Source organism: Streptomyces sp. NPDC048277 (genome assembly GCF_040652235.1).
GTDB lineage: Bacteria > Actinomycetota > Actinomycetes > Streptomycetales > Streptomycetaceae > Streptomyces.
In genome coordinates, this window is sequence record NZ_JBEZLQ010000036.1 from 55751 (window position 1) to 106564 (window position 50814).

At 71.5% G+C, this 50814-nt stretch carries 52 protein-coding genes and 1 pseudogene (1 of these 53 running past the window's edge); 20 read left to right on the plus strand and 33 right to left on the minus strand.

Going from position 1 to position 50814, the window contains the following annotated elements; all coding sequences use genetic code 11:
- Together AB0D85_RS46595 and AB0D85_RS46600 are read right to left on the minus strand one after the other, a co-directional pair.
- On the minus strand, positions 1–62 hold the beginning of the coding sequence (locus AB0D85_RS46595) for an alcohol dehydrogenase catalytic domain-containing protein (protein WP_362335706.1). It extends 997 nt beyond the left edge of the window; 62 of the gene's 1059 nt are visible here — the first part of the coding sequence; it begins with the start codon at positions 60–62; its stop codon lies off the left edge, out of view.
- Complete coding sequence (locus tag AB0D85_RS46600) at positions 59–871, minus strand: enoyl-CoA hydratase-related protein (protein WP_362335709.1); 813 nt, start codon at positions 869–871, stop codon at positions 59–61. Before AB0D85_RS46600 ends, AB0D85_RS46595 begins: the two co-directional genes overlap by 4 nt.
- Positions 872–1038: 167 nt before the next feature.
- On the opposite strand from AB0D85_RS46600, the gene AB0D85_RS46605 reads away from it, so the two are divergent.
- The 4 genes from AB0D85_RS46605 (at position 1039) to AB0D85_RS46620 (ending at position 6386) form a co-directional block, all read left to right on the plus strand.
- On the plus strand, positions 1039–2577 hold the full coding sequence (locus tag AB0D85_RS46605; protein ID WP_362335712.1) for a long-chain fatty acid--CoA ligase: 1539 nt from the start codon (positions 1039–1041) through the stop codon (positions 2575–2577).
- On the plus strand, positions 2574–3344 hold the full coding sequence (locus tag AB0D85_RS46610; protein ID WP_362335715.1) for an SDR family oxidoreductase: 771 nt from the start codon (positions 2574–2576) through the stop codon (positions 3342–3344). The genes AB0D85_RS46605 and AB0D85_RS46610 overlap by 4 nt, the downstream gene beginning before the upstream one ends.
- Positions 3345–3824: 480 nt before the next feature.
- A complete protein-coding gene (locus AB0D85_RS46615) occupies positions 3825–5282 on the plus strand; it encodes an MFS transporter (RefSeq protein WP_362335718.1) in 1458 nt (485 codons plus the stop codon).
- A gap of 279 nt (positions 5283–5561) precedes the next feature.
- Positions 5562–6386: a mycofactocin-coupled SDR family oxidoreductase gene (locus AB0D85_RS46620; RefSeq protein ID WP_362335721.1), complete on the plus strand. Its 825-nt coding sequence runs from the start codon at positions 5562–5564 to the stop codon at positions 6384–6386.
- A 31-nt stretch (positions 6387–6417) separates the two neighbouring features.
- On the opposite strand, the gene AB0D85_RS46625 is transcribed toward AB0D85_RS46620, so the two are convergent.
- The 3 genes from AB0D85_RS46625 to AB0D85_RS46635 all read right to left on the minus strand — a co-directional run bounded on the left by AB0D85_RS46625 (position 6418) and on the right by AB0D85_RS46635 (position 9334).
- The gene (locus AB0D85_RS46625; protein ID WP_362335724.1) at positions 6418–7425 is read right to left on the minus strand and encodes an alcohol dehydrogenase catalytic domain-containing protein; all 1008 of its coding nucleotides are present in this window, start codon (positions 7423–7425) and stop codon (positions 6418–6420) included.
- A 209-nt stretch (positions 7426–7634) separates the two neighbouring features.
- Positions 7635–8471 (minus strand): sugar phosphate isomerase/epimerase, encoded by an 837-nt coding sequence (locus tag AB0D85_RS46630; protein WP_362335727.1) that lies wholly within the window; start codon positions 8469–8471, stop codon positions 7635–7637.
- Between the two features lie 83 nt (positions 8472–8554).
- Complete coding sequence (locus AB0D85_RS46635) at positions 8555–9334, minus strand: SDR family oxidoreductase (protein ID WP_362335730.1); 780 nt, start codon at positions 9332–9334, stop codon at positions 8555–8557.
- A 253-nt stretch (positions 9335–9587) separates the two neighbouring features.
- On the opposite strand from AB0D85_RS46635, the gene AB0D85_RS46640 reads away from it, so the two are divergent.
- From AB0D85_RS46640 to AB0D85_RS46650, 3 genes are all read left to right on the plus strand, one after another.
- Positions 9588–10421 carry a mycofactocin-coupled SDR family oxidoreductase gene (locus AB0D85_RS46640; RefSeq protein WP_362335733.1) on the plus strand — a complete coding sequence of 278 codons (834 nt, stop codon included), beginning with the start codon at positions 9588–9590 and terminating at the stop codon, positions 10419–10421.
- 28 nt (positions 10422–10449) lie between these two features.
- Positions 10450–11214 carry an enoyl-CoA hydratase/isomerase family protein gene (locus AB0D85_RS46645; protein WP_362335736.1) on the plus strand — a complete coding sequence of 255 codons (765 nt, stop codon included), beginning with the start codon at positions 10450–10452 and terminating at the stop codon, positions 11212–11214.
- A gap of 206 nt (positions 11215–11420) precedes the next feature.
- On the plus strand, positions 11421–12035 hold the full coding sequence (locus AB0D85_RS46650; protein WP_362335739.1) for a hypothetical protein: 615 nt from the start codon (positions 11421–11423) through the stop codon (positions 12033–12035).
- Between the two features lie 92 nt (positions 12036–12127).
- On the opposite strand, the gene AB0D85_RS46655 is transcribed toward AB0D85_RS46650, so the two are convergent.
- The 7 genes from AB0D85_RS46655 to AB0D85_RS46685 form a co-directional block, all read right to left on the minus strand.
- Positions 12128–12952 carry an SDR family oxidoreductase gene (locus AB0D85_RS46655; RefSeq protein WP_362335742.1) on the minus strand — a complete coding sequence of 275 codons (825 nt, stop codon included), beginning with the start codon at positions 12950–12952 and terminating at the stop codon, positions 12128–12130.
- A 133-nt stretch (positions 12953–13085) separates the two neighbouring features.
- On the minus strand, positions 13086–13481 hold the full coding sequence (locus AB0D85_RS46660) for a hypothetical protein (RefSeq protein ID WP_362335745.1): 396 nt from the start codon (positions 13479–13481) through the stop codon (positions 13086–13088).
- A gap of 200 nt (positions 13482–13681) precedes the next feature.
- On the minus strand, positions 13682–14920 hold the full coding sequence (locus tag AB0D85_RS46665) for a cytochrome P450 (RefSeq protein WP_362335748.1): 1239 nt from the start codon (positions 14918–14920) through the stop codon (positions 13682–13684).
- Positions 14921–14965: 45 nt separating this feature from the next.
- Positions 14966–15160 carry a ferredoxin gene (locus AB0D85_RS46670; protein ID WP_362335751.1) on the minus strand — a complete coding sequence of 65 codons (195 nt, stop codon included), beginning with the start codon at positions 15158–15160 and terminating at the stop codon, positions 14966–14968.
- 63 nt (positions 15161–15223) lie between these two features.
- Positions 15224–15964 carry an SDR family NAD(P)-dependent oxidoreductase gene (locus AB0D85_RS46675; RefSeq protein WP_362335754.1) on the minus strand — a complete coding sequence of 247 codons (741 nt, stop codon included), beginning with the start codon at positions 15962–15964 and terminating at the stop codon, positions 15224–15226.
- Between the two features lie 52 nt (positions 15965–16016).
- Entirely contained in the window at positions 16017–16436 is a 420-nt protein-coding gene (locus AB0D85_RS46680) for a carboxymuconolactone decarboxylase family protein (RefSeq protein ID WP_362335758.1), read from the minus strand.
- A gap of 126 nt (positions 16437–16562) precedes the next feature.
- Positions 16563–16955 (minus strand): nuclear transport factor 2 family protein, encoded by a 393-nt coding sequence (locus AB0D85_RS46685; protein ID WP_362335761.1) that lies wholly within the window; start codon positions 16953–16955, stop codon positions 16563–16565.
- Positions 16956–17326: 371 nt separating this feature from the next.
- Between AB0D85_RS46685 and AB0D85_RS46690 the strand changes: the two genes are divergently transcribed.
- Complete coding sequence (locus tag AB0D85_RS46690; RefSeq protein ID WP_362335764.1) at positions 17327–18034, plus strand: TetR/AcrR family transcriptional regulator; 708 nt, start codon at positions 17327–17329, stop codon at positions 18032–18034.
- 19 nt (positions 18035–18053) lie between these two features.
- On the opposite strand, the gene AB0D85_RS46695 is transcribed toward AB0D85_RS46690, so the two are convergent.
- From AB0D85_RS46695 to AB0D85_RS46720, 6 genes are all read right to left on the minus strand, one after another.
- On the minus strand, positions 18054–18809 hold the full coding sequence (locus AB0D85_RS46695) for an IclR family transcriptional regulator (RefSeq protein ID WP_362335863.1): 756 nt from the start codon (positions 18807–18809) through the stop codon (positions 18054–18056).
- Between the two features lie 259 nt (positions 18810–19068).
- Positions 19069–20076, minus strand: coding sequence for a 4-hydroxy-2-oxovalerate aldolase (gene dmpG / locus AB0D85_RS46700; RefSeq protein WP_362335767.1), 1008 nt, complete (start codon positions 20074–20076; stop codon positions 19069–19071).
- Entirely contained in the window at positions 20073–21023 is a 951-nt protein-coding gene (locus tag AB0D85_RS46705; protein ID WP_362335770.1) for an acetaldehyde dehydrogenase (acetylating), read from the minus strand. The genes dmpG and AB0D85_RS46705 overlap by 4 nt, the downstream gene beginning before the upstream one ends.
- On the minus strand, positions 21020–21856 hold the full coding sequence (locus AB0D85_RS46710; RefSeq protein WP_362335773.1) for a fumarylacetoacetate hydrolase family protein: 837 nt from the start codon (positions 21854–21856) through the stop codon (positions 21020–21022). The genes AB0D85_RS46705 and AB0D85_RS46710 overlap by 4 nt, the downstream gene beginning before the upstream one ends.
- A gap of 101 nt (positions 21857–21957) precedes the next feature.
- Positions 21958–22566, minus strand: coding sequence for a TetR/AcrR family transcriptional regulator (locus tag AB0D85_RS46715; RefSeq protein WP_362335776.1), 609 nt, complete (start codon positions 22564–22566; stop codon positions 21958–21960).
- Between the two features lie 43 nt (positions 22567–22609).
- The gene (locus AB0D85_RS46720) at positions 22610–23470 is read right to left on the minus strand and encodes an alpha/beta fold hydrolase (RefSeq protein WP_362335779.1); all 861 of its coding nucleotides are present in this window, start codon (positions 23468–23470) and stop codon (positions 22610–22612) included.
- 162 nt (positions 23471–23632) lie between these two features.
- Between AB0D85_RS46720 and AB0D85_RS46725 the strand changes: the two genes are divergently transcribed.
- Positions 23633–24502: a VOC family protein gene (locus AB0D85_RS46725; RefSeq protein WP_362335782.1), complete on the plus strand. Its 870-nt coding sequence runs from the start codon at positions 23633–23635 to the stop codon at positions 24500–24502.
- 61 nt (positions 24503–24563) lie between these two features.
- Here the strand turns inward: AB0D85_RS46725 and AB0D85_RS46730 are convergent, their stop codons facing one another.
- Positions 24564–24752 carry a ferredoxin gene (locus AB0D85_RS46730; RefSeq protein WP_362335785.1) on the minus strand — a complete coding sequence of 63 codons (189 nt, stop codon included), beginning with the start codon at positions 24750–24752 and terminating at the stop codon, positions 24564–24566.
- Positions 24753–24904: 152 nt separating this feature from the next.
- Between AB0D85_RS46730 and AB0D85_RS46735 the strand changes: the two genes are divergently transcribed.
- Entirely contained in the window at positions 24905–25768 is an 864-nt protein-coding gene (locus AB0D85_RS46735) for a mycofactocin-coupled SDR family oxidoreductase (protein ID WP_362335787.1), read from the plus strand.
- Between the two features lie 116 nt (positions 25769–25884).
- Here the strand turns inward: AB0D85_RS46735 and AB0D85_RS46740 are convergent, their stop codons facing one another.
- The 11 genes from AB0D85_RS46740 to mftA all read right to left on the minus strand — a co-directional run bounded on the left by AB0D85_RS46740 (position 25885) and on the right by mftA (position 36562).
- Entirely contained in the window at positions 25885–26199 is a 315-nt protein-coding gene (locus tag AB0D85_RS46740) for a hypothetical protein (RefSeq protein ID WP_362335790.1), read from the minus strand.
- A gap of 73 nt (positions 26200–26272) precedes the next feature.
- Entirely contained in the window at positions 26273–27475 is a 1203-nt protein-coding gene (locus AB0D85_RS46745; RefSeq protein ID WP_362335793.1) for a cytochrome P450, read from the minus strand.
- A 204-nt stretch (positions 27476–27679) separates the two neighbouring features.
- Entirely contained in the window at positions 27680–28939 is a 1260-nt protein-coding gene (locus AB0D85_RS46750; RefSeq protein ID WP_362335796.1) for an amidohydrolase family protein, read from the minus strand.
- Positions 28940–29196: 257 nt separating this feature from the next.
- The gene (locus tag AB0D85_RS46755; protein WP_362335798.1) at positions 29197–29934 is read right to left on the minus strand and encodes a hypothetical protein; all 738 of its coding nucleotides are present in this window, start codon (positions 29932–29934) and stop codon (positions 29197–29199) included.
- Between the two features lie 76 nt (positions 29935–30010).
- Positions 30011–31192 (minus strand): hydroxylase, encoded by a 1182-nt coding sequence (locus AB0D85_RS46760; RefSeq protein ID WP_362335801.1) that lies wholly within the window; start codon positions 31190–31192, stop codon positions 30011–30013.
- 64 nt (positions 31193–31256) lie between these two features.
- Complete coding sequence (gene mftF / locus AB0D85_RS46765; protein WP_362335804.1) at positions 31257–32705, minus strand: mycofactocin biosynthesis glycosyltransferase MftF; 1449 nt, start codon at positions 32703–32705, stop codon at positions 31257–31259.
- A 184-nt stretch (positions 32706–32889) separates the two neighbouring features.
- Positions 32890–33660, minus strand: a complete 771-nt coding sequence (gene mftE, locus AB0D85_RS46770) for a mycofactocin biosynthesis peptidyl-dipeptidase MftE (protein WP_362335807.1) — start codon at positions 33658–33660, stop codon at positions 32890–32892.
- A 17-nt stretch (positions 33661–33677) separates the two neighbouring features.
- The gene (mftD, locus tag AB0D85_RS46775; protein ID WP_362335809.1) at positions 33678–34913 is read right to left on the minus strand and encodes a pre-mycofactocin synthase MftD; all 1236 of its coding nucleotides are present in this window, start codon (positions 34911–34913) and stop codon (positions 33678–33680) included.
- Complete coding sequence (mftC, locus tag AB0D85_RS46780) at positions 34906–36141, minus strand: mycofactocin radical SAM maturase (protein ID WP_362335813.1); 1236 nt, start codon at positions 36139–36141, stop codon at positions 34906–34908. The genes mftD and mftC overlap by 8 nt, the downstream gene beginning before the upstream one ends.
- Positions 36138–36413 carry a mycofactocin biosynthesis chaperone MftB gene (gene mftB / locus AB0D85_RS46785; protein WP_362335816.1) on the minus strand — a complete coding sequence of 92 codons (276 nt, stop codon included), beginning with the start codon at positions 36411–36413 and terminating at the stop codon, positions 36138–36140. The genes mftC and mftB overlap by 4 nt, the downstream gene beginning before the upstream one ends.
- Positions 36414–36424: 11 nt before the next feature.
- Entirely contained in the window at positions 36425–36562 is a 138-nt protein-coding gene (gene mftA / locus AB0D85_RS46790; RefSeq protein ID WP_362335819.1) for a mycofactocin precursor MftA, read from the minus strand.
- Between the two features lie 191 nt (positions 36563–36753).
- On the opposite strand from mftA, the gene mftG reads away from it, so the two are divergent.
- Positions 36754–38319, plus strand: a complete 1566-nt coding sequence (gene mftG / locus AB0D85_RS46795) for a mycofactocin system GMC family oxidoreductase MftG (RefSeq protein WP_362335824.1) — start codon at positions 36754–36756, stop codon at positions 38317–38319.
- A 28-nt stretch (positions 38320–38347) separates the two neighbouring features.
- On the opposite strand, the gene AB0D85_RS46800 is transcribed toward mftG, so the two are convergent.
- Positions 38348–39175 carry an SDR family oxidoreductase gene (locus AB0D85_RS46800; protein WP_362335827.1) on the minus strand — a complete coding sequence of 276 codons (828 nt, stop codon included), beginning with the start codon at positions 39173–39175 and terminating at the stop codon, positions 38348–38350.
- A 332-nt stretch (positions 39176–39507) separates the two neighbouring features.
- Complete coding sequence (locus AB0D85_RS46805; RefSeq protein WP_362335830.1) at positions 39508–40227, minus strand: response regulator transcription factor; 720 nt, start codon at positions 40225–40227, stop codon at positions 39508–39510.
- 82 nt (positions 40228–40309) lie between these two features.
- Between AB0D85_RS46805 and AB0D85_RS46810 the strand changes: the two genes are divergently transcribed.
- Complete coding sequence (locus tag AB0D85_RS46810; RefSeq protein ID WP_362335833.1) at positions 40310–41461, plus strand: histidine kinase; 1152 nt, start codon at positions 40310–40312, stop codon at positions 41459–41461.
- Positions 41449–42102, plus strand: a complete 654-nt coding sequence (locus AB0D85_RS46815; protein WP_362335836.1) for a response regulator transcription factor — start codon at positions 41449–41451, stop codon at positions 42100–42102. The genes AB0D85_RS46810 and AB0D85_RS46815 overlap by 13 nt, the downstream gene beginning before the upstream one ends.
- A 100-nt stretch (positions 42103–42202) precedes the next feature.
- On the opposite strand, the gene AB0D85_RS46820 is transcribed toward AB0D85_RS46815, so the two are convergent.
- Complete coding sequence (locus AB0D85_RS46820; protein WP_362335839.1) at positions 42203–43894, minus strand: CocE/NonD family hydrolase; 1692 nt, start codon at positions 43892–43894, stop codon at positions 42203–42205.
- 190 nt (positions 43895–44084) lie between these two features.
- Here AB0D85_RS46820 and AB0D85_RS46825 point away from each other — a divergent pair, with 190 nt between their 5' ends.
- From AB0D85_RS46825 to AB0D85_RS46855, 7 genes and pseudogenes are all read left to right on the plus strand, one after another.
- A complete protein-coding gene (locus AB0D85_RS46825) occupies positions 44085–44702 on the plus strand; it encodes a helix-turn-helix domain-containing protein (protein ID WP_362335842.1) in 618 nt (205 codons plus the stop codon).
- Positions 44703–44966: 264 nt separating this feature from the next.
- Positions 44967–46628 (plus strand): ABC transporter substrate-binding protein, encoded by a 1662-nt coding sequence (locus AB0D85_RS46830; RefSeq protein ID WP_362335845.1) that lies wholly within the window; start codon positions 44967–44969, stop codon positions 46626–46628.
- Positions 46629–46637: 9 nt separating this feature from the next.
- Complete coding sequence (locus AB0D85_RS46835; RefSeq protein WP_362335848.1) at positions 46638–47573, plus strand: ABC transporter permease; 936 nt, start codon at positions 46638–46640, stop codon at positions 47571–47573.
- Positions 47570–48433 (plus strand): ABC transporter permease, encoded by an 864-nt coding sequence (locus AB0D85_RS46840; protein ID WP_362335851.1) that lies wholly within the window; start codon positions 47570–47572, stop codon positions 48431–48433. The genes AB0D85_RS46835 and AB0D85_RS46840 overlap by 4 nt, the downstream gene beginning before the upstream one ends.
- Complete coding sequence (locus AB0D85_RS46845; protein ID WP_362335854.1) at positions 48430–49431, plus strand: ABC transporter ATP-binding protein; 1002 nt, start codon at positions 48430–48432, stop codon at positions 49429–49431. The genes AB0D85_RS46840 and AB0D85_RS46845 overlap by 4 nt, the downstream gene beginning before the upstream one ends.
- Entirely contained in the window at positions 49428–50222 is a 795-nt protein-coding gene (locus AB0D85_RS46850) for an ATP-binding cassette domain-containing protein (RefSeq protein WP_362335857.1), read from the plus strand. Before AB0D85_RS46845 ends, AB0D85_RS46850 begins: the two co-directional genes overlap by 4 nt.
- A gap of 231 nt (positions 50223–50453) precedes the next feature.
- Positions 50454–50814: pseudogene (locus AB0D85_RS46855) on the plus strand (triacylglycerol lipase); the annotation flags it as partial.

Here is a 50814-nt window from a genome sequence, read left to right on the forward strand (position 1 = left end):
GGCGGGTCGGAGACCTCCTCCAGCCGCAGGTCCCCCGCACCGTGCCAGCGCAGTGCCTTCATGCCTCCCCCTCCTCCTTCGTGTCGTCGTGGTGCGCGTCGCCACCGAACTTCGCCTTGCCCGGCCCGTGTTCGATGAAGGACCGGAGTCCGGTGGCCGCGTCCGCCGTGCCGAAGACGCCCGTGAACAGGGACCGCTCCAGCGCGAGGCCGGTGGACACCGCGGTGTCGGCGCCGTGGTCCACGGCCTCCTTGATCGCCTCCAGGGCGGCGGCCGGGCCCTCGGCGAGGGTGCGCGCATAGGCGAGCGCGGCCGCGAGCACCTGGTCGGCCGGGACGACCTCGTCCACGAGGCCGATCCGCAGCGCCTCCTCCGCCCTGACGTTGCGGCCGGTCATCAGCAGGTTCTTGCTCCGGGCGGGCCCGACCAGCCGGGTCAGCCGCTGGGTGCCGCCGGAGCCCGGGATGATGCCGAGCCGTACCTCGGGCTGTCCGAGGACCGCGTCCTCGGCCGCCACCCGGTAGTCGGCGCAGAGTGCCAGCTCCAGGCCGCCGCCGAGCGCGTATCCGGTGATCCCCGCCACCACCGGCATCGGCAGCCGGGCGACCTCGTCGAACGTCCGCTGCAGGGCGCGGTTCCAGCCGCGTATCTCCTCGGGCCCCATCGCGGCCAGGGCCTTGATGTCGGCGCCGGCCGCGAACAGCCGCTCCCCGCCGTGGAGCACCACGGCCCGTACGTCACGGGAGTCCGCCAGGTCACGCGCGGCGGACGCGAGCTCCTGGCGCTGCACGGAGTCGAAGGCGTTCAGCGGCGGATTGGCCAGCCGCAGCACCACGACCGGCCCATGGGTCTCCAGACGGATACGTGACACGGAAAACCCCCTTCTCGGCGGAAACCGCCCCGCACGACGGTTGTAGGTGGCAGCGGAGCGTCGTAAAGTGCCGCTACCTGTTTTATAGACCAATGGGTACACGAAAACTTTGCAGCGGGCAACCGACCGGTCGGAATATTGCTGGTCACCGAACAAGAGAGTCGCCGGTGGACAATTTCGCGAGCATCCTCGACTACCACTCGGCCCAACGGCCCGAGTCCCTGGCCGTCGTACAGGACGAGCGGCACCTGACGGTGCGCGAACTGCACAGAAGGGTCAATGAGCTGGCGGCAGGCCTGACCGCGCTCGGCGTGGGCCGGGGCGACATCGTCGGCCTGCTGCTCTACAACCGGCCGGAGTTCCTGGAGCTGGTGTACGCCGTCAACCGGATCGGCGCGGTCTTCCTGCCGCTGAACTACCGGCTGTCGGAGGACGAGTGGCAGTACATCCTGGACCACTCCCGGGCCAAGGTGATCGTCACCGAGCCGGAGTTCGTCCCGGCGGTGGACCGGATCGCCACCGTGCTGACCGGCCTGGACCACCGCGTCCAGGTCGAGGAGAGTCCCGCCGCCGCAGGCTGGACCGGCTACGAGGACCTGCTGGGCGCGCACCGGGGCGCCGTGGTGGCACCCGTGGACGTGGAGCCGGGCGACCTGCAGCGGCTGATGTACACCTCGGGCACCACCTCGCGCCCCAAGGGCGTGTGCATCACCTACGGGAACCTGCAGGCGAAGAACCTCGCGCACATCGTCCACTTCGGGCTGACCGCCGCGGACACCACGCTGGTGTGCGGCCCGCTCTACCACGTGGGCGGCCTGGACATGCCGGCGCTCGGTGTCCTGTACGCGGGCGGAAAGGTCGTCCTCCAGCGGAAGTTCGACGCCGAGGGTGTCCTCAGGGCGATCCAGGAGCAGCGCGTCACCAACCTGTGGCTCGCCCCCGCCATGGTCAACTCCGTACTGGAGGTGCCCGGCCGGGAGTCGTACGACACCGCCTCGGTCCGCTTCGTGCTGGGCGGCGGGGAGAAGACCCCGGAGCCCGTGCTCCGGCGGGTCATGACCGCGTTCCCCAACGCCTGGTTCGCCGACGCCTACGGGCTCACCGAGACCGTCTCCGGCGACACCTTCCTCGACCGCGAGCACTGTCTGTCGAAACTGGGCTCGGTCGGCCGTCCGGTGCCGCACACCAGGGTCCGGATCGTCGACGACAACGGCCACGAGGCGCCCGCCGGCGAGCTCGGCGAGATCACCCTGCGCGGTCCGAAGGTCTTCGCGGGATACTGGCGTGACGAGAAGGCCACCGCGGCGGCACTGAGGGACGGCTGGTTCCACACGGGCGACATCGGCCATGTCGACGAGGACGGCTTCCTCTACATCGACGACCGCAAGAAGGACATGATCGTCTCCGGCGGCGAGAACATCGCCACGCCCGAGGTGGAACGCGTGCTGTACGAGCATCCGGCCGTGCTGGAGGCCGCCGTGGTCGGCCTCGCCCACCCCCGCTGGGGGGAGGTGCCGCGCGCCTTCGTCGTCTTCCGTCCCGGTACGAAGGCGGAGGCGGAGGAGCTGAGGGAGTTCTGCCAGGCACGGCTGGCCAAGTTCAAGGTGCCCGCCCGCTTCGACGTCGTCGGCGAGCTCCCGCGCACCCCCTCCGGGAAGGTGCTCAAGCGCAACCTGCGCGACCTGCCGACGGAGGGCCAGGCATGAGCGACGTGACGAACGACCTGCGTCTCGACGGAAAGACGGTCTGGGTGACCGGCGCCGGAAAGGGGCTCGGCCGGGCCATGGCCGTGGCCCTCTCCCAGGCCGGAGCCACCCTGGCCGTGACGGCACGCACGGCCGACGACCTGGAACGGCTGGCCGCCGAACTCGCCGGCCACGGGGGCAAGGTACTGGTGCTGCCCGGCTCCGTGGCCGACTCGGACGCCGTACGGGCCGCGGTCGGCCGGATCACCGAGTGGACGGGCCGCCTGGACGCGGTGGTCAACTGCGCCGGTGTCAGCCCGCACTTCACCCGGAGCGAGCGGGTCACGGACGAGGCCTGGCAGCAGGTCCTCGACATCAATCTGGCGGGCACCTTCTACTGCTGCCGCGAGGCCGGCAAGGTCATGCTGGAGCAGGGCTCGGGCTCGATCGTCAACGTCTCGTCCGTGCACGCCGGAGCGGGCTTCGAGCGGATCGCCGCGTACGCCGCCAGCAAGGGCGGGGTCGAGGCGCTCACCAAGTCCCTTGCGGTCGAGTGGGCGGACCGCGGGGTCCGGGTCAACGCCCTCGCGCCCGGCTACTTCCGCACCGACCTCAGCTCGGGCCTGCTGGACAGCCGCTGGGGTGAGCGCATCGTGGGCGGCACCCCGATGGGCCGGGTCGGCGAGGCCGAGGAACTGGGCGGCGCGGCGGTGTTCCTCGCCTCCGACGCCTCCCGGTACATGACCGGGACCACGGTCACCGTGGACGGCGGCTGGACGGCCTGGTAGCGGACGAGGAGCCCGCGGAACAACCGCATACGCATGGCTGAGGGGCGGTCGGTGAACCGTCCCTCAGCCATGCCCGCGCAAAGAAGTCACTGGTCACCGGGACGGGCAGGGCTCCTACCCGGGTTTCCCGCCGGTTGGGACGCTTTTTCCCGGCCAGCCGATTTTTCTTGACCAACCGATTGATTGTACCGACCGTTGGGTCTACTTTACCGGCAGCCCCCTCGCACCGGGCCACCCGCGCAACCGTTCCCGCGTCCCAGCGCTCCGACGACATCCCGCCCGGCCGGCTCATCGGCCGGCCCGGGCGTCGAAGCCCCGCCGACACGAGCCGCAGTACGACGTCGGCCCCTCCCCCGGCAGGACTCCGTGCAAGCCCGCCGGTCCGCCTGATCCACGAAACGCCAGGCCGTGCCCCCGCCGTGCCCTTTCCGGGCCCGCGGCCACGCGCAACGACCTCCGCTCACCCTCGGAAGGCCTCCCATGTCCCAGACACAGACCACGCCACCCCAGACCCCGGAGAGATCCCGCTCCGCCACCCGGAACGGGCTCATCGTGGCCGCCCTGCTGTGGGCCGTTCAGCTGGTGTCGCTCGTCGCCGCCCTGTCCGGCACCACCCAGGCGGCGATCGCGATCCACTTCCAGACCACCCAGATCGCCTGGTTCACGCTGATGTCCCTGCTGACGGGCACGTTCTTCCTGCCCTTCGTGGTCAAGGGGGCGGCCCTGTTCGGCAAGCGGCGCGCACTGCTCGTCGCCACCGGACTGGGCTTCGTCGGGGACCTGGTGGCCGCCATGGCCACCGACTACCGCACCCTGCTCATCGGGCGCGGCATCGCCGGCATCTACATCGCGGCGACCCCGCTCGGCTACGCCATCACGCGTGACGTCTTCCCGCGCCGGTGGGTCGGGCTCGCCAACGGCATCATGGCGGGCGGTGTGGGTCTGGTCGCCTTCGGCGGGCCGTTCCTGTCCGGCTGGCTGCTCGACAACCACGGCTTCCGCGGTGTCCTGTGGTTCATGGCCATCAGCACGGCCGTGAGCTTCGTCCTGGTGGCCCTCCTCGTCCCGGAGAGCCCGGTCCGCGAACGCGGCGGCCGGATGGACTGGGCCGGCGGCATCCTCCTCGGCGGCGGGGTCACCCTCCTCATCTACGGCGTGGGCGAGGGCTCGGACTGGGGCTGGGGCAGCGGCAGGTTCATCGGCTTCATGGTCGGTGCCGTGGTCGTGCTCGCCGCGTTCCTGCTCGTCGAACGCCGGGTCGCCGAGCCGCTGTTCCCGCTGGCCATGACGCGGCGCCGGCCGGTGTGGACCGCCCTGCTGGCCACCGCGATCGCGGCCGGTGCGCTCAACGCGGTCGGCGTGGTGATCCAGTTGCTGGTGCTGATGCCGAAGATCCCCCATGTCTCCGACGGGCTGGGCTGGTCCGGTACCCACAACGCCATCGTCACCAGCCCGATCAGCGCCATGATCATCGTGGGTGCGGTCGGTACCGGCTCCCTGGCGCGCCGCATGGACAGCCGGATCCTGCTGGCCCTCGGTGTCGCCCTGGCCGTCATCGGCTACGGCATCGGCACGCAGTACCACTCGACCGCCGGCCAGATCATCTCCTGGGGTGTGGTCGCGGGGCTCGGGACCGGTGTGGTCGTCGCGGTCGTGCCCATCATGGTCATCGAGGTGGTCAGCCCCGAGGAGCAGGCGCTGGCCAACGGCGCCCAGAACCTGGTGCTGGGCGTGGCCCAGATCATCGTCTCCCAGCTGGCCTACGTGGTGATGGCCCAGCACGGCATGGTCCTCAAGGGAACCCAGTTCTACCTCGACAAGGGCTTCACCAACGGCATCTGGCTGGTCATCGGATGCTGCACGCTGGGCGGTCTGCTCGTCGCCCTCGTCCCGAAGGCCGAACGCCTCGACGACGCGGAGATCGGTCAGACGGCCTGACCCCCGAACCGCGCTCCCGTACCGTGCGCGGCGGTACGGGAGCGCGGTCGTGCATGCCGACCGAGCGACGGCGATACGGACAGCGGCCGCGGACCGGAACCCGCTGACGGCGATGCGGGAGCCCGTCGCAGATCCCGTCCCGCTCAGTGGGCGGTCGGTGTCCGGTGGGTCGTGGTGGCGATCACACTTCTTGCCCGTAGGCAGGGGTGCCGGAATCGGTTCGGCTCCCCTGTGCGGGAGGACGCCGCCGTGGCGTCGGAATCGGGAGGCGGGACAGCGATGGCCGGGTCACTTGCCGACAGGGTCGCGTTCATCACCGGTGCCGCCCGCGGTCAGGGCCGGGCGCACGCCGTGCGGCTGGCACGCGAGGGTGTCGACGTCATCGGGATCGACATCTGCCGGGACATCTCCACCATGGACTATCCCAACGCCTCCCCCGGTGACCTCGCCGAGACCGTCCGGCTGGTCGAGCGGCAGGGCCGCAGAATGGTCGGCCTGCCCGCGGACGTACGCGACTACAAGAGCGTGAAGTCGGCCTTCGACGAGGGCTTCGCCGAGTTCGGGCGGCTGGACTTCATCCTCGCCAACGCGGGCATCGTGCGTTTCACCGCCGAGGAGGACGACGAGTTCGTGCAGATCTGGCAGGACATCGTGGCCACGAACCTGACGGGGGTCTTCCACACGGTCCGGGCCGGCCTCCAGGCCATGATCGACGGTAGCCGCGGGGGCTCGATCGTGATCACGAGTTCCAGCGCCGGGATCAAGGGCACCGGCTCCCCCAACGCGGGCGCCCAGGCCTACACCGCGGCCAAACGCGGCCTCGTCGGCTACATGCAGACCCTCGCGAACGACCTGGCACCGCACATGATCAGGGTGAACACGATCCACCCGACGGGCGTCGTCAGCGGGATGACCCAGAACGAGGCGATCGCGCGCAAGGCCGCGCAGGCCGGCAGCGAGATCGCCCAGATGCAGAACGCCCTGCCCATCGAGATCCTGCAGCCCGAGGACATCGCCAACGCGGTCGCCTGGCTGCTGAGCGACCAGGCGTCCTACGTCACCGGCATCCAGCTTCCTCTGGACGCGGGGTTCTGTGTGCGTTAGGCCTCGGGCGAGGAGGGCAGGGGCTGCCGGCTCAGTAGGCGATCGCGACGTGCAGGGCGCGTTCGCGGTCCCCGGCCGTTTCGATCGCCTCCACGATCCGGTCGAGCGCGAAGGTGTGCGTGATGATCGACGCGAGATCGAAGGTACCGTCGGCCATGATCTTCATGACGTCGAGGACGTCCTCGGGGCGGTAACCACCCGGGCCGATGAGCTCCTGCTCCCCGTAGGCGAGCCGGACCAGGTTCACCGCGACCGGCTTCGGGTGCACCGCCACGGCACCGATCCGGGAACCCGGTTTCGCCATGTTCTGGATGGTGGCCAGCAGTTCGTCGGCGCCGGCCGCTTCGATGTAGATGTCGGCGTCGGGGAAGGTGCCCAGCAGCGTCGTGACCTCACCGAAGACCTCGGCCGCCCGCTTCTGGACGTCGTGGTGCAGGGAGTTGCAGGTCTCGAATCCGAGCCCGGCCGCCTTCCGCAGGCGCAGGTCGGCGAGATCCACCACCAGGACCTGCTCGACGCCGAAGCTCTTCAGGGCCACCGCGGCGCCGATCCCGATCGTGCCGGCACCGAACACGACGGCCTTCTCCCCTCGTCGGGGCCGGCAGCGCCGTACGGCGCGATGAGCCACCGTGAAGGGTTCGATGAGCCCTGCGACGGGTGTCGGGATGCGCCGGTCGACGGTGAAGACCTGTTCTCCCAGCCGACAGTCGGGCACGAGGATGTACTCCGAGAAACCGCCGATGCACCCCGCCTTGCCCGGGTCCCCCTTCGCCAGCAGGGGATACGGGTACACCCGGTCGCCGACGGCCAGTTCGGTCACCTCCGGCCCCACCTCGGCGACCTCGGAGACGACCTCGTGTCCGAACTCCTCCCCCACCAGGATCTGATGCGCTCCCGGACCGTGCCGGTAGACCGCCACGTCGGACCCGCAGATACCGGCGTGCAGATTGCGCAGGAGAACGTCCTTGGGGCCGCAGCTGGGTGTGTCGCGCTCGGTGACGACGACGTCGAAAGCCCCGTTGTAAATGGCGGACTTCATCTCTCGGGTCCCTTTCTCCGGTTCTCTGAGCGCTGGGCCGCCGAGGGGCGGTCCCTAGGACGCCCAGCGCTGCCGGCGGTGGCGCCGCGCCCGTGAAAGCTACTGCCGGTCCCCGGCCGGCCAGCCGTCGTATCCCGCTGTGCGGACGGCTTTCTCGATCGTCCGACATCGGCCTGCTCGCCGCCGAACCCGCCCGGTGCCGACCTGTTCTAGGGGCGGACACCGGCCAGGAGCCGGCGGCTGCCCTCCAGGATCCGGCGGGCGCGGTCCTCCGGTGAGACTCCCAGCCGCTCCAGGCGGCGCAGCGGGACTTCCGCGCTGACGGTCACCTCCGGTGGGAGGAGCGAGAGGATCTCGGTCAGGGGGAACTCTCCGTCCCCGGGAACGGCCCGGTCGTGATTGGCCTCGTCCACGTAGGCCAGGACACCGGCGGACGCGAGAGCGCCGTCGCTCAACTGGCAGTATCCGACCAGACGTCGGTCCATGGCGCCCAGGTCGGCGGGGCCTTCTCCGGCCCGTACGAGATGGAGGGTGTCGACGAGGATCCTGAGGTTCGGCTGGTCGAGTTGCCGGAGCAGGTCCACGGCCGCCGCCAGCGACGGCACATGCGAGAGCGGTGTGAACTCCAGCAGCACGTCGACCTGCGCGGTCCGGGCGATCCCGCAGAACTCCCCCAGCAGGTCGGCCGTCGCACCCGGATCGCGCGGGGCGTTCGGATCGGGCTCGTATGCGCAGGTGTTGGCCAAGGGGGCACGCATGTCCAGGAGGATGTCGAGCCGCCGTCTGAGGATGTCCAGCCCGCCCTCGGTGCCGAGCAGGAACCCGTCTCCCATGGCGACCGGGATGCCGAGGTCGTCCAGCCGTGACACGGTCTCCCGCAGGACACGCCGGTCGTGGGTCTCGGGGTGCCTGACACTCAGGCAGACGCTCGTGGCGTCGCCCGCGGCAGCGGCGGCGACGAACACGGACAGCGGTTCCCGGCGAAGGCTCAGGTGTTCGAGGCCGACCCTCGGGCGGCTCCCGTCGCGCCGGTCGGTGTGGTTCATGATCACATCCCATGACGACGGTCTGCCGGACGGTGGATCATTCGGACGGCTCCGGGAAGGGCGCGGTTCGCCGGTGCTCGCCCTCAGGCGCCGAGCATCTGCAGGCCGCCGTTGACCGCGATCAGCTGGCCCGTCATGAACCGGGCCCCGGTACCGGCCAGGAAGACCATCACCGGCCCCAGATCCGCCTCGGGATCGCCGAGTTCGCCTCGCAGCGGCATGGCCGTCCGCAGGTTCTGCCGCAACGCGGCGGCGCCCTCCTCGCCCAGGTGCTCCCACAGCCGGTCGGCACCCGCGGTCTGCACGGCCGGTGCCAGGGCGTTCACCGTGATCCCGTACCTCCCCCACGCCGAGGCCACGGAACGGGTCCACGCGTGGACGCCGGCCTTCGCCATCGCGTAGTGCGGGGCGAGAGGGTTCCCCCGCACTCCCTCGCCGGACCCGAGATTGATGATCTGCCCACCGCTGTGCCGCATCCTCTCGAACGCGGCCTGGTTGGTGAGGACCGTGCTCCGCAGGTTGGCGTCGAGGACCGTGTCGAGTTCGCCGTCGGTCAGCGACTCCGGCGTGCCCGGCCGCCATGTCCCCGCGGCGTTGAGCAGCACGTCCAGACCGCCCAGGATCGCGGCGGCCCGGTCGAAGGCCGCGTCGACCGAACCACGGGAACGTGCGTCGCAGACGACCCAGTCGCAGCGCGCCTTGAGCTCGTCCGGCGGCGGCGTCGAGTGGAACAGCCCGACGACACGCGCCCCCGCGTCGAGGAACACGGACACCGCCGCCGCCCCGATCCCGCCGGCCGCGCCGGTCACCAGCACACGGCGTCCGGCGAGGGGCCGGTCCATGGAATCCGTCGCTTCGGTCACGCGCTCTCCTTCGCCGTGGCGTCGACGGTGCGCAGGCCGAACCGGCGGCCGCCTCCGCACCCGTGTGCACGAATACGTCAATTGAATGCACTCATTCAACCGAGTCATCGGCACTGCGACAGATTCCGTTCCGCTCAGCGGACACACCGGCCGGGGACGAGAGGGCGGCGATCACACTGCTGCACAGATCGGCGCGGCACCGCGCCGGGCGGCGCACGGGCCATCCGTACGTCGATCACCCCAAGGAGGGACCATGTCCGAGGACCTCGCGGGAAAGGTGGCCTTCATCACCGGGGTCGCCCGTGGTCAGGGGCGGGCCCACGCCGTGCGGCTGGCGCGCGAGGGGTGCGACGTCATCGGGGTGGACATCTGCGCGGACATCCCCACGATGACGTACCCGAACGCGTCCGAGGACGATCTCGCCGAAACCGTCCGTCTGGTCGAGCGGGAGAACCGCCGCATCGTCGCGCGCACCTGCGACGTGCGTGACTTCGCCGCCCTCCAGGGGGCGTTCGACGAGGGGTACGCGGAGTTCGGCCGGCTGGACATCATCATCGCGAACGCCGGGATCATCCGGATCGGTGACGAGTCCGACGACATCCTCGCGGACTGGAACGACGTCATCGACGTCAATCTCACCGGAGTCTTCCACACGGTGCGCGTCGCGCTCCCCGCGCTGCGGGCCGGCGGCCGCGGCGGATCGATCGTGATCACGAGTTCGTCGGCCGGTCTCAAGGGCACCCCGTCGCTGAACACCAGCGGCATGGCGTACACCGCCGCGAAGCGGGGGCTCGTCGGTCTGATGCAGAACCTCGCGGGCGCCCTCGCCCCGGAGTGGATCCGGGTCAACACGATCCATCCCACCGGGGTGCTCAGCGGCATGACCCAGAACGCGGCCATGGACAAGCTCATGGCCCAGGCCGCCGCCGGAGAGCACAACCTCGTCTCCGGCATGCAGAACGCCCTGCCCATCGAAATCCTGCAGCCCGAGGACGTGGCCGACGCGGTGGCCTACCTCGTCTCCGAGCAGGCGCGTTTCATCACCGGCGTCCAGTGGCCGCTGGACGCCGGTTTCAGCATCCGCTGAGACGACCTACGACCTTGAGGATTCCCGCATGGAGACCCCGGCCTACTTCTACGGCTTCCCGGACTTCGCCATCGAACGTACAGCGAGCGGTGTCCTGACGCTTCGGCTGCACAGCGGCGGCGAGCCGGCCGCGCTGAGCGTACGGCTGCACCGCGACTTCCCCCGTGTCCTCCGGGAGATCGCCGACGACCGGGACAACCGGGTCCTGGTGCTCACGGGCACCGGCGACCGCTTCATGACCGAGATGGACATGCGGGGCGATCGCCAGGCGTTCAAGCCGCTCCACTGGGACGAGATCTACTGGGAGGGCCGCCAGGTGCTGCGCGCCCTGGTCGATCTCCCGATGCCGGTCGTCGCGGCGATCAACGGTCCGGCCACCATCCATTCGGAGTGGGTCCTGCTCGGCGACATCACGATCGCCTCGGACACCGCGTACTTCCAGGACTTCCCCCACCTCGCGGGCGAGGTCGTACCGGGCGACGGCGTCCACGTCGTGTGGGAGGAACTCCTCGGCATCAACCGGGCGCGGTACGCGGCCCTCACCCAGCAGGTGTTCCAGGCCGACGAGGCGCTCCGGCTCGGCATGGTCAACGAGGTCGTCCCGTCCGCCGACGTGCTCCCCCGGGCCCTGGCGCTCGCCGAGCAGCTCGCGTCGAAGCCTCCGCTCCTGCTGCGTCTCACGCCTCTGGCGCTGCGCCAGCGACTCGCGCGGCGGCTGGACGAGGGCACGACGCTGGGCCTGGCCCTGGAGGGCCTGACCATGGCCGACAAGCCCTACCAGCCGCCCGTCTGAGCACCGGCGGACGGCCCACGGCCCGCACCGATGTGCCGGGTCCGGGTTCCGTCCCGCCGTCATGGCCGGCTTCGCCCCACGCCCATGGTGGAGCCGGCTACACCCCCGATCGGGGAGTGCGCGTCCTCGTTCCGGTGAGCCCGGCCCGGGATCGTTGAGATCAGCGGATCACAGCGGTCCACGTGCTCGTCCGGAAGGGAACCACCATGACATCGACGCTCGCGTCAGAGCCGGAGACGTCGCGTCGGAGCCGGCGGACGGGGACCGAGGCGGCGACGGCACACCGGTCTCCGGCCGCGCCCGGGCCGCTCGCCTCCTTCGTCCGGTTCGTGGTGTGCGGCGGAGGCGTCGGTCTCGCCTGCGGCCCGGCGGTCACGCTGCTCGCCCGGTCGATGCCCTGGACCCTGGCGAACCTGCTGATAACAGTCGCCTCCACCGTCCTGTGCACGGAACTGCACGCACGCTTCACCTTCGGGACCGGGCGTCGTGCCGGTCTGCGCCAGCACTGGCAGTCCGCCGGGTCGGCCACCGCCGCCTACGCGGTGACCTCCGCGGCCGTGCTCGTACTCCACACGGTGCAGCCGTCCGCCGGGGTGATGCGGGAGCAGGCCGTGTACCTCTCGGCCTCCGCGCTCGCCGGGATCGGACGGTTCCTCGTGCTGCGCCTGTTCGTCTTCGCCGGCCGGAAGCGCGCCGCCGGGGCCCTGCGGAAGCCTGCTCGGGCCGGCAAGTCCGGTACCGGGTTCCCGGTGTTCGCCCTTGGCGGCGCGGCCGGTTCGGGCGATCTTCCCTCGGGTTCGGCGGCACTCGGCGCGGCGTGAACCACGTGCGGTCATGCGAAGGGCCCGACGCACACCGGTGTGCGTCGGGCCCTTCGCACGCCGCCGTGCGCGGCGGCCGGGACGGCGGGCCGTCACTCGTCCCGCACGGCGGCCCACAGGCCGCCGTCGACGACGATGTCGGCGCCGCTGACGAAGCTCGCCCCGTCCGACAGCAGGAACGCGGCGACGGCGGCGGCCTCCTCGCACCGGCCGGTGCGGCCCAGCGGCGTGCGCTCGATGAGCTCTCGCACCGATGCGTGCCGCGCCGCCTCCATCCGCGTCTCGGGCGTGTCGAGGGCGCCGGGCGACAGGGAGCAGACGCGGGCGCCCACCGGCCCGAGCCGCACCGCCTCGGCGCGGACGAGGCGGTGCACACCGTACGTGGCCCAGGGATAGACCCAGGCGGGGTCCTCGACGGCCGGGCCGATCGCGTCCCGGATCCGGGTGAGGAAGTCGCCCTCCAGCGGGGTGTCCAGGACGGCCGCGACCTGCGGATCGGGGTCGAGGTGGGCGATCAGCGGGGACACCGAGGACAGGTACACGAAGGCGGTGCCGGCGGTGGCCAGGGGGCGCAGCGCGTCGGCGAGCAGCGCACCGGAGACGTAGTCGACCGCGAGGATCCGGCGCCAGTCGCCGTCCTCGGGCGGAACGTGCTCGGCGTGCACGACGGCCCGCAGGGTGCCGAGCGCCTCGACGCGCCCGGCGAGCCGCGCGAGGTCGCCCCGGTCGGTGACATCCGCCCCGAACGCCTCGACCACGGTGTCCGCGTGGCTCCCGGACAGGTCCTTCGCCACCGCGGCCGCGGCCGCTTCGCTGCGGTCGGTGAGCAGCAGTACGTCCACCATGTCCACCAGGCGTCTCGCGCATGCCTCGCCCGTCCCGCTCCCGGCACCGGTCGCGATCCCCACTGTGGTCATGCGCCACTCCTCACCAGAGACACTCGTCAAAGAATCCACAGGACCCACAGGACCCACAGGACCCACAGGACCCACAGGACGAGTGTCTCGCGAGTGGCCTCGGCGGACCGCCATCACGTCGCGCACGGGTTCGTCACGACGTGCAGACGTTCTTCAGCCCGTCGGCCGCCGCGTCGATCTCGCTGGAGTCCGGGTTGGTGTCGCCGTCGAGGATCGCGCGGTTGTAGTCCCTGATCGCCTTGTTGAGGCGGTCCACGGCCTTGTCGACCTTGCCGTCGTCCGACTTGTCGTTGATCTTGTCGAGGTTCTTCTCGATCGTGTCGATGGACTCCTGGGTCCGTGAGGGGTCCTTCGCCGCGTCCGCACCGGCCTTGTTGATGGCCGTGATGCTGTCGGCGATCGTGTCGGCGTTGGAGATGCAGTCGAACGAATCGGTGGGGTCGCAGCCGGTGGCAAGCCCGGCGGTCAGCGCGACGGCGGCGACGGCGGTGGCGACGGCGGTGCTGCGTCGACGGCGGTTGACGGCCATGGGACAGTCCCTTCCTGAGGTCTGGTCTCTGCCGACAACGATCCCGTCGCACCCCCTTCCGCCACGAGGGAGCGCGCTACCCGAGCCGGGGTGTAGCCCGCTACACCCCGGCACGCCCAACTGCCCCCGGGTGGAACGCGGAACGCCGGTCCCGCCCTGGTGGGCGGAACCGGCGGACGGTGCGGGTGGCGGGTGCCCGGTTACCAGGTGACCGGCAGCTCGGGGACTCCGAAGGCGAGCGCGTCGGCCGGGCGGAAGGCCAGTTGGTCGCGGTCGACCGCGAGGCGCAGCGTGGGGATACGGCGGTAGAGGGTGCCGTAGACCACCTGCAGTTCGATACGGGCGAGTTGCTGGCCGAGGCACTGGTGGATGCCCCAGCCGAAGGCGTGGTGGTGGCGGGAGTCGCGGGTGAGGTCGAGCTTCTCCGGCTCGGGGAACGCCTGCGGGTCCCAGTTGCCGGCGGGCAGCGGTACGACGATGCCGTCGCCGTCCTTGATCTGGACGCCCTCGAACTCGAAGTCCTCGGCGGCTATGCGCCGTTGGCCGAACATCGCGATGGTCAGGTAGCGCAGGATCTCCTCGACCGCGGGCGCGGCGTCCTTGGTGTCCTCGATCTCGCGCATCCGCGCCAGTTGTTCGGGATGCTCCAGCAGCAGGGCGGTGCCCAGCGTGATCATGCTGGCGCTGGTCTCGTGACCGGCGATCAGCAGGATCATGCACAGCAGGGTGGCTTCGGGGAGGGTGATGTCACCGTCCTTGATGCGCGCGGCGAAGTCCGAGAGGACGTCGTCGGCGGGTTCTTCCATCTTCTGCTGCAGCAGCCGGGCGAGGTAGCCGCCCAGCGCCTCGTTGGCCCGCCGGTCGTCCTCCCCGGTCTTGTCGCTCCGGGTGGCGACGGAGGCGTGCTCCTGGAAGAACTCGTGGTCCTCGTACGGCACTCCGAGCAGCGCGCAGATCATCAGCGAGGGCAGCGGCAGCGACAGGGCGGTGACCAGGTCGGCCGGCTTGGGGCCGGCCAGCATCTTGTCGATGAGGTCGTCGGTGAACCTCTGGATCTCCGGTCGCAGCGCCTCCATCCGGGGCCGGGTGAAGGGGCGCGTCATCATCCGGCGGATCCGGGTGTGGTCGGCGCCGTCGGCGTTGAAGATGGTCAGCGGATGGTGGTGGGCGTTCTCGGCCATGGCCCGGTTGGGGTACGGGAATCCCGCCCGCTTGTCGTCCGAACTCACCCGGGGGTCGGACAGGATGGCGCGCTGGGCGGCATGGCCGGTGACGAGCCAGGGGGTGCTGCCGTCCCAGATCCGGCCCCGGGAGACGGTAGCCGTCTCGTTCAGGGCACGCAGACCGGGCGGCGGGGCGAAGGGACACTTGGCGTCGCGGTCGTCCTGGTAGTAGTAGACCTGCTCGTCGGGGGCGAGCGGGGCCTCTGCCTCAGGCATGGGTTCTCCTACGGTGGTGGGGGGGGAGGGCTGGCTCGGGGCGCGCTATTCCTCGATGCGGATGGCGAGCGCGGGGCACACCGCGGCCGCGTTGCGGACCTCGTCCGCCAGTTCCGCGGGCGGGTTCTCGATCAGGAGGACGACGATGCCGTCGTCCTCCCGCTGGTCGAACACGTCCGCGGCGGCGGCCACGCACTGTCCGGCCGCGACACACTTCTCCTCGTCGACGACGACCTTCATGGGCTCTCTCCAGCTCGTTCAGCGGGTCGGGGCGGGGGCGCGAAGCCGCCGGTTTCTCTCGGCTCAGACGAGGTAGCGCCCGCCGTTGGTGCCGAGGGTCTGGCCGGTCACGTAACCGGCCTCCTCCGAGGCGAGGTAGGCCACCGCGTAGGCGACGTCCTCCGGCTGGCCGGCCCGCTTCATCGGCATGGTGACCGCGACGGCGTCGATGTCGACGGGGCCCTCGCGCACCAGCGGGGTGTCGATGAAGCCGGGCGGGACGTGGTTGACGGTGATGCCCTTGTCGGCGTACTCGATCGCCAGCGCCCGGGTCAGCCCGATGACCCCGCCTTTGGAGGCCGCGTAGTGGGCCATCGCGGGAGCCCCGGTCTGCGCGGACGACGACGAGATGTTCACGATCCGCCCCCAGCCCGCCGCCAGCATGTCCGGCACCAGCTCCTTCGTCACCAGGAACGGGCCCTTCAGATTGACCCCGATCATCCGGTCCCAGGCGTCCTCACCGAGGTCGGTGAACGGCACGTACCCGGTGATCCCGGCGTTGTTGACGAGAATCGCCACCGGGCCGAGTTCCTCGCGGGTGCGGGCCGCCGAGGCGGCGACGGCCGTGGCGTCGGCCGCGTCTCCGGCCACGGCGATCGCCGTGCCGCCCGCCTCCTGGATCTCGGCGACGGTCTTCTCGGCGCCTTCGGCATTCAGGTCCCAGACGGCGACAGCGGCTCCGCGGGCGGCGAGGACGGTCGCGACCGCCCGTCCGATTCCACGGGCACCGCCGGTGACGACCGCGACCTTTCCTTCCAGTGACATACGTGCTCCTAGTTCGCCTGGTGCGTTCGCCCGGTGCGGACGCCGCCCGGAATCACTGCTCGCCCAGTGCCTCGCGCGCCGCGGTCCGGGCTCCCACCGCGGCCGGGAAACCGGCGTAGCCCGCGGAGTGGTAGAGGACCTCGGCGATCTCGTCCCTGGTCAGACCGTTGGTGAGGGCGATCCGGACATGGGTCCGCAGCTCCGTCTCGGCCCGCAGTGCGATCAGCAGGCCCAGCGTGACCAGGCTGCGGTCCCTCGGGCTGAGCCCCTCGCGGCCCCACAGGGCGCCCCAGACGCTGGTGAGACCGATGTCCACGAGTTCCTCGCCGATACGGCCGTCGCGCAGGTCGACGTCCCCCTCCGGGAAGACCCCGGGCAACGCCGCGCGCATCGCCTTCCAGCCGGCGGCTCGGGGATCGTCGGGGGCCCCGGACACCGCTTCGACAGGCTCCTGGACGTCCTTGGGTGTCATTCGCGACTCCTCTGACACGGCTCTGTGTGGTTCGCCTGAGCGAAAGTTAATTCAAGCGGTCGGTACAATCAATGCTTTGACCGATCCGGTGGATCCCCGACTCGCGCCGGGGATCCGGGGTCCGGGCTACTTGAACGTCGTGACCCGCTTGCGGAACTTCCATACGTCGCCCTCGCGGACCAGCGTGTCCTCGTAGCTCCCGACGAGCTGTACGGCCCAGCCCTGCTCGCCGCGCGCGAAGAACACCAGGTTGCTGCTGGCGGTCACCTCGTCGCCGGGCGGCGAGGTGAGCAGGGTGTTGCCGACGAGGTGCAGCTGGGGGGCCTGCGGAGTGAACGCCCCGAAGGCCTTGCGGATGGCCTCCCGGCCCTCGAAGGTGCCCTGGCCGACGATCTCGGCGACACCGTCCTCGGTGAAGAGGTCGGGAATGGCCTCGGTGGCCCCCGCGTCGATGGCGTGGGCATAGGCGGCGATGGCGGCCTGCACACCGGCCAGGGCGGCTTCGGCGGAAATGGTCATCGGTCTTCTCTCCCAAGACAGTTCAGAGGACGGAGTGATCCGGGGCGGGCGGCTGCGCCCGGGCGCAGGCTCACACGCCGACGCCACGGCCGAGCCTTGCCGACCACGGCCCGGAATCCATATTTCGACCACTGAGTCTATTGATACACCAGACGCAAAGGGAGGGGGTATTCGCCATCACTGGCCTTGTTGACCGATCGGTACAAATCCCCTAGCATGCCGACGGCCTGCCATCGGTCCGTCCGCCGTCCCCGCCTGTTCGAACCCGGCGTTCCCCGGCTGCGCCCCCTCACCTGTTCGACGCGGGCCGCGCTGGCCTGTTTCAATCACCTTCAAACAACACATCGTCACGTCGAGCGGGGAGAGAGCCGATGCCACGACCGCCGGGCCACGGACCGGGCTTCGAGGTCAGACGCCAGAAGATCATCGACATCGCGGCGTCACTGTTCGCGCAGCAGGGGTACGCGGCGACCTCGATCAACGACCTGGGACGTGCGGTCGGGCTCGCCAAGGGCGCGCTGTACTACTACATCGGGTCCAAGGAGAACCTGCTGGTCGAGATCCAGTCCCGGGTGATGGGCCCGCTGCTCGCCCGCGCCCGCCAGATCGCGGAACTCGACGCCGGCCCCCTGCTCCGGCTGCGCCTGCTGTCGGAGTCGCTGCTGACGATCATCTTCCGCAGGCTCGACCACATCTGGGTCTACGAGCACGACTACCGCTCCCTGAGCGGCGAGGAGCTCGAGACCCTGCTGGGACAGCGCTCCGACTTCGAGGAGGTGGTCTCGGGACTGCTCTCGGAGGCCATGGAGCAGCATGTCTTCCGTACGATGTCACCGCGGCTGGCGACCCTGCAGTTCCTCAACCTGCACAACCACACGTACCAGTGGGTGAACCCGGAGGGGCAGTGGGACGCGGCGTTCCTCTCCCGGGAGTACTGCACGACCCTGTTCAGCGGATTCGGCGCGCCGGACCACGCGCTGCCGAAGATCGAGGAGCAGGCCGAGGCGTTCAAGCGGGACCACCCGGGCCTGTCGCTCGACCCCGAGACGGAGTGGGAGCAGGTCCCCACCGCGGGCTGACGCCGGGCGGGCCGGGACCTCACCCCACGAGACTCGGCAGGTCCCGGCGGTCCGGTCGCTGGGCCGGGAGGAGTTCCTCGGAGACGGCACGCACCGTGTTGACCACCAGCGGGGCCACGAGTTCCAGCGCGGAGCTGCCGTCCCCGACGACCGATATCGCGCCGAGGGGCCCCTCGGGCCCGCGCAGGGCCAGGCCGACGCAGCCGAGGTCGGGAAAGCACTCCCCCCGGTCGATGGCCAGCCCGTTGCGGCGGCGCACCAGGGCGAGTTCGCGGTGCAGTTGGTCGAGACGGCCGATGCTGTGCGGGGTACGGCGCTCCATCACCTGCGTGTACCGCGCGTCGATCTCCTCCGGGGACAGCCAGGCGAGCATGGCCTTGCCGAGCCCGGTGCAGTGCGCGACCGCCCGGCCGCCGACCTGGGACGGTATGTCCACCGCGGCCCGGCCGCCCACCTTGTCGAGGTAGTAGATCTCCGGTCCGTCGAGCACGGCGAGATGGACCACCATCCTGGTGCGCACGGCCAGATCGAGGAGATGCGGTGCGGCGGCGGCCCGCAGTGCGCTGTGACCGATCTCCCGGCCGCCCAGTCCGAGCGCCCGGGTGCCGAGCGTGTATCCGGCCGCCGTGTGGCGCAGCCAGTCCAGGCGGACCAGTTGGTCGAGTATCCGGTGCGTCGTCGAGCGGGGCAGCTGGGTCCGACGGGAGACCGCTTCGAGCGTCAGCCGGGTCTGCGGACGTTCGAAGAGATCCATGATCAGCGTCACGCGCTCCATCATCGACGGAGGCAGCGCATGACCGTCGGCCTCGGTTGCATGCGAGCCCAGGCGAAGGGCAGACGTCATCGTCGGTGCCTCTCTGCTCAAACTGAAATCAATTCTAGTTCGGCGCCGACGCCAAACTACCAACGCCTTCGGCCGCGAAGAAAGGGGCGTGCACCGAATTATTGGGGCGGTTGGTCTATTATTCTCGGAATGCAAAAAAGCGTACCGCTCACCGGGAAACCGGCCCCGGGAGCGGTACGCGAGGTGCTAGTCAGCCGCGGGTGAGGTCCAGCGCGATGTCCACGATCATGTCCTCCTGCCCGCCGACCAGCCCGCGCCGGCCGACCTCCTCCAGAATGGTGCGGGCGTCCAGGCCGTAGTGTTCGGCGGCCGCCTCGGCATGGCGCAGGAAACTGGAGTACGCACCGGCGTAGCCGAGGGTGAGGGTCTCGCGGTCGACGCGTACCGGCCGGTCCTGCAGGGGCCGTACGAGATCCTCGGCGGCGTCCTGGAGCGCGTGCAGATCGCAGTCGTGCTTCCAGCCCTGGAGGTTGGCGACGGCGACGAACGGTTCGATCGGGCAGTTGCCCGCGCCGGCGCCCTGCCCCGCGAGCGACGCGTCGACCCGGGTGACCCCCTCCTCCACCGCCACCACCGAGTTGGCGACCGAGAGGGAGAGGTTCTCGTGGGCGTGGATGCCGATCTGGGTCTCCGGGTCGAGTACGTCCCGGTAGGCGCGGATGCGGTCGCGGACACCGTCCATGGTGAGGCGGCCGCCGGAGTCGGTGACGTAGACGCAGTGCGCGCCGTAGGACTCCATGAGCTTCGCCTGCCCGGCGAGGACCTCCGGGGACGCCATGTGGGCCATCATCAGGAAGCCGCTCACGTCCATGCCCAGCTCCCGTGCGGTGGCGATGTGCTGGGCCGCCACGTCCGCCTCCGTGCAGTGGGTGGCGATGCGCACCGAGCGGACGCCGAGGGCGTAGGCCCGCTTCAGCTCCACGATGGTGCCGATGCCGGGCAGCAGGAGGGAGGTGAGCACCGCGCGGTCGATGGCGTCGGCCGCCGCCTCGATCCACTCCCAGTCGGTGTTGCTGCCCGGGCCGTAGTTGAGGCTGCCGCCGGCCAGGCCGTCGCCGTGGGCGACCTCGATCGCGTCCACGCCCGCCCGGTCGAGGGCGGCGGAGATCTTCGACACGAACTCGGGGGTGATCCGGTGCCGGATGGCGTGCATGCCGTCCCGGAGGGTGACGTCCTGGACGTAGAGCCTGCGGGTCACTTGGTCACCTCACGAGTGCGCTGGGCGATGCGTTCGGCGACGCGCAGGGCGGCCGAGGTCATGATGTCCAGGTTGCCGGCGTAGGCGGGCAGGTAGTGGGCGGCGCCCTCGACCTCCAGGAAGACGGAGACCTTGGTGGCGGGCGTCTCGGAGACGTCGTCGGGCAGCAGGGTGTGCACCGGGTCACCGGCCGCGACCGGGGTGAACTGGACCTCCTGCTTGAGCCGGTAGCCGGGCACGTACTCGGCGACCGCGGCCACCATCTCCGCCACCGAGGCACGGATCGCGTCGTGGTCGGCGTCGCCGATCAGGCAGTACACCGTGTCCCGCATGATGAGCGGCGGCTCGGCCGGGTTGAGGACGATGACGGCCTTGCCCCGGCGGGCACCGCCCACCCGCTCGATGGCACCGGCGGTGGTCTCGGTGAACTCGTCGATGTTGGCCCGGGTGCCGGGTCCCGCCGACCGGGAGGCGATCGAGGCGACGATCTCGGCATAGGGCACCGGTGTGACGCGGCTGACCGCGTGCACGATCGGGATGGTCGCCTGGCCGCCGCAGGTGACCAGGTTCAGGTTGTCGACATCGTTGGCGAGGTGCTCGTCCAGGTTGACCGGCGGGACGACATACGGTCCGAGGGCCGCCGGGGTGAGGTCGACCAGGCGCTTGCCGTACGGGGCGAGCTTCTTGGCGTTCTCGATGTGGGCCTTGGCGGAGGTCGCGTCGAAGACGATGCCGATGTCGTCGAAGCCGTCCATCCGGATCAGGCCGTCCACGCCCTCGTGGGTGACGGGCACCTTCAGCCGGGCGGCGCGCGCCAGACCGTCCGACTCCGGGTCGATGCCCACCATCGCGGCCATCTCCAGGGTGTCGGACAGGCGCAGCACCTTGATCATCAGGTCGGTGCCGATGTTGCCGGAGCCGATTACGGCCACCTTGGTCTTCGTCATCCTTCTTGGTCCTTGGGTGAGAAGGTCGCGGTCACCGGGCCGAGGCCGCCGGTCATCTCGGCCCGTACGGTGATTCCTGGCGGGGTGGGCACGAGCGGACCCAGGGCGCCGGACAGGACGACCTGCCCGGCGCGCAGGGGGTCGCCGAACTCCCGGGCGGTGCGGGCGAGCCACAGCAGCGCGGCGAGCGGATCGCCCAGGCAGGCGGCGCCGTTGCCCGCGGAGGCGAGCTCGCCGTCGGCGTACAGCCGCATGGTCACGTCCCGGGGTGTGAACTCCCCGAGGCCCACCCGCTGTTCACCGAGTACGAACAGCCCGCTGGAGGCGTTGTCGGCGACCGTGTCCGTGATCGCGATGTCCCAGCCGGCCACCCGGCTGTCGACGATCTCCAGTGCGGCCACGGCGTATCCGACCGCCGAGCGGACCCGGTCGAGGTCCAGGTCGCCGGTGTCCAGGTCGGCGGCGAGCACGAACGCGATCTCCGCCTCGACCCGGGGCTGGAGCAGCCGCCCGCTCGGGACGGCCGGGTGGGCGGTGACGTCCATGTCGTCCAGCAGGACACCGAAGTCGGGCCGGTCGACGCCCACTTGGCGCTGCACCGACTCGGACGTCAGCCCGATCTTGCGCCCGACGACCCGTGCCCCGCCGGCGATCCGCTCGCCGACGACGCGTCGCTGGACGGCGTACGCGAGGCTGATGTCGGCCGGTCCCAGCAGGTCCCGTACGGGTGCGCAGGGTTGGTGGTCGCGGGCCGCCCGGGTGAGTCGCGCGGCCGCCTCCGCGACGGCGGTCTCCCGGTCCGCGACCGCCGTCGGTTCCCAAACGTCTGTCATCGCCATCCTCACCTCGTGCCGGCCTTCAGCGTGGGCCGCCGTCCGGGACGGCCGTTCCGGGTGTTCCGCTCACCGGGACTCGAAAGCCCCCCTCGGCCCGCTCACGGTGGGGCGATCAGCCGTGCGGCCAGGCGCAGGTCCGCGTTCCCCTGCTCGGTGGAGATCTCCTCGGTCAGCATGGCCACGAACACCCCCCACCAGCTGTAGACGAGCAGCCGCACCCTGCTGCGCGCGGTCACGGGATCCGACCGGCCCCCGAGCACCCGCAGCAGCCGCTGTCCCAGTGCGCTCTCCACGATGTCGATCCGGGCCGGGACGACGCTCGTGTACTCCGTGAACGACGACAGCGCCACCGCCGAGGCCAGCAGCCGGCTGCCGAGCAGCCGGCCGCTGAGCGCGACGAGCGTCTCGCCCACCTCGGTCGCGCGGTCGGCCCCGGGGGTGTCGTCGCAACCGTGGTCACAGCCGCCCAGGAACCGCTCGATGTGCCACTCCAGCACCGCCAGGAACAGGTACGGCTTGGACGGGAAGTAGCGGTACAGCGTGGCGATCGCGACCCCGGCCTCCTTGGCCACGTCGTGCATCTGCACGTTCGCCAGTCCCTCGCGGGTACCGAGGTCGGAGGCGGCGCGCAGGATGCGGACCCGGCGGGCGGCCTGGCCGTTCGACATCGGTGCGGCGGGCCGCCGTGCCGTCAGGGGTCTCGCCACGCGTTCTCCCCCTCCCGTGCCGGGAGCTGCCGCCGGCCGGTGCTCAGCCGGCCTCCGGGCGGGTCAGGAAGGCCAGTACCGCGCTCTCCCAGGCCTCCTTCTGCTCGATCATCGCCCAGTGCCCGCAGTCCGGCAGCACATGCAACTCGGCCCTGGGCATGGTGCGCAGCGGCAGCAGCGCGCTCTCCAGCGGGGTGACCCGGTCGTCCCGGCCCCAGGTCAGCAGGGTGGGCGCGGTCACCTTGTGGAGGGCGGCCCAGACGGGCTGGTCGGCGTGGGCCTGGGCGGCCTGCAGCGCGGCCATCGCCTGCCGGCCGTAGATCCGGCGGGAGGCTTCCAGGGTGGCCGGATCGGTGGCGCTCGCCCAGCGCTCCTCGAGCAGTTCGTCGGTGAGCAGTGCCGGGTCGTGCACCATCGACCTGAGCCAGCGGACGAGGTTGTCCCGGGTGGGGTCCTCGGCGAAGTCCACCAGCAGGTTCAGTCCTTCGCTGGGCGCCGGGGACAGGATGTTGCGCCCCACACCGCCGATGGTCACGATCCTGCGGAACAGGTCCTTGTGCGCGACCGCGAGTCCCACGGCGACGAAGCCGCCCATGGAGTTGCCGATGACGTCGACGCGGTCGAGACCGAGACCGTCCAGGAAGCGCAGCACCGCCTTGGGGGCGGCCACCATCGGGTTCTCGGCGGTCGGGTCGCTCACGCCGAAGCCGGGGAACTCCAGTGCCAGGCAGCGGAAGTGCCGGGCGAGCACGGGAAGGTTGCCGCGGTAGTTGCGCCAGCCCGTCACGCCCGGCCCCGACCCGTGCAGCAGGAGGAGCGGGGGCCCGTCGCCCACCTCGTGGTAGCGCAAGGTGCCTTCGTCGGTGCTCAGTTCACGCAGGGTGTCGTCGTAGCTCGGTGTCATGACGGCCACCGTCCCATCGCGGGCGGGGCGGTCGCCGTATCCCTCCCGATCAGTGGGACGGGCCCGGCGGTGGCTGTACCGGGCTGTCTACCGTCGCAGACGTACGTGACACCGGGGCCCCGACGGCCGCCCCGGATCTGACCAATGTGAGGGGAGGGCCTGATGGGCGTGCGCTCACTCGGGTACCTGCGTCTGGAGTCCAACGACCTCGACCGGTGGAAGGCGTTCGGCGCCGACTTCCTCGGTCTGATGCCCGTCGAGGGCGCTGATTCGGAGTCCCTGTCCTTCCGGATGGACGACTACCCGGCCCGCATCGTGGTCGCTCCGGGTGCCCAGAACGGGATGACGGCGCTGGGCTTCGAGGTGCTCGACGAGCGGGAGCTGGCGCGGCTGGTCGCGGACGTCGAGAAGGCGGGCATCAAGGTGACCGCCGGCACCGAGGCCGAGGCGGCGGAGCGGCGGGTGACGGGCTTCGTCAAGTTCAACGACCCGGGCGGGAACGCGGTCGAGCTGTTCTACGGCACCGTGCTCGACCATGTGCCCGTGCAGACGCCGCTGGTCTCCGAGTTCGTCACCGGTGACATGGGATTCGGGCATGCGATCGTCTCCGCCGAGGACGCCCGGACCACGTTCGAGTTCTATGTGAACGTCCTCGGCTTCGTCGAGCGGAACACGATGCGCTCGCCCGGTGGCACGACGTGGTTCATGGGGTGCAACCCGCGGCACCACACGCTCGGGGTGACGCCGATGCCCGGTCCCGGGCGGCTGCTGCACTTCATGGTCGAGGCGGCGACCCTGGACGACGTGGGGCGCGCCCTCGACCGGGCCGCCAAGTACGAGGTGCCGATGATGCACTCGCTCGGCAAGCACACCAACGACCACATGGTGTCGTTCTACGTCTGGTCGCCGGAGAACTACGCCGTCGAGTTCGGCTGGAACGGTCTGAAGGTGCCGGAGCCCGTCCCCGTGTACGAGATCACGGACGGGGCGTTCTGGGGCCACCACTTCACCCCGCCGCAGCCGGCCGGCTGAGCCGCCGGTGAACGGTGAGCCCCACGGCCGACGGGCCCTGGGGCTCACTCGTGTCCGGGGTTCAGCGGACGGTGACAGCCCGTTCCGGGCAGGCCGACTCGCCTTCGCGGGCGGCCGGTTCGAGTTCCTCCGGCACGTCCGTGTCGAAGGGCAGCGCGTAGCCGTCGTCGTCGAGCCGGAAGAGCTCGGGTGCAGCCGCCGCGCATCGGGCGTGTCCGGAGCACGCCGTCCTGTCAATGGTGATCTTCATATGACAGCTCCGATTCCAGAGGTGGTGGGCCGGGGCCGGAAGGCCGTGTCCGGCGTCCGGGTCCCGTCGAGTCTCCAGCACCAGCACATCGTGTGAACCGAACATGTCCCAGCAGCCGGGAGTCACCGGCTTTCCCGGCAGAAGGAGCCCCCATGGGTCGAGTACAGGGCAAGGCCGTGTTCATCACGGGAGCCGCGCGCGGTCAGGGCAGGGCCCAGGCGGTCCGGCTCGCCGCGGAGGGCGCCGACATCATCGCCGTGGACCTCTGTGCGGACATCGCCACCAACGGCTATCCGCTGGCCACCGAGGAGGACCTCCAGGAGACCGTGCGCAGGGTCGAGAAGCTCGGCCGGCGCATCGTCGCGCGCAAGGCCGATGTACGGGATCCGGCGGCGCTCAGGGCGGCCGTCGCCGAGGGGGTCGCCGAACTGGGGCGGCTCGACGCCGTCGTCGCCCAGGCCGGTATCTGCCCGCTGGGGCCCGACAGGACCGCGCAGGCGTTCATCGACGCCGTCACCGTCGACTTCAACGGCGTCGTCCACGCCGTCGACGCGGCGCTGTCCCATCTGCCGGACGGCGCCTCGATCGTCGCCACCGGATCCCTCGCGGGGCTCACCCCGGCCACCACCGACAACCCGGCCAACGGGCCCGGCGGGCTGGGCTATTCGCTGGCGAAGCGTCAAGTGGCGGCTTTCGTGCACGACTTGGCGACGGTTCTCGCCCCCCGGCGGATCCGGGTCAACGCGGTGCACCCCACCAACGTCAACACCGACATGCTCAACAGCGACCTCATGTACCGGACGTTCCGCCCCGACCTGGAGAACCCGAGCCGCGAGGACGCCCTGCCGTCCTTCCCCGCGACGACGGGCTTCGGCATTCCCTATGTCGAGCCGGAGGACATCGCCGAGACCGTGCTGTTCCTCGTCTCCGACGAGTCCCGTTACGTGTCCGGGATGCAGATGCGCGTGGACGCGGCCGGCTACGTCAAGAGGCGTCCGCAACTTCCCACGTTCTGAGCACCTTTGACGGTACATCGGGCTCGGGGTGCCGAGGTGGCGGCACATCCGGTGGCGGGCCGGCGCCGCGGCACCCTGTGCGATCGCGTCGAGGAGGCGCGGGGACGTGCCGGACCTCATCGGCGGCCGCGTCCCCGGGCAGCGGCCGGCCGTGGCCGCAGACGTGCCTGCGGAACAGCTCGGTGATGACGGCGAGGAAGGGCGACGGCCTTCGCCAGGCGCTCGGCGATGCCGGGTTCGACGGCGTTGCGGACCATGCGCAGGTCGTCGGCGGTGACACCCCGGTACTCCAGGAACAGCGCCACCGTGCCGATGCCGACCCGCGGTCCGGGCTCGGTGACGATCAGCCCGCCGCCGGGACCGCGCCGCGTCCGGGCGTCCTGGTGGTGCCCGACCAGCCGTACCGCCTCGCGCAGCAGGGCGCGGCTCATCCCGAGCCGCGCCCGCAACTGCCTCTCCGATCCCAGCGATTCACCTACCGGCGGGCTCGGGCCCGGGGTCCGCTCACCACTCCAGCCGGAGCTCCTTGATGCCGTACATGTTGCCGTGCTGCCACAGCTCCTGGCCAGGCGCGATCCGGTAGTCGGGGATGCGCCGGTGCCATTCCTCGACGGCCGCGTTGAGTTCGAGGCGGGCGAGGTGGGAGCCGAGGCAGCGGTGCGGGCCGGAGCCGAACGCGATGTGGTTGGTGGCCTTGCGGTGCAGGTCCACCTCGCGCGGGTTCTCGTAGCGGCCGGGGTCGCGGTTGGTGACCGCGAGCGGGAGCATCACCATCTCCCCGGCCTTGACCGGGCAGCCGCCGATCTCGACGTCCCGGGTGGCCTTGCGTGCCGGGACGACGAACGAGTAGACGCGCAGGGTCTCTTCGACCCCGGTGGGGATCAGGGAGGGGTCGGCGAGGATCTCGGCACGCTGTTCCGGGTGTGTGGCGAAGTGGTACAGGGCCCAGCCGATCGAGATCGGCACGGTGTCGAAGCCGGCCTGGAACATCAGGATGCAGAAGGCGTGCATGTCCCGGTCGTCGATCGGCTCGCCGTCGATGGTCCAGGTCATGGCGTGGGAGAGCAGGTCGTCGCGCGGTGTCCTGCGGCGCAGGGCGATCTGTTCCTCGAAGTAGGCGGACACCGCCCGCATGGCGGTCAGCTGGCGGGTGCCGTCCGGGTCCTCGCCGTGGGAGAGGTGCAGCAGCTCCCGGGTCCAGGCGAGGAAGGTGGGCAGGTCCTCCTCGGGCAGGCCCATCAGGCGCATGAAGACCAGGGTCGGGAAGCGGCGGGCGAAGTCGTCGAGGACGTCGGCGCCGTCGCGGTCCTTGAGCGCGTCGATCATCTCCGCCGCGATCCGGCGGACCTCCGGTTCCTTGGCGGCCACGGTGCCCGGGGAGAAGTAACGGCCCAGCAGGCGCCGCCACACGCTGTGGGTGGGCGGGTCCAGCATCTCGGGGATCCACAGGAACCTCGGGTCGGGGTCCAGTGCCGTCACCGACTTGTTGGAGAACGTCCGCCAGTCCTGCAGCGCCTGCTGCACGGCCGGGCCGTCCGTGACGACCCAGAACCCGCGGGCGACGGTGCTGCGGAACCCGGAGTGGGTGCCGGCCATCTCGTCCCAGCGCTCCTGGTGGCTGAGCACCGGGCCGCCGAGACGGTTGTCGAAGTCGTAGGCCGGCAGCCCGTCGTACGTACCCTCGGGCTCGTCGAGCGTCGTGCTCATCTGGGCTCCTCTCGCCCTGTGTCCGCCATCCAGTTCTAAATAAGTGTACTGATTTAGCGGATCGCGTCGAGGATGTGGCCACTGAGCGGGATTCGGCTCCTCAGGCACCCGTGTCGAGCGAACGTGTGCGGTGCGCACGACAGCGGCGCGGCGGACACCCTCGTCCACCGCGCCGCCCGGCCGTGCGCCCCCCCTGCCGGGGCCTCAGATCTCTTCGCCCACGGGAGCAAGCTTCCGGCTCGTGTCGAAGCCGACCACCTTGGCGAGGGTGCCGCCGAGGATGGCGGCGCGGTCCTCGTCGCCGACCCCCTCGAAGTTCTCGGCGACGCACTCGGCACTGCTGCGGAAGGTGCCCTCCGCGTGCGGGTAGTCGTTGCCCCACATCACCGTGGACAGACCGGTGATGTGACGTGCCTTCACGGCCGTCGGGTCGTCCGCGAACTGCACATGGATCTGGCGGCGGACGTACTCGGTGGGCTTGAGCGGGTACGGCCACCGGTCGTTGACGGCGAACAGCCGTCCCATCGCGGGCTGTTCCTTCGGTCCGCGGCTGTCGTCCCAGAACCCGAGCCACCAGTCGGGGTCCTGACCGGTGCCGGTCTTCCAGGCCTTGTCCATGTAGCCCATGAAGGAGACCAGCCAGCCGGCCGTGTACTCGATGAGGTTGAAGTGCAGATCGGGGTAGCGCTCGCACACCCCGCCGCCGACCAGGCCGGCGATGATGCCCTGCGGGCCGGCCACCGCCGAGCCGACCGCGGTGCCCATGGTGCGCCCGGCGACCATGTCGTCGGTCAGGTTGCCCCTGCCCATGTTCATCGCCGTCATCAGGCCCCGGACGGTCAGCGCCGTCTCGGACACCGCTTCCTTGACCCGCACCCCGCCGGTGGCGACATGGATGAACACCGGCAGCCCGTGCGCCTGGGCGGCGGCCCAGACGGGGTCGTACTCCCGCGCGTAGTAGGGCAGGGGCGGGATCTCCGGCAGGAGGATCGCGCCGATCCCGAGCCGCGCGACCCGCTCGATCTCCGCCACGGCCTCGGGGACGTCCGTGAGCGGGATGGCCGCCGTCGGGCGCAGCCGGTCCTTGTACGGCAGATACCGCTCGACGAGATAGTCGTTCCAGACGCGGGCGTGGGCCATGGAGAGCTTGTGGTCGTCGGTGAAGAGGACGAACAGCGAGAGGTTCGGGAACATCACCGAGGCGTCCACGCCGTCGAGGTTCATGTCCCGGATGATGTGCTCCGGATCGCCGTCCGGGGTCTCTCCGCCGATCTGGCGGTACTTGGAGATGGTCCAGCCGTCGAAACCGATGGTGTGCAGCTTCTTGAACTCGGTGTGCCCGCCGTCGACGATCGGCTCGTCGAGTGTGAACTCCTCTTCCCACAGGGCCCGTTCGCGCAGATCCCGGGGCAGCCGGGTCTTGAAGAGATCGACCGGCTCGATGATGTGCGAGTCGCCGGACACGACAAATTCCTTGAACACAGGCGGCACCTCTTTCGAACATCGTCGTTCGTGGGAGAACCCAATTCGCGGATGATGCGAAGTTAGCTGTACCGCACGGTCTAGTCAATGATTCGGCATATGGAATAAGGGAGATCCAAAACTCCTGGAAAACCTGACAGATTACTGACGAATCAAATAAGGGCACTCGATTGGGCACGGCTGTGGCCGGGTCCCGCGCCCGGCAGCGCGGGACCCGGCCGCAGGAGGCGACGCGGGCGCTAGACGGTCACCGGTTCCGTGGCCGCCGTCCCGGCCAGCTCCTGCTCCTCGGACTTGATCGCGCGCAGCAGCACGATCGGCGTGGCGATCTTCCAGACGAAGTACGTGAGCATCGGGATGGTGTTGGCCAGTACGCCGTTCCAGGCCAGCGGACCGGTCTTGAAGAGGTAGACGAAGGCCCCGGGGATGAGCAGGACCCCCAGCACCAGGCTGAGCCAGCCGTACCAGCGCGGGAAGACCGGACGCTCACGCCGGTCGACGAACGACGCGTATCCGATCGACCAGACCTGCAGCACGAAGATGCAGGCGTTGCCGACCAGCATCAGCCAGAATATGTCGCTCATCGCGGCCAGCACGTCCGGGGAATGGATCTCCGGCCGGTAGGCCGCCGCGGACAGGATCGCGAGCGGGAAGAAGAACCCCAGCGGAGCGACGACGCCCGTGGTGAGCTGGATCATGGACAGCAGGCCCCAGCCGCCCTCGACCCGGCGCATCTGAAGGCTCGTCACGATCACGTACGGGTACTCGAAGGGGACCGTGAGCACCATCAGCACGACACACCACAGGATCCCGGTCCGGTGGTCCTGGAGGAACGTGACGATGTCCGCGGGGCTTTTCGTCGGACTCATCGGGGTGAGGATGTCACCCGCGCTGAAGGCCGCGATGAATCCGACCAGCAGGACGAATCCGCACCACGCCGACACTCGTTCCAGTCTTAGGTAGAGGTCTTTCCGCATCTGCAACTCCTTTGTTGACCAACGGCGTTGTCCGACGGCGTCGCCCAACGCCCCCTTTCGTCCCATGCGCCGTCGCTCAGATCAGGACGCGCATCGCCTCGGGCAGTTCGAGCCCCATCCGGGCCAGGGCGTTGGCGTGGTACGCCGTGCCGGGCACATGGATCATGTGCTGGAGTCCGACGTGGGCGTCCCGCCAGTAGCGCTGGATCGGGTTGCCGCGCCGGATGGCGTTGCCTCCGGAGCGCGCGAAGATCTCGTCCAGGGCGGACACCGCGCGCCAGGCGCAACGGACCTGGTTGCGCCGTACGTCCGCCCGGTCCTCGATGGTCACCGGCCGGCCGGACTCGACCTGGTCGTACAGCCGGCTGATGCCGTCGATGAGCTGGACCCGGGAGGCGGCGATCTCGGCGGCGGCCTCCCCCGCCGCGTACAGCACGTACGGGTCGTCGCGCACCTGGACGCCGGTCACGGCCACCCGGTCGCGCTGCTGGGCGAGGTGGACGGCGAGCGCGCCCTCGCAGATGCCGATGACCGCGGCGGTGATGCCGAGCGGGAACATCGAGGCGAAGGGCAGCCGGTACAGCGGCTCGGTGAGTCCGACCGCCTCCGCCGCGGCTCCCTCCTGGACCGACTCCTGCCGGATGGCGCGGTGTTCGGGGATGAACGCCTTGTCCACCACGACGTCCTTGCTGCCGGTCCCGGAGAGCCCGATCACGTCCCAGGTGCCGTCGACGATCTCGTAGTCGGAGCGGGGCAGTACGACGTGCAGCACCGTGACGGGCCCGGCGGGCCTGCCCGTTCCGTCCCCGAGGAGCGCGCCGAGGAAGTCCCAGCGGCAGTGGTCGCTGCCCGAGGAGAACGGCCAGCGGCCGCTGAGGACATAGCCGCCGTCCACCGGCTCGGCGATGCCGTTGGGCATGTAGGGCGAGGCGATCCAGGTGTCCGGGTCGTCGCCCCACACCTCGTGGGCGAGCCGCGGGTCCATCTGGGCCAGCTCCCACGGGTGGACGCCGACGACTCCGCAGACCCAGCCCGCCGCACCGTCGTGCCGCGCGACCGCCATCACCGCCTCCGCGAAGTCCCGGGGATGGGCGGCGAATCCGCCGTACTCCTTGGGCTGCAGCAGCCGTATCACCCCTGCGGAACGCAGCAGTTGGACGGTACGGTCGCTCAACCTGCCGAGTGACTCGTTCTCGTCGGCCAGTGCGGCCAGTTCAGGACCCGACTCCTCGACACGGCCGACCACTTCATGCGTCACTCCGCACACCTCCCGGTGACTGGTCCCTCGCACGCGCCGCCGCGCGGCCCGCGGCGGGCTGGCCTCAGTGTCGGGGCACCGGACCGGCTTGCGAGGCGCGCTTTCCGCTGACCGGGACAGGTGTGCCGGCACGGGTGACACGGGGCCGCAGCGCGGCGGACGAGCGGCCCCGGAACGCGGAGAACCACACCCCGGCGCCGTAGGCGAGGTCGTCGAGGCGGCGGGCGACGGCGTAGCGGAGGGGATCGAGCGTGGCCTGATCAGGTCGGTACTCAAGTGCGATATCAGCCACGGCGGCGATCGCCGTGGCCCGTCGCACCCGGCCGGAGAGCGCACAGCCCACGGCCGTCAGCGGCCACCAGTGGCGGGTCAGCAGCGCCGAGGTCTGTGCCAGGGTGGCGAGGGCGCCGTTGGCGGTGAGCCGTACGGCCAGCCGGTACGGGTGCCGGGTGCCGTCGAGCTTGCGGGCGATACGGGCGGTCACGACACCGAGGACGGCCGCGCCGGCCGGGACGGACCAGCGCCGGCCGGCGAGCAGTACGGCCGCGAACGCCGTGCTCCACGGGGCGAACACGGCGGGTGCGACGAACCCGGGGTGCCGCTCCGCGAGGGGCTGGGCCCCGGTGCCGTAGACGGCCTTGCGCAGAAGCCAGTCCCTCGCGCGCACGCGATGCTCGTGGGCGGCCTGGACGGCCGGTTCGTAGCGCACCCGGCGGCCCGCCGCGACCAGCCGCCAGCACAGGTCGACGTCCTCTCCGACCCTCATGGCGTCGTCGAACCCCTCCCCCAGCGCGTCGACCCGCGCCACGACACAGGCGGAGGAGGCCCAGGAGACGGGGGTGCCGGGGCGTACCGGGGCCGGGTGGGCGCCGAGGTCGAGGGAGGAGCGGGAGTTCTCGTACCGGGCGATCCAGGTCGGGTCGGCGGCGGGCAGGCCGGTGATACGGGGTACGGCGGCCGCGACGCGGGGGTCGGCGAAGTGCCGGAGCAGGGTGGGGACGGTGTCGGGGTCCAGCACGATGTCGGAGTCGGCGAAGACCACGTACGGCGTGGTGACGAGCCGGAGTCCGGCGTTGCGCGCGCCCGCGGGACCGGTGTTGGCGGCCAGGGCGACGAGCCGGGCACCGTGCTCGGCGGCGACGGCGGCCACGCTCGCGGGGCGGTGCGAGGCGTCGTCGACCACGATCACCGGGTGGCCCGTGCCGATGCTGCGCAGCAGGCGGTCGAGTTGGCGGGGGCGGTCACGGACCGGTACGACGACCGTGTACCGGGCGTCGGCGGGCGCCGGGAGCGAGGCGGCGACGGGATGGGCCATGCCCGTCTCCAGCAGCCGGTCGGCGAGGAGTGCGCCCGCCGCGTCACGCACGGCCAGCCGCCGGCCGGCGAACAGCCGACGGGCCCTCGGGGTCAGCCGCAGCAGCCGGGACGGAAATCCACCGAGCAGCGCCGCACCGCCGTCGACGACCCGGGTGTGCCGGTCGAGCTCGACGACGAAGCCGAGGGGAAGCGTCATCGGCGGACTCCCTTTCGTCCAGGAGGAGTTGTCATCGACGTGCACCCGTCCGCCCGAGGGGGGCTGCCACCGGCATACACCCGTCCGCCCGAGAGAAGCCGCCACCGGCGTACATCCGTCCGCCCGCCCCCTCCGTCCGAGAGAAGGCGTGAGCGTCGTGCGCCCGTCCGTACGCGGCGATGGGTCATAGGCCTGCGCCCCGCCGTCCGGAGGGAGTTGTCACCGGTGCTCCGGCCCGGGCGGGATCGGTGAGCCGTCCCCGGCCGTCGACGGTCCACCTCGTGATCCGGCGGACCGTGACAGCCACCAGTGCCGACATCGCCCGGCGCCCCTCCTCGGCCGAGGCCCCCGCCGGATCGCCGAGGACGCCGGAGGGCGAGATCGCGCGGACGCCACGGGCCATCAGCTCGGGCAGGAGGACGGCCAGCGGACGCCGGTCACCGGCGACGGCGTCCTCGGCACGCACCCGCTCCGGCGCCAGGTGCAGGAGCACGGAGGTCTCCGCCCGGCCGGCGTGCGCGTCGCCGCCGGGCAGGTCGCAGCCGGTCCAGACGGCGTCGTGGCCCTCGGCGCGCAGCAGGGCGAGGGCCGTGTCGAGGGTGGCCGTGTTGCCGCCGTGGCCGTTGACGAACACCACGCGGCCCGCCCACAGGGACAGCGAGCGCGTCAGCTCCACGATCACCGTGCGCAACGCCTCGTGCCCGATGGACACGGTCCCGGGGAAGCCGGCGTGTTCGCCGCTCGCCCCGTACTCCAGGGCGGGCGCCACCAGCGGCGGGCCGTCCGGCCCGGCGGCGAGGGCGTCGGCCGTCCGCCGCGCGACGGCGCGGGCGACGACGGTGTCGGTGTCCAGCGGCAGATGCGGGCCGTGCTGCTCGGTGGACCCGACCGGCACCAGGACGAGCGCACCGGACGGTACGGCGGGCCAGACGGCGTCGGCCAGCACGCGCGGCATCCCGTCCCCCGGCACGGTCAGGCGGCCGGTGACGCGGGGGCGGCTGCCGGGACCGCCTGCGGAGCGGCGGGTACGTCCCCGCCCCCCAGGGTCAGCCGGAACCCGGGAGGTATCACCAGGTCCTCGGGGCGGAGGTCTCGCACGGAGGAGTGACCGAGGCCCAGGACCGCCGAGTCGAGCCCGCCGCGCAGGATGTCGAGGACGTTCTCGACACCGGCCTGCCCGTTCGCCGCGAGGCCCCACAGATAGGCGCGGCCGATCAGGACGGCGCGGGCGCCGAGGGCGAGGGCCTTGGCCACGTCGCCGCCACGGCGGACGCCGCCGTCCAGCAGGACTTCGACCTGGTCTCCGACCGCTTCCGCGATGGCCGGCAGAACGCGGATGGTGGCCGGTGTGGTGTCCAGGTTGTTGCCCCCGTGGTTGGAGACGGACAGGGCGGACACACCGGCGTCGACGGCACGCCTGGCGTCGTCCACCCGGGTGACCCCCTTGAGCAGGAAGGGCCCTCCCCACTCGGTGCGCAGCCAGGCGACGTCGTCCCAGGTGGGTGGTGTGGTCTGCATCCATTCGCCGTAGGCGCCGAAGAAGGTGGGGGCGTCGGCGCCGGGGGCGGCCAGGTTGGGCACGGCGAGGTCGGGGAGGCGGCCGGAGCGGACGTACCGCCACAACCAGTCGGCCCTGGGCAGCACTTGGGGGGCGAACCGCAGCATGGTCCTGAGGTCGAGCTTGTCCGGGATGGCCGGGCTGCCCCAGTCGCGGCCGTGCGAGAAGGACCAGTCGAGGGTGACGATGAGGGCCTTGGCGCCGGCGGCCCGCGCCCGGTCCATGCGCCGCAGCATGGCGTCGCGCGTGCCGCTCCAGTACAGCTGGAAGAACAGGTCCGGCTGGGCGTCGGCGACCTCCTCGACCGGCTTGCTCGCGAAGGAGCTGAGCCCCATGATGACGCCCCGGCCGGCGGCGGCCCGGGCGACGGCCACCTCTCCGTCGGGGTCGACGGCCTGCACGCCGGTGGGCGAGATGAGCACGGGCAGGGACGTGGGCACACCGAGCACGGTCGTGGACAGGTCGCGTTCCGCGTGATGGCCGACGACCCGTGGTGCGAAGCCCAGTTCGGCGAAGGCCGCCATGTTGTCGTCGATGGTACGGCCGCGCTCCGAGCCGGCGACGAGGGCGCCGTACACCGAACTCGGCAGCTGTCGCTTGGCCCGGCGCTGTGCCTCGGCGACCGTCTCGAACCAGCGGTTCCTAGGCATGCGCCCCGTCCCTTCCGTTCGATCCCTTCGGCCCCTTCGGCCCCTTCGGTGCCTTCGGTGTGATCCGCAGCCCGGCCAACGGGTCCTCGACGCAGTCGCGCACCGGTACGGCGGTCCGGTGGGAGTGGTCCCCGGACGGCTTGGGGAGTCCGGCCGCTCCGGCCGGGCGCAGGGCGAGGAGCTTCTCGCCGTGTCCCTGGACGCATTCGGGGTCGGGCCCGTCCAGCGGCAGCCCGGTGAAGAACTTCGCGGCCATGCAGCCGCCCTTGCAGGTGTCGTAGAACGGGCAGGAGGTGCAGGCGCCGCCGTGCTGCGGGGTGCGCAGGCGCCGGAAGAGCTCGGAGCCGCGCCAGACCTCGGCGAAGCCGCCCGGGGCGCGGACGTTGCCGGCCAGGAACTCCTCGTGGATGGCGAAGGGGCAGGCGTAGACGTCTCCGACCGGGTCGATCAGGCAGACGACGCGTCCGGCGCCGCAGAGGTTGAGGCCGGGCAGGGGCTCGCCGTAGCCGGCGAGGTGGAAGAAGGAGTCGCCGGTCAGCACGTTGTCGCCGTGCGCGAGCAGCCAGTCGTACAGCTCCCGTTGCTGTCCGGCCCTCGGATGCAGGTCGTCCCAGACGTCCGCGCCGCGGCCGGAGGGACGCAGCCGGGTCAGGCGGAGCTGGGCGCCGAAGCGGTCGGCGAGGGCCTTGAAGTCGTCCAGCTGCGGGATGTTGTGCCGGGTGCAGACCACGGAGATCTTGAAGTTGCGCATGCCGGCCGCGGCGAGGTTCTCCAGTGCCCGGATCGCGGTGGCGTACGAACCGGGGCCGCGCACGGCGTCGTTGATGTCGGCGGTGGCGCCGTCGAGGGAGATCTGGACGTCGACGTAGTCGTTGCGGGCGAGGCGTTCGGCGGCTTCGGGGGTGATGCGGACGCCGTTGGTGGAGAACTTCACGCCGACGTGGTGGGCGGTGGCGTAGTCGAGGAGTTCGAAGAAGTCGGGGCGGACGGTGGGCTCGCCGCCGCCGATGTTGACGTAGAAGACCTGCATGGCCTCCAGTTCGTCGATGACGGCTTTGGCCTCGGCGGTGGTCAGTTCACGCGGGTCGCGGCGGCCGGAGCTGGACAGGCAGTGGGTGCAGGCCAGGTTGCAGGCGTAGGTGAGTTCCCAGGTGAGGCAGATCGGTGCGTCGAGCCCGTACTCGAACAGGTCGACCAGCCGGGAGGGAGTGGGGGCGGCCGTTGTCATGGGGTCCTCCCGATGACCATCGAGGAGTGGGCGAGTGCGGCCAGCGCCCGGGCGTAGCGCGGCAGTTCGGCCTCGCCGATGCCGGCCGTGCGGCACGCGGCCCGGGCGGTGGGGGCGTCCTTGAGGGACTGGACGGCCGTCAGCAGACGGCGGTCCTTCAGGAACGACAGCTTGCGCGTGCCGAAGTGATACAGCAGAGCGCCGAACGGTTCCGGTCGCACCGAGACCTGCGGATGCAGGTCCCAGGCGCGGTCGAGGTCCATCGTCGTCATCCGGCGGCGGCCTAGTAGACGCCGCACATGCCGTCGATCGAGACCTCCTCCAAGAGGTCCTCCGCCTCGATCAGAGAGACGGTGAGCGCGGTGTCGTCGGCCTCGGGGCCGGTCTCCTCGGCCGGGGCGACGGGGCGGAGCTCGTTCATACGGGTCTCCTTTCTTCGGACTCGGCTGACGCGGCTTTCCTCGGTCTCGACCGACGCGATTTCCGCGGTCTCGGCCGACGCGTCGGACCCGGCTGACGCTAGGTGACGGCCGTGCCCGGTGCCGGGGCCCGTCCCGGCCACCGGGACTCGCCGTTGTACGGAGCGGCGGCCATGTCTTGAATCACCTGACCATGAGACCGACCGGAGACCACCGCGGCCGGGCGTCCCGCTTCGACGTCATCGTGGTGGGCGCCGGGGCGGCGGGGGCGGCCCTCGCGGCCCGGCTCGCCGAGGATCCCGACCGTACGGTGCTGGTGCTGGAGTCGGGTCCGGTGCCGGGCCTGCCGCCGTCGTTCGCACCGGAGTTGCTGGACGCCCGGCTGGTCCCCGGCGCACAGCCCGGGCACCCGGCCGTCCAGCCGTATCCCGCGCTCCTCGCCCCGGGCCGCCCGTACACGGTCGTCCGGGGCCGTGTCCTCGGCGGCTCGACCACCGTCAACGGCGGCTACTTCGTCCGGGCGCGGCGGGAGGACTTCGACCGGTGGGCCGCGGCGGGCGGCGGTCCGGTCTGGTCGTACGAGCGGATGCTGCCGTTCCTGCGGGCGCTGGAGACCGACCTCGATTACGGCGCCGGTCCGCTGCACGGTGACCGGGGGCCGGTGCGGGTCCGCCGTACCGACCTGGGCCACCCCGCCGCGGCCGCGTTCGGGGCGGCCGCCCGCCGGCTGGGATTTCCCGGGGAACCGGACAAGAACGCGCAGGACGAGCCGGGGTTCGGTCCGGTGCCCTCCAACGCCGTGGACGGAGTGCGGGTCAACACCGGCCTCGCCTACCTGTCACGGGTGTCCGGCCGGTCCAACCTCCTGGTGAGCGGGGACAGTACGGTCCTCGGGGTCGTCGTCGAGCGCGGGCGGGCGACCGGTGTGGTGGTCGAGCGGGACGGGCGGCGCAGGACCGTGCGCGGCGGTGAAGTCGTGCTCTGCGCGGGGGCGTTGCGCTCCCCGCAGCTGCTCCTGCTCTCGGGCGTCGGACCGCGCGCGGAGCTGGCGGCTCTCGGGATACCGGTCGTCGAGGACGTGCCCGCCGTGGGGGCCCGGTTCGGTGACCATCCTCAGGTGGTGCTGGAGTGGCTGCCCCGACGGCGGTCGCTGCCGGAACCGGTCGGCTCGTGGCTCGGCGGGGCCCTGCATCTCCCCTCGTCAGGCGGGGACCACCCGGGCGGTGATCTGGAGATACTGCAGTCCTTGGTCCCCATGGCCGGGCTGACCGGCGGGCGGGTGTCCGTGCCGGGGGCGCCGCTCGCGTTCCTGGTCTCCGTCCAGACACCGCGGTCCGGCGGGCGGCTGCGCCTGGACTCCGCCGATCCCGCGGCCCCGCCGAGCCTCGACCACGGCTACCTCGCCACGGCCGGGGACCGGCGGCGCCTGCGCGAAGTCGTCCGTGTCACCGCCGAGTTGGCGGCCACGCCCGACTTCGCGGAGGTCGGCGCCGGGCTCACGGACCCGGCGCCGCGGGTGCTGGCCGACGACCGGCTGCTCGACGAGTGGATCCTCGGGCATCTCGGCACCTGCCAGCACACCTGCGGCACGGTTCCGCTGGGTTCCGCCGTCGACGCCTACGGCCGGGTGCACGGCGTGGCGGGACTGCGGGTCGCGGACACGTCGATCCTGCCGACGCCGCCGCTGCGGGGCCCTGCGGCCACCGCCGTCCTCGTCGGCGAACTCGTCGCCGACGCCATGCGACGCGGCCTGACGTGATCCGCCCCGGAGCCCGGCGGTCCTGCCGTCACCTGTCGCGGACGGCCGCGTAGACACCGCCGTCGACGAGGATGTCGACGCCGTTCAGGAAGCTCGCGCCGCCCGAGAGCATGAACGCCACGACGTCGGCGACCTCCTCCGAGCGGCCGGTCCTGCCGAGCGGTGTCGCGTCGATCATCCGCTGCATCGACGTCTGCTTGGCCGCCTCCTGCCGGCCCTGCGGGGTGTCGATGATGCCCGGCGCCAGCGAGCACACACGCGCTCCGACCGGACCGAGCCGCACCGCCTCCTTCCGCGCGAACCGGGCCACACCGTGCTTGGCCCACGGGTAGGCCAGATTCGACTGCTCGATCTCCGGCCCGACCGCGTCGCGGATGCGGTCGAGGAAGTCCTCCCGCAGCGGCTCGTCCAGGATCGCGCCGATGGCCGGATCGGGGTTGTCGACCCGTGCGAGCAGCGGCGACATCGAGGAGAAGTACACATGCGCGGTGCCCTGGGTGGCCAGCGGGCGCAGCGCCTCGGCCAGCAGGGCGGTGCCGATGAGGTCCACCTCGAAGATGCGCCGCCAGTCGGCCATGGTGGGCGAGATGCCGGCCGCGTGGGCGACCGAGCGCAGCGTGCCGAGCTCGGCGACCCGGTCGGCGAGGCCGGCCAGGCCTGCGCGGTCGGTGATGTCGACGCCGAACGGCTCGGCGTGCGCCCGGCCGGCCGCGTCGTTGAGGTCCTTCGCCACCGTCTCCACGCCCGCCGCGTCCCGGTCGACGAGCAGCAGCACGTCCACGGTGTCGGCGAGCCGCCGGGCACAGGCCTCTCCCATACCGCGTCCGGCTCCGGTGACTATTCCTACGGTCGTCATGCCCTGCTCCTCGGTGACGTGGATTCCCGCGACCGCGACATCGGCCCCGGACGCGCCGTGCCTGCCGGGCCCGCCCCGGAAACCAGTCCCGCCCGGTTCCGGTGGCCACGGTCGTCGTACCGGCATGCAAACCCGCCGGGCTGACAGGCGCCGGACCACTTCCGGACAATTTCCGGACGTGACGCCGCTCACACGAACCAGTCGCAACGGCCCCCATTGACCAGTCACAACCGACTTGACCGGTCACAACCGACCCACCGGCCACCCACGACCGCCCCACCTGTCAGCCGCGACCGCCCCGCCGACCGCCCCCGGCCGCACGGCCCGCCGCTTCAGTCGCGTGGCCGCCCGAGCCGGTAGCCGAAGCCCCGGTGTGTATGGATCAGGGTGGGGTCCTCCCGGTCCACCTTCAGGCGCAGCCGGGAGACGAGCTTCTCGATCGCCTCGCTCGCCCGGAACTCGCCCCAGACGTGCCGGCTGATCTGTTCCTTGGACAGCACACGCTCGGCGTTGGCGAGCAGATGGCGCAGCAGCCGGTACTCGGCCGGAGACAGCCCCAGCGCCCTCGAACCGCGCCGGGCCTGGCAGCCGACGACGTCCAGCACCAGGTCGCCGTAGACGGCCTCCGCCGCCTCGCCCGCGATGTGCCGGCCCCGCAACAACATCTGCGCACGCGCCAGGACCTCGGCCGCCCGGACCGGCTTGGTGACGTAGTCCTCCCGGCCTCGGCCGAGCACGGGCAGGAGGGTGTGGAGGTATTCGCAGGTGATCAGGTAGAGCAGCGGCGGCCGGTCCTCGGGCGGGATACGGCGGCCCCGGGCCACCTCCTTCAGATCCGGCAGCGTGGCGTCCCAGACCACCAGGTCGAACGGCCGCCGGGTGATCTGCTCGATCCCCTCGACACCGGTCGCCGCCGTGCCGGCGACGCGGTATCCGGCCAGTTCCAGCGTCGTGGTGAGCAGATCGGTCTCCGTGACGTCATGCCCGACGATCAGCACGTCCCGGCCGCCGGTGCGGGACGGCACCGTCTGGACCTCGGGGTTCCCTCGCATGGCTCACCCTTTCGTGGTGGTGGGACGGGCGACACATGGCTAATAATTGCCTAACTCAAGCAAACCCACTACCGTCCTCCCCATGAGAAGAACGGTGCGACGCGCGGCGTGGGCCACGGTCCACCTCTTCAGGGCCGCGGCGATGGCCTTCGGCGTGTGGACCTTCATCACCGTGCTGCTGATCACCGCGGGCGGCACGCTGGCCGTGGTCGGCGTCTGGCTGCTGCCGGAGACGGTCCTGCTGATCCGGCGGATCGCGGGGGTCAAGCGGAGCCTGACCGCCGCCTGGACCGGTGTGAAGATCCCCGAGGTGTACCAGCCCCTGACCGGGACCGTGCGCGAACGGGTCGTCGCGGCCGTACGCGATCCCGGCACCCGCGGCGACCTGCGCTGGATGGCCGCCTACTGGTTCTACGGCGCCCTGCTCGCCCTCGCCCTGCCGCTGTGGCCGGTGGGGCTGGCCGTCGACGGCGTGTGGTGCGGGCTGCTGCGCCGCGAGGCGGTCGTCCTGCCGTTGATCGTGCGGCTCGCGGACCTGGAGGCCGACTGGTCGACCGCCCTGCTCAAGCCGTCCCCGCAGGCGCTGCTCACGGCCCGGGTCGAGCGGCTGGCGCAGACGAGGGCCGACGCGATCAACGCCCACGGTGCCGAACTGCGCCGTATCGAACGCGATCTGCACGACGGGGCGCAGGCACAGCTCGTGGCGCTGTCCATGCGCATGGGGCTCGCCAAGCGCGCCTACGGCAGGGACCACGAGACCGCCCTGCGGCTGCTGGACGAGGCCCAGGCGCAGGCCGAGAAGGCGCTGACGGAGCTGCGGCACGTGGTGCGCGGCATCCATCCGCCGATCCTGACCGACCGCGGCCTCACCGGTGCGGTGCGGGCGCTGGCGGCGAGCAGCGGGCTGGAGGTCGTTCTGGACGACGGCGGCCTGGACCAGGGGGTGCGGGCGCCCGCGGCGGTGGAGGCGGCCGCGTACTTCGTGGTGGCCGAGGCGCTCACCAATGTCGCCAAGTACAGCGGGGTCACCCGTGCCGAGGTACACCTCGTCCGGGCCCGGCGAGGCCTGCGGATCAGCGTCCGGGACGAGGGGTGCGGCGGTGCCGACGAGGCCGGCGGCTCGGGGCTGCTCGGCATGCGGCGCCGGGTCGCCGCGCTCGACGGTACCGTCCGGTTGTCCAGCCCCGTCGGGGGCCCGACCTTGATCGAAGTGGAGCTGCCGTGCGTGTGGTGATCGCCGAGGACAACGCCCTCCTGCGGGAGGGCATGGTCCTGTTGCTGACCTCGGCCGGGCACGAGGTGGTGGCCGTCGCGGGCAGCGGGCCCGAGGTCGTGCCCGCGCTGCTGGCGCATCGGCCGGACGTGGCCGTGCTCGACGTCCGGATGCCGCCCTCCTTCCGCGACGAGGGGCTGCGGGCGGCGCTGGAGGCCCGCGAGCGGATCCCCGGGCTGCCGGTGCTGGTGCTCTCGCAGTACGTCGAGGAGTCGTACGCCGCCGAGTTGCTGGGCGGCGGCACCAGCGGGATCGGCTATCTCCTCAAGGACCGGGTGGGCCGGGTCGACGAGTTCCTCGACGCGCTGGAGCGGGTCGCGGCGGGCGGCACCGCGCTGGACCCCGAGGTCGTCACCGAACTCCTCACCCGCCGCAAGGACTCCCCGCTGGACTCGCTCACCCCGCGCGAGCGCGAGGTGCTGAAGCTGATGGCGGAGGGTCATGACAACTCGACCATCGCCAGGGCCCTGGTGGTCACCGAGCGCGCGGTCCACAAGCACATCGGCAACGTCTTCCTGAAGCTGGGCCTGCCGCCGAGCGACAGCGGCCACCGGCGGGTCCTGGCGGTACTGGCCTATCTGGCGCACGCACCGGAGGCGTGACCGCCGGACACCGAGACGGGCCGCCCCGGCACCCAGCTCCGGACCCAGCCCGGCGTCCGTCCCGCAGGACCGTCCGCCAAGCCCCGCAAGGCACCGCCGTCTAGCGGTCCGCCGCCGCCACGGTCAGCGTGAGCCGGGCGCCGTCGGGGCCGCCCAGCCGGATCCGCTGGGTCGTCCGCTCGACCTCCGTCGCCAGCCACGGGTTGTCGTCCGTGCCCGGGTGGAGGACGAACTCGGGGAAGTCGCTGCTGTGGAGGTGCAGCCGGAGCCGGTGGCCGGCGCGCAGCCGGTAGCCGACATGGCCGAGGCCGAGCGTCAGAGCCCTGACCGGGCTGTCGAGGTGGACACGGCCGTGGGCGACGAGTTCGGCCTCGCCGTCCGGGTGGACGTCCAGCAGCTTCGCGAAGAGGTCGGTGGAGGGTCCGGTGGTGGTGAGGGACAGCTCGACGGAGACCGGGCCCGCGAGGTCGACGGGTGCGGTGACGGGGGCGGCGTCGAAGACCAGGACGTCGCCGCGCTTGGACCAGTCGTGCAGACGGGGGTTGGTCTGGAGGTAGGCGAAGGCGTTGGGGGCGGCCGAGGGCACCGGGTCGGCGGGGTCGTGGACCCAGCTCGCCGTGGACCGGTCCGCGGGCGGGACGATGTCGAGCCGGCCGGGGGTGTCGCCGTCCGGGGCCCCGGCGTCCGGGGCCGGATGGAGGGTCATGACCGTACTGCCGGCCGGGGGCCAGACGGTGTCCGTGCGGAAGCCGTCCTCGTCGCCGTGGACCAGGCGCCAGCGGACGCGCGGCAGTTCGGCGGGGCTGCCCTGGCGCCTGAGGAAGACGTCGAAGAAGTCCAGGGCGGGGTCGAGGTAGCCGGGCAGGAGGGTGCGGAACGCCTCCTGGCTCCGGGCGTGGTCCCGGGACGCGTCGTCGTAGGGGGCGCCGGCCAGGTGGTAGTTCTCGTGGTCGATGGCGTCGATCAGCAGGTACTGCTGGTTGGCCCAGTCGGGGCGGCTGGTGAGTTCCTCGATGTCGCGCCAGTGCCAGGGTGCGCAGTTGTCGTACCAGCCGACGGTGTGCAGGACCGGGATGGCGCGGTGGTCGAAGGGATGCCCTTCCGGCCAGCGGCGCAGGCGTACGTCGCGCGGGAAGCTGATGTCGAAGGAGGGCGAGCGCCGGCCCAGGTTCCGGAAGAACTCCTCGAAGGGCGCTATCAGGGGGCGACGCTCGGGGTCGGGCTCCCATTCGTAGGTGTCGGGTCCCACGTAGTGGGTGGCCATGTAGCCGAGGTGGATGCCCATCTCGACGTCACGGGTGCCGTCGTGGTGGTCGACCACCTGACCGAGTTCGGTGCCGGTGACCCGGGGCGCGATGGCGCGCAGCGCGCGGTGTCCGCTCGCGACCGCGGCCCACTGGGTGTAGCCGTAGTACGAGTCGCCCCACATGCCGACGATCCCGTCGGACCACGCCTGGTGGGTGATCCATTCGAGGGTGTCGTGACCGTCGTGGACCTCGTTGACGAACAGCAGCGTCTCGCCCTCGGAGCGGAACTTGCCGCGGACGTCCTGGACGGCGACGCGGTAGCCGCGCCGCGTCATGTAGCGGGCGATGAGCGGGAGCGCGGCGTACGTGCCCGACTTGTCGTACGGCAGCCGGACGAGGACGGTCGGGCCGGGATCGTCGGCGGACGTGCCGTCGGGGAGGTAGACGTCGGTGGCCAGTCGGACACCGTCGCGCATCCGGACCCTGAAGGTCAGGGCGGAGGGGTCGACGGGCGCGGCCGTGACGGTCTCGTAGGGCGCGTTCACGTGGCAGCCTCACATGCGGTCGTGGGGTGGCGGCGCGGGCGGAGGAACCCGACGGGTGGGCACACAGTGGCAGTCCGGCCATAGATTTTCAAGACTGACAAACAAAGAGGCGCTTCCGGGGCCGCGATCGGCACGGTGTGCGATGCTTCGGCTCGTCCGGTGTCGGGATCACGTGGGAGGTACGTCGGCGATGGGGCGTCGGAGTCTGGCCGCCGAGCGACGGCAGCAGGTGATGGAGGCGGCGAGCCGGTGCATGGCCACGTACGGACTGGCCGGCACCACCCTGGAGAAGATCGCCGAGGAGTCCGGGCTGAGCCGCAGCCATGTCCGGCACTACGTCGGCAACCGCGACGACCTGCTGCTCGCGCTGGTGGAATGGGTCCAGGAACGCGACGACCGGGCGTTCGCCGCCGCCGTGGCGGAGGCGCCGCCGGCACAGCGGCTCGCGGTGGCCATGGACCACCTGTTCGGGTCCTGGTTCCTGGGGGCGGGCGACGAGGGCGCGGTGATCCTGGAGCTGGTCAAGGCGGGCCGGAGCGACGAGACACTGCGCGAGGCCATGATGTCGGGCTACCGGCTGATGCTCGGCGCGATCGAGTCCGCGCTGGCGGCCGAGTTCCCGGACAGCACACCGCCGGCCCGGCGCAGCACCGCGTACGGCCTGCTCTGCCTGGCGATCGGCAACGCCATGATGTCGGACCTGGACCGGCCGCTCGGCTCCGGCGGCCTGATCCGGGTGGCGGGCGAGGCCCTGGTCGCCCAGCTCGGCGCGGTCACCGCGGGCGGGGCGACGACGGCCCGGGACTGACACCGGCCGCCAAGAGAAGAGAACGGCGAGCAGGCCGGCACCACCCACCGGGGGACCGAGCGCCGGGCCGCCACCACCGACCAGGGAACCGCGCGCGGAAACCGGCACCACCCGCCAGGGAACGGAGAAACCTCGCCGTTACTTTGTCTTCATTGACAAGGTATTCGGCTCCTGGCACTGTCGGGGAACCGCGACGAGCGGGACGGGCCCTTCCGCGGCCCCCCCGGCACCGCGCCGCACCCCACCCTTCCCTGGGAGGCTTTCGTGTCCCCGAAGCACCGCCCACCCCGCTGGCCGCTCCTGGCCGCCGTCCCCCTGCTGGGGCTCACGGCCTGTACCGGGGGCCAGTCGGCCGCCTCCGGGGGCGCCTCTTCCGAAGCCTCGCCCACGGTGGAGGTCAGCACGCCCGCCGCCACGGGCGACATCGACACCCTCCACTGGGACCTGCCCTCGGGCGAGCCCGCCAGTCTCGACTACGCCCATGCCGGCGACTACAGCTCCAACGTGATGGTCGCCAACCTCTGCGACACCCTCGTCCGGATGAAGGCCGACCTGACCTACTCCCCCGGCCTCGCCACCTCGTGGAGCAACCCGGACCCGACCACCCTGGTCTACAAGATCCGCAAGGGCGTGAAGTTCTGGGACGGCTCGGCCCTCACCGCCGCCGACGTGGCCTACAGCCTGAACCGCAACCTGGACGAGAAGGTCGCGTCCAACAACTCCCCCAACTTCGTGAACGTCACATCCATCAGGGCCACCGGCCCGCTGGAGGTGACGGTCAGGTTCAAGGAGCCGGACGAGCTGTTCAACAAGGAGATGGCGGCCACCTCGGGGGTGATCGCCAAGGCCGACTTCATCAGGAAGAAGGGCTCGGCGTACGGCAAGGGCTCGAACGGCGTGATGTGCACCGGGCCGTTCGAACTCGCCGACTGGAAGGCCAACACGAGCATCCGCCTGGTGCGCAACGACGCCTACTGGGACAAGTCCTTCCGGGCCCGCGCCGCCACGGTCGACGTCTCCTTCGTCGCCGACACCACCAACCTGACGCTGGGCCTCAAGTCCGGCCAGCTGGACGGCGCCTTCGGCGTCCCCGCCGCCGCGCTCCCGGCCCTGACGAACACGACGAACGGCGCCGTGCACCAGGGCTCCGGACTCAGCTCGTACCAACTGGCCCCCAACGGCACCCCCGCGGGCAAGGACGCCCACATACGTCTGGCCCTGCTCAAGGTCATCGACCGCAAGGCCCTCGCCACCGCCGTCTTCCACAACAGCGCCTCCCCCCTCTACACCTTCATCCCGCCGTCGGGATGGGACACGGACGCGAAGGCGACCTTCCAGAGCGCGTACGACAAGCTCGACAAGCCCGGTCCGGACGGCGACGCCGCCGCCGCGAAGAAGGAACTCGCGCAGAGCCCGCTCAAGGACACCACCGTGACCATCGGCGTCCAGGCCGGTGACGCCACGGAGGTCACGACCGTCACCCTGATCCAGGAGCAGGCCCGCAGGATCGGACTCCGCGTCCGGATCGAGCAGTTGCAGCCGCTGCAGTTCAACACCGCGTTCTACGACCCCAAGGCGCGGGCGGGCATCGACTTCCTGCTCACCAAGGGCTTCCTCAGCGTCGCCGACCCGCTCGACTACCTCGCCCTCGGGCCGGTGCCGCAGGGCCAGTTCAACTGGATCGGGTGGAACGACACCAGGACCGCCGCCCTGATCGCCGAGGCCCGGCGGACCACGGACGCGACCAAGCGTGCCGACTACATCGTGCAGGCGCAGGCCCGGTACGAGGCGGTCGCCTGGTCCGTCCCGCTGCTGAGCATCAACGAGGTCACCTACCTCAACCAGCGCGTCACCGGTGCCCCGCTCACCACCGCCGCGATCTTCCAGCCCTCGCTCGCCGTCATCGGCTCGGCGAAGGCGAAGTAGGAGGCCGGGATGCGCACCACCCTACGGACCCTGCTGGGCTCGCTGGCGACCCTGTTCGCCTCCAGCCTGGCCATCTTCCTCGCGCTGGCGGCCTCACCGGGCGACGCCGCGGCCCGCCTCGCCGGCTCCCGGGCCACCGCCGCGCAGATCGCGGTGATCCGCCACGCCCACGGCCTCGACCAGCCGCTGCCCCTGCGCTATCTGCACTGGCTCCGGGGCTGTCTGCACGGTGACTTCGGTACGTCGCTCCAGTACCAGCAGAGCGTCTCCTCGCTCCTGGCGCCCCGCATCGGCCAGACCCTCGCCCTGGTCGGCCTGACCGCGCTGCTCATCGTGGCCGGCGGACTGGGCGCGGGCATCGTGGGGGCGCTGAGCCGCCCCGGCTCCGCCGCCCTGACCGTCCTGTCCGGGGTCGGGGTGGCGGTGCCGTCCTTCGTGGCCGCGGCCCTGCTCATCCAGTTCTTCGCGCTCTGGCTGGGCTGGCTGCCCGCGATCTCCACGGGAGTCGGCGGGGTGCGCGGGCTGATCCTGCCCGCTCTCGCGCTCGCCCTGTCCTGGGCGGCCTATCTGTCCCAGGTCGTGCGCGCGTCGCTGCGCGAGCAGCTCGGCCAGGAGCATGTGGCCGTCGCCCGCTCCCGGGGCCTCGGCCCGGCCGGGGTCTTCCGCAGGCACGTCCTGCGCAACGCGGCGCCGGAGATCACCACGGTGTCGGGGCTCGCGGTCGCCGGGCTCATCGCGGGCACGGTCGTGGTGGAGCAGGCGTTCGGCATCGGCGGCCTCGGCTCGTTCCTGGTCCAGTCCGTCGCCGACAAGGACAGCAACGTCGTCCTGGCGATCAGCCTGCTGATGGTGGCCGCGTTCATCGTGACCACCACCGTCACCGACCTCCTGCACCGCGCGCTCGACCCCCGCGTCCGCGCCACCCGTGAAAGGCAGCCCCGATGACGACGGCATCGCTCGCGCTCCCGGCGGCGGCGCGCCCCCGGCGCGGACCACGGGTGGATCCCCTCTCGTCCGCGCTCGGCGCGGTCCTGCTCCTGCTCGCCCTGGCCGCCGTACTGGCCCCGTTGATCGCTCCGTACGACCCGGCGGCGACCGACATCCTGGCCGCCGACTCCGGTCCCTCCCCGGCGCATTGGCTCGGCGCGGACGAACTCGGCCGCGATGTCCTGTCCCGGCTGCTGTACGGCGCCCGCCTCAGTCTGCTCGGCCCCACGCTGATCATCGCCGCGGCCACCGTGCTGGGCACCGCGCTCGGGGTCGCGTCCGCCTGGCTGGGCGGCTGGTTCGACACGGTGGCCAGCCGGGTCCTGGACTTCTTCTTCGCCTTCCCGGGCCTGCTGCTGTCGGTCCTGGCCGTGGCGATGATCGGCACCGGTTTTCTCGCGCCGGTCACCGCGCTCGCCCTCGCGTACACGCCGTACATCGCGCGCGTCACCCGCACCATCGCGGTGCGGGAGCGCAGCCTCGCGTATGTGGAGGCGCTGCGCAGCCATGGTCTCGGCGGCTGGGCGATCTGCCTGCGCCATCTGGTCCCGGCCGTGTGGCCGGTGATCCGCGCCCAGTCCGCGATCGCCTTCGGCTCGGCCCTGGTGGACCTGGCGGCGGTCTCGTATCTCGGGCTCGGCGTCCAACCGCCGTCCTCGGAGTGGGGGTTGATGGTCGCCCAGGGGCAGTCGTCCCTGCTCGGGGGCGCACCCTGGCAGTCGCTGTCCGCCGGTTTGCTGATCATCTTCGTCGTCCTCGCCGTCAACACCATCGGCGAACGGACCGGCGACACGGACACGGCAGGAGTACGGCCATGAACGCGCCGGCAGTCGAGCGGCCGCTGCTCGACATCAGCGGACTCCACGTCCGGCTCGCGGGCGGACGGACCGTCCTGCACGACGTCTCCTACGCAGTGCGGCCCGGTGAGTCCCTGGGTCTGGTGGGCGAGTCGGGCTCGGGCAAGTCGATGAGTCTCAAGGCCGTCCTGCGGATGCTGCCCGCCGGGGCCCGCGCGGAGGGCGGCATCGGCTTCGACGGACGGTCCGTGACCGCCATGACCTCGCGGGAGCTGCGTGCGTTCCGGGCCGGCGAGGTGGCGATGATCCCGCAGGATCCGCGCACCGCCGCCAATCCCGTGCGCACGGTGGGCGACTTCCTCACCGAGGTCCTGGTCCGCGGGCGGGGCGTCCCGCGCGGACAGGCCGTCGAGCAGGCGGTCCGGCAGCTCGCCGACGTCGGCATCCCCGACGGCGAACAGCGGCTGCGCCAGCACCCGCACCAGCTGTCGGGCGGCCTGCTCCAGCGGGTGATGATCGCCGCGGCCCTGGCCGTCGAACCGCGTCTGCTGCTGGCCGACGAACCGACCACCGCGCTGGACGTGACCACCCAGCAGGAGGTGATGGCCATTCTCGACGAGCAGCGCCGCCGGCATCGGCTCGCCATGGTCCTGGTCACCCATGACCTCGACCTGGCCGCGGCCGTCACCGACCGCATCGCCGTGATGTACGCCGGCACGATCGTCGAACTCGCCCCTTCCGAGGGGCTGCACCGCACCGCCCGGCACCCCTACACCGCGGGCCTGCTGCGCTCCCGCCCGGCGATCGGCACCCGGGCCCGCCCGGTCAGCCTCCCCGGACGGCCCGTGTCCGCCTTCGAGGCGGGGCCGGGATGCGTCTTCGCCGACCGCTGCGCCTTCGCCGAGGAGCGCTGCCGCACGGACCGTCCGCGCCTCGAAGCGCACGGCACCCACCTGGTCGCCTGCCACCGCGCGGCCGAACTCACCGCGGCCGCGAGCCCTCTGGAGGCGACGTCATGACCACACCCGTTCTGGAAGCCGTCGCCCTGCGCAAGGAGTTCTCCGGCGGCCGGGTCGCCGTCGACGACGTGTCCCTGGCCCTGCCGCCCGGCGGCTCGGTGGGCGTCGTCGGCGAGTCCGGCTCCGGCAAGACCACGGTCGCCCGGATGCTCGTGGGTCTGGAGACCCCCACGGCCGGGACCGTACGGATCGACGGCGAACCGCTGTTCACGGGCCGGGCCGCACCCCGCGGCCGTGCCGAGCGGGTGGGCCGCGCCCGCCGGATCCAGCTCGTCTTCCAGGATCCGTACGCCTCCCTGGACCCTCGTCAGACCGTCGGCGCCGGCATCGACGAGCTGCTGCGCCTGCACGAACCGGACCGCGACCGGCGCCGCGACCGTGCGGCCGAACTCCTGGACCAGGTCGGCCTGGACGCCCGCATGGCGGGTTCGACGCCGAGCGCCCTGTCGGGCGGGCAGCGGCAGCGGGTGGCCGTCGCCCGCGCCCTGGTCTCCCGCCCGAAGGTGCTCGTCCTGGACGAGGCGGTCTCCGCGCTCGACGTGTCCATCCAGGCCCAGGTGCTCAACCTGCTCTCCGACCTGCGCGCCGAACTCGGCATCGGCTATCTCTTCGTCACCCATGACCTGGCCGTGGTGCAGCAGGTGACCGACGACCTGATCGTGATGCACCGGGGCCGCGTCGTCGAGCGCGGCACGACCGACGAGGTGCTCACCGCGCCCGGACACGACTACACCCGGGGCCTGTTGGCGGCCGTACCCCGCGAGGGCTGGCGCCCGGCCCGCCGGTCGTGACGCGCAGGTCGGACGCATCGCATGGGTGGGTCCGCGGTCTCCGCACCCCTAGTTAGACAATCTGTCAAATTACCGAACCGTAACCTACGGGGTGCTATCACGAGTAACTTACTGGCGCGTAAGGTTCTGGCGAACCACCCCCCATCGGCATGAGCCGGCCCGGGACGGCCGCGCTCTCCCGCCGCATTCACCTGTGCACCTCACTGCCGGCCGCATCACAGGAGGTTCGCCATGCCCGCACGCAGACGGCTGCTCGCAGCAGCAGTCACCGCTGCCGCCTGCCTCGGCGCCCAGGCCCTCGCAAGCACCGCCGCCACGGCGGCTGACGAGGTGGTCTCCCGGGGCGTCACCATCCCCGCGTTCTACAACCCGCCCGCCGACCTGCCTTCGGCGAACGGCACCCTGATCCGCAGCGAGCCCCTTCCGCTCGCCCTCAGCCTGCCCGGCCTGGACGGGCCGCTCCCCGGCAGCGCGACCCGACTGATGTACAAGTCCACGGACTCGAACGGTCAGCCGGTCGCCGTCACCGGCGCCTACATCGAACCGACCGCCGCCTGGCAGGGCGACGGCCCCCGGCCGCTGGTGGCGCTGG

What these genes read in the sequence shown, in the direction of transcription:
- AB0D85_RS46610 (WP_362335715.1), top strand. Translation starts at nt 2,574, where the DNA reads ATGAGCGACGTGACGAACGACCTGCGTCTCGACGGAAAGACGGTCTGG.
- AB0D85_RS46615 (WP_362335718.1), top strand. Translation starts at nt 3,825, where the DNA reads ATGTCCCAGACACAGACCACGCCACCCCAGACCCCGGAGAGATCCCGC.
- AB0D85_RS46620 (WP_362335721.1), top strand. Translation starts at nt 5,562, where the DNA reads ATGGCCGGGTCACTTGCCGACAGGGTCGCGTTCATCACCGGTGCCGCC.
- AB0D85_RS46625 (WP_362335724.1), bottom strand. Translation starts at nt 7,425, where the DNA reads ATGAAGTCCGCCATTTACAACGGGGCTTTCGACGTCGTCGTCACCGAG.
- AB0D85_RS46630 (WP_362335727.1), bottom strand. Translation starts at nt 8,471, where the DNA reads ATGAACCACACCGACCGGCGCGACGGGAGCCGCCCGAGGGTCGGCCTC.
- AB0D85_RS46640 (WP_362335733.1), top strand. Translation starts at nt 9,588, where the DNA reads ATGTCCGAGGACCTCGCGGGAAAGGTGGCCTTCATCACCGGGGTCGCC.
- AB0D85_RS46645 (WP_362335736.1), top strand. Translation starts at nt 10,450, where the DNA reads ATGGAGACCCCGGCCTACTTCTACGGCTTCCCGGACTTCGCCATCGAA.
- AB0D85_RS46650 (WP_362335739.1), top strand. Translation starts at nt 11,421, where the DNA reads ATGACATCGACGCTCGCGTCAGAGCCGGAGACGTCGCGTCGGAGCCGG.
- AB0D85_RS46655 (WP_362335742.1), bottom strand. Translation starts at nt 12,952, where the DNA reads ATGACCACAGTGGGGATCGCGACCGGTGCCGGGAGCGGGACGGGCGAG.
- AB0D85_RS46660 (WP_362335745.1), bottom strand. Translation starts at nt 13,481, where the DNA reads ATGGCCGTCAACCGCCGTCGACGCAGCACCGCCGTCGCCACCGCCGTC.
- AB0D85_RS46665 (WP_362335748.1), bottom strand. Translation starts at nt 14,920, where the DNA reads ATGCCTGAGGCAGAGGCCCCGCTCGCCCCCGACGAGCAGGTCTACTAC.
- AB0D85_RS46670 (WP_362335751.1), bottom strand. Translation starts at nt 15,160, where the DNA reads ATGAAGGTCGTCGTCGACGAGGAGAAGTGTGTCGCGGCCGGACAGTGC.
- AB0D85_RS46675 (WP_362335754.1), bottom strand. Translation starts at nt 15,964, where the DNA reads ATGTCACTGGAAGGAAAGGTCGCGGTCGTCACCGGCGGTGCCCGTGGA.
- AB0D85_RS46680 (WP_362335758.1), bottom strand. Translation starts at nt 16,436, where the DNA reads ATGACACCCAAGGACGTCCAGGAGCCTGTCGAAGCGGTGTCCGGGGCC.
- AB0D85_RS46685 (WP_362335761.1), bottom strand. Translation starts at nt 16,955, where the DNA reads ATGACCATTTCCGCCGAAGCCGCCCTGGCCGGTGTGCAGGCCGCCATC.
- AB0D85_RS46690 (WP_362335764.1), top strand. Translation starts at nt 17,327, where the DNA reads ATGCCACGACCGCCGGGCCACGGACCGGGCTTCGAGGTCAGACGCCAG.
- AB0D85_RS46695 (WP_362335863.1), bottom strand. Translation starts at nt 18,809, where the DNA reads ATGGAGCGCGTGACGCTGATCATGGATCTCTTCGAACGTCCGCAGACC.
- AB0D85_RS46705 (WP_362335770.1), bottom strand. Translation starts at nt 21,023, where the DNA reads ATGACGAAGACCAAGGTGGCCGTAATCGGCTCCGGCAACATCGGCACC.
- AB0D85_RS46710 (WP_362335773.1), bottom strand. Translation starts at nt 21,856, where the DNA reads ATGACAGACGTTTGGGAACCGACGGCGGTCGCGGACCGGGAGACCGCC.
- AB0D85_RS46720 (WP_362335779.1), bottom strand. Translation starts at nt 23,470, where the DNA reads ATGACACCGAGCTACGACGACACCCTGCGTGAACTGAGCACCGACGAA.
- AB0D85_RS46725 (WP_362335782.1), top strand. Translation starts at nt 23,633, where the DNA reads ATGGGCGTGCGCTCACTCGGGTACCTGCGTCTGGAGTCCAACGACCTC.
- AB0D85_RS46730 (WP_362335785.1), bottom strand. Translation starts at nt 24,752, where the DNA reads ATGAAGATCACCATTGACAGGACGGCGTGCTCCGGACACGCCCGATGC.
- AB0D85_RS46735 (WP_362335787.1), top strand. Translation starts at nt 24,905, where the DNA reads ATGGGTCGAGTACAGGGCAAGGCCGTGTTCATCACGGGAGCCGCGCGC.
- AB0D85_RS46740 (WP_362335790.1), bottom strand. Translation starts at nt 26,199, where the DNA reads ATGAGCCGCGCCCTGCTGCGCGAGGCGGTACGGCTGGTCGGGCACCAC.
- AB0D85_RS46745 (WP_362335793.1), bottom strand. Translation starts at nt 27,475, where the DNA reads ATGAGCACGACGCTCGACGAGCCCGAGGGTACGTACGACGGGCTGCCG.
- AB0D85_RS46755 (WP_362335798.1), bottom strand. Translation starts at nt 29,934, where the DNA reads ATGCGGAAAGACCTCTACCTAAGACTGGAACGAGTGTCGGCGTGGTGC.
- mftF (WP_362335804.1), bottom strand. Translation starts at nt 32,705, where the DNA reads ATGACGCTTCCCCTCGGCTTCGTCGTCGAGCTCGACCGGCACACCCGG.
- mftE (WP_362335807.1), bottom strand. Translation starts at nt 33,660, where the DNA reads ATGCCGCGCGTGCTGGCCGACGCCGTCTGGCCCGCCGTACCGTCCGGT.
- mftD (WP_362335809.1), bottom strand. Translation starts at nt 34,913, where the DNA reads ATGCCTAGGAACCGCTGGTTCGAGACGGTCGCCGAGGCACAGCGCCGG.
- mftC (WP_362335813.1), bottom strand. Translation starts at nt 36,141, where the DNA reads ATGACAACGGCCGCCCCCACTCCCTCCCGGCTGGTCGACCTGTTCGAG.
- mftB (WP_362335816.1), bottom strand. Translation starts at nt 36,413, where the DNA reads ATGACGACGATGGACCTCGACCGCGCCTGGGACCTGCATCCGCAGGTC.
- mftA (WP_362335819.1), bottom strand. Translation starts at nt 36,562, where the DNA reads ATGAACGAGCTCCGCCCCGTCGCCCCGGCCGAGGAGACCGGCCCCGAG.
- mftG (WP_362335824.1), top strand. Translation starts at nt 36,754, where the DNA reads ATGAGACCGACCGGAGACCACCGCGGCCGGGCGTCCCGCTTCGACGTC.
- AB0D85_RS46800 (WP_362335827.1), bottom strand. Translation starts at nt 39,175, where the DNA reads ATGACGACCGTAGGAATAGTCACCGGAGCCGGACGCGGTATGGGAGAG.
- AB0D85_RS46805 (WP_362335830.1), bottom strand. Translation starts at nt 40,227, where the DNA reads ATGCGAGGGAACCCCGAGGTCCAGACGGTGCCGTCCCGCACCGGCGGC.
- AB0D85_RS46810 (WP_362335833.1), top strand. Translation starts at nt 40,310, where the DNA reads ATGAGAAGAACGGTGCGACGCGCGGCGTGGGCCACGGTCCACCTCTTC.
- AB0D85_RS46825 (WP_362335842.1), top strand. Translation starts at nt 44,085, where the DNA reads ATGGGGCGTCGGAGTCTGGCCGCCGAGCGACGGCAGCAGGTGATGGAG.
- AB0D85_RS46835 (WP_362335848.1), top strand. Translation starts at nt 46,638, where the DNA reads ATGCGCACCACCCTACGGACCCTGCTGGGCTCGCTGGCGACCCTGTTC.
- AB0D85_RS46840 (WP_362335851.1), top strand. Translation starts at nt 47,570, where the DNA reads ATGACGACGGCATCGCTCGCGCTCCCGGCGGCGGCGCGCCCCCGGCGC.
- AB0D85_RS46845 (WP_362335854.1), top strand. Translation starts at nt 48,430, where the DNA reads ATGAACGCGCCGGCAGTCGAGCGGCCGCTGCTCGACATCAGCGGACTC.
- AB0D85_RS46850 (WP_362335857.1), top strand. Translation starts at nt 49,428, where the DNA reads ATGACCACACCCGTTCTGGAAGCCGTCGCCCTGCGCAAGGAGTTCTCC.